This is a genomic window from Microcoleus sp. CAWBG58, assembly GCF_020883045.1.
Taxonomy (GTDB): Bacteria; Cyanobacteriota; Cyanobacteriia; order Cyanobacteriales; family Microcoleaceae; genus Microcoleus.
On sequence record NZ_JAHRFA010000044.1, the window covers coordinates 1 to 57,671 of the forward strand.

Sequence of the window (57,671 nt, forward strand, 5' to 3'; positions counted from 1 at the left end):
TCGTCAGGTAAATATTTTGCTTCCTTGCTATTTGATGATGGTAAACCAGAAGCTGAATCTTCAAGTGAGGGCAAAGCGGTAGGGATTGATTTAGGATTGACTCACTTTGCCATCACCTCCGACGGCTCCAAGTTTGACAACCCACGGAGCTTAAAGGCGCGCTCGAAAAACTTGAAGCGCAAACAACAAAAGCTATCACGTAAAGTCAAAGGCTCAAATACTAGAAAGAAGGCGAAACGCATTGTGGCGAGAGTCCACGAGCGGATTGCTAATACCCGAAAAGACTTCCTGCACAAGCTCTCCCGTAAACTGGTGAACAAAAACCAAGTCATCGTGACGGAAAACTTAGCGGTGAAAAACATGGTGAAAAATCACAACCTAGCTAAAGCAATCAGTGATGCTAGTTGGGCAGAATTCACCAGAATGTTGAAATATAAAGCAGGGTTTGATGGAAAGGTCTATATTGAAGTAGACCGTTTTTTCCCATCTTCTAAGACCTGCTGGGTCTGTCTCAATCGAGTTGGGAGCTTGCCTTTAGATATTCGCTCATGGCAGTGTGAAAGCTGCGGAACAAAGCATGACCGAGATGTGAATGCGGCGCTCAATATCCGAAATGAAGGACTCCGCATTTTAGCGTTGGGAACCAGCGCTACTGCCAGTGGAGGGAAGGTAAGTCCCAAGGGTGGAAGGCGTAAGTCATCCGTCTCTAAGGTTCTCCCCGTCGAAGCTGGAAGCCCTACCCTCAACGACCCCAGAGCGCAGCTCGAAGGAAGTAGGGTGGGGTAGTTCACCATCCTACAAGTAAGGAGGTATAGATTAGTGTCTGTCGAAATTATTCAAAAGCCTTCTACAGTCCGCAAGCTTGCGCCGCGCTACCGCGTGCTGCTGCACAATGACGATTTCAATCCAATGGAATACGTGGTGCAGACTTTGATGGCGACTGTACCCAGTCTGACTCAGCCACAGGCTGTGAATGTGATGATGGAAGCCCACACCAATGGGCTGGGACTGGTGATTGTTTGCGCTCTCGAACACGCTGAGTTTTATGCTGAAACGCTCAACAATCACGGATTGAGCAGCAGCATCGAACCTGATGATTAGAAAACTAGAGGCACCTGAAAGTCTTGACCCACCGAGTTTTTAACTCATCTTGAATAGCCTCGTACCAAAAAGCCAAGGGACTAACCTTGGCTTTTTGGCATATTTAATGCGGTCGATCGCGAGACTGGAAGAGTAAAGGTTGGGAGCAACCGGGCCGGAAATTATTCGGACGGTGGTTCAAAGCTAGGTGGCCTCGATCCCCAATTTCAGATCTCCCATCTCAAATCTCGATCGTCGGAAATTAATTAGGAAATTAATAACGTCCGCCGCCGCCGCCGCCACCGCCGCGACCAAATTTGCCTGGGCCGCCGCCGCCCCGGTTGCCGCCGCCCCGGCCGCCTTCATCTTCACGGGGCTTAGCTTTGTTAACTTTGAGATCGCGACCCATCCACTCTGCTCCGTCGAGAGCAGCAATCGCTGCATCTTCTTCGGCATCTGTTGACATTTCTACAAAACCAAAGCCGCGCGGGCGACTGGTTTCTCTGTCGGTAGGTAGATGTACTCGCTTAACGGTTCCGTATTCGGCGAAGACGGTGGTGATGTCTTCTTGGGTAACTTGGTAGGATAAGTTACCGACGTATATCGACATGAGGAATAACTCCAAAAATTAGACAGTGCAAAGATTTCAGTTTCGGAGAGTCCCCTGCCGATACAGAAGGGCAAGTTTTTAAACAATTCTGTAGCAATGAACAAAGCCTGCAACCGAATCTGATACACTTGGGATTTTAGCACAGAATGCCGTCTTTTGAGTAGCTTTCGGCACTTAATTAAGTCGTTTTAACACTCCTCGACTATCAGGTACGAGGATTCTTGGGCCCAATCGTGCCTCTACCAACAATGTCAGTTTTGGTCTTACAGTTTCATGTAAGCGTCCAACTACACCTTTTACAGCAAGCACTCTTACGGACTACTCCCCAAGCGTAAATTCGCGTGTGTCCCACGCTAGTTGATTTTTATTTGCTCTTACCGTGTGGATTTGGTTTTTACCATTGACGGTTAAAGATTTTGAGATCCCGGAGTAGGACGTTCAACCTGTTTCCTCACGTTCTCACGGTCAGCAACCTGCGAATACTATAGCAGAAAGCCGTCGAGCGAAGGACGGGGTTTTAAACCCAAATTTCTGATAATTCCATGTCAAACTTTTATGGTATTCAGAAACCGGATTTTGAGCTGTGATGTTTTGCCAAACTCGAACCCGAGAAAGTTGTGGGACTGGCCGGCTACCGCAGGAAAGATACGTCTAGATTCCCAAAATTGGTACTCAAAGCGAGATTCAGGTTTTCCAAGGCTTTGACTAACCACACCACGCCTTCTCGGGTAGAAAATTCGTAGTGACCGAACAAAATTGCCAACCGCTTTTCTAGATAGGGCTTGACTTTGCCACAAATTAGCACGATCTTCAGCAGCAAACCAGTGGTTTGGGTGGGCCCGAGGTTGGAGATCAGGTCGATGAAGACAAAGTGATTGGGCCGCGCAGGACTCTCTACTACTAAAAAGTTCAATAACTGGCTGCAAGTTCTGATCGTTAAAAATTCGTTGAACTTCTGAGCATCGTTGTGAGGAAAGGTATTTTGTAGTTGCTTGTACAGTTTTTCGTTAAATTGACGTTTGCCATAGCCATCGTCGGTAACGGAAGAAATTAGGTATTCGTATAAGTCGTCTTTAAAGGATTTGTAGGACACACTTGTGCTGGTGTTCGCCATGAAGCGGTGGGCTAGCTGTCGGTAGGTATCGGCTCCTTCTACTTTTCCGACAAATTGCTTGAGGGCAAAGAACAGTTCTGGGTCGCTCAACAGCGTCGGGTTTTTGATAGTCTGTATATTTCTGCCGAAGGAGATTGAGGTATGCCGGCGCGCTACCTCGGCTTTTCTCACTTGATGAGCAACGTATTGTGAGAGGTCGATTTCAAATTGCTGCTGGTTTTGAGCTTGGATTTTTTGAATAATTTTTTGCTGTTCGTAGGTGCTGTCGTCGCTCAGGAGGCAGTGTTTGTAGAGGTAAGGATATCGGGGAATTAAGGTTCCGAGGGCTAGGGTGGTGGGAGTTTTGCCGTTGCTGTCTTCATTGCTGTGGGTGATGACTTTGGCTAAGCGTTTGAGGGTGAGGTATTGTTCGCTTTCGGTAAATTGATTGACTAATTGGGGGATGGAGTGAGTAGGGCGCGATCGACTATATCGAGATAATATCTTGGGGGCTTCTTCAAACAGAGCGATCAATTCCGGGATAGCTGCTTGCTTGCCGGGGTATGTTTGCCAGCGGTTGATCAGGATGTGGCAGCAACGGTTGAGGATGTATTTGAATTCTTGTTCGGCGTAGGGTGAGGCTGCTATTTTTTCGAGTGCTTCAGCGATGGCGCGATCGCGATATCCGTTACCGTAGATAAACAAAGTGCGAAAACGGTCGATTAGTTCGATCGGCTGCTCTACTTTTACCAACTCCAGCCAGTGGTTGTAAAGTAGCTGTTCTTCTTCCTGGCTCTGTCTGTTATAGTCGTTCACTGTGGATTAACCCTCCAAGGATTGGGCAGGAGCTTCAAGCGCCATTGGCAAATATAAATTGGCAGATGAAGCACCTAAATTGAGTCAACCGAGCTTCTCGCCTTCGGAGACTTGCGGGTAGAAGCGGTCAGTAGATGAAGCCGATCGATCTTTTTTACTTAGTTAAACGATTTCTCAACACCAGCATGACATGAATTGTTGGCAATTAGCAAGGCCTAAAATCACCACAAACTTTGTAAATTATTCGTAAAGATTGTCGGTGTGTTCCAGATAATTTATTACCCGAAAGAATTGGTTGAAATCCGGAAACCCGATCGGGAGAAATTAAAATCAGACTATTCATTACTCTAATCCTCGATCTTGATGGTAGAGTTCGCTTTTCACGACCAACTGTCAACTGTCAAGGGGTCAACTGTCAACTGTTGAAGAGTGTCAAGGTAAATCCTATGCGACAGCCCCCTTTTATACGATTGACGATTTGCGATTGGCGATTTGCGATGGGAATGACTGAGAACTCCCAGAGTTGAGATTGCGGGCAAAGCAGTTGCATTCTTTTTTGAACTGTTGTCAGTTAAATGTGAGGTGGAGCGAGGTAGGATTAGCTGTGAAAATAATGATTTGAAATGTGAGTGCTGCTAATATGGTCTGTCGCGTAAGTATCGCCCAACTTGCTGAAATTTTAACTGTACCTTTGCCTGCTGTGTCTGAGGACGTTCTGACAGTTGTAGGGACAGGTATTGCTACAGATACGCGCACCATTGAGGGCGGCGAAGTATTTTTAGCGCTGCGGGGAGAAAATTTTGACGGGCATCAGTTTGTGACAAAAGCCCGGGATTTGGGAGCGATTGCTGCGGTAGTCGATCGCACTTACCAAGATGAAGTTCCCGATTTTCCGCTGTTGCGCGTTGACGATACTTTAAAAGCTTATCAGGCGATCGCCCGTTGGTGGCGCGACCAATTCAGTATACCGATAATTGGTGTTACTGGTTCAGTAGGTAAAACTACTGCCAAAGAATTAATTGCAGCGGTTTTGTCAACGCAGGGAAATGTTCTTAAAACTCAATATAACTACAACAATGAAATTGGAGTTCCGAAAACTCTGTTGGAGCTTTCGCCCTCACACAATTATGCTGTAATTGAAATGGGAATGCGCGGGCTAGGAGAAATTGCGCTGCTATCACAAATTGCGCGTCCTACTGTAGCGGTAATTACCAATGTAGGAACGGCACATATCGGACGATTGGGTTCGGAAGATGCGATCGCCCAAGCTAAGTGCGAACTGCTAGCCGAAATGCCTGCTGAAAGTATTGCTATTCTCAATCATGATTCTGACAGATTAATGGCAACTGCGCCGCAAGTTTGGCAGGGAAAAACTTTAAGTTACGGATTAGAAGGCGGCGATTTGTGCGGGGAATTGCTGAATAATGATACAATGCTTGTAGAAGGTGTGGAATTGCCGCTGCCCTTGGCTGGAAGGCACAATGCTGTAAATTATTTGGCGGCTTTGGCGGTAGCAAAAGTTTTAGGGATTAAGTGGGAAGTTTTACAGCAAGGTTTGTCCGTGCAGTTACCGGATGGACGGGCGCGCCGCTACGATTTGCCTTCTGATGTTGTGATTCTCGATGAGACTTACAATGCTGGTTTGGAGTCGATGTTGGCGGCGCTGAGATTGTTAGCGGATACTCCGGGAAAGCGCCGGATTGCGGTGTTGGGCACGATGAAGGAATTGGGCGAAAGGGCGATCGAATTTCACCGACAAGTGGGAAAGGCGGCGCGGGATTTAAACCTCGATGCTTTGTTTGTGTTTGCGGATTTTGAGGAAGCGGCGGCGATGGCGGCGGGTGCGGCGGGCGTGCCTTTTGTGGAGATAGGAGACATTACGGCGCCCGATGGGCGAGAAGTTTTAGCAAAGCGGTTGTTGGGATTTGTTGAAAAGGGCGATCGTATTTTATTTAAAGCTTCTCATTCCGTGGAATTAAATCGAGTTGTCCAGAAGTTTCGCGCCGATTTTGCAGGCGAATAACTTGCAATTTTGTTCGTAGTGAGGACTTCAGTCCTCTCTCATCGGATGCGGACTGAAGTCCTCACTACGAACCTATTTTTTAGATGATATGATGTACTTTAAAAGTGCCTGCGAACTCTTCACCAAAGTAGCCCCATGATTGCTAAAACTCTCAGTCCGCCCGAACAAATAGTCGAGTTATCAAATATCAGTTGGCAAACTTACGAGACGTTGCTTTCCGAAATTGGCGATCGGCCAATTAGACTGACATACAATCGTGGCAATTTAAAAATTATGGTGCCTTCAGCAGAACATGAAGTTTACAAAAGAGTAATGGGTCGATTTGTTGAAACATTAGCAGAAGAATTAGATGTGAGAATTGAACCTCTGGGTTCTACGACATTCAAACGTCCCGAACTTATTGGTGCCGAACCAGATGATTGTTTTTACATCCAGAATGCTAGTGCAATTAAAGGCAAAAAACGACTCGATATGAGTCAAGATCCACCACCAGATTTAGTGCTGGAAATTGATATTACCAGCAGATCCGACAGTACCTTGCAGGTTTATGCCGATCTGGGAGTGCCGGAAGTGTGGATTTACAATGGTTCGCGGCTCAGAATTAACAGATTGGAAGAGCGAGGGTATGTGGAATGCGATCGCAGTTTGGCATTTCCGAGTGTAGCTGTTTTAGAAATTGTCAGTTTTCTGGAACAATCGGAAACAATGGATTATTTGGAATTAGTTAAAGCATTTCGGAATTGGGTAAAAAGCCAAATTAGTTAAAATCAATAGTCCTGGTTATTTTAATCCTGGATGCAGAGGCGATCGCGATCGCGTGTTCTTTCGTCTGTCCGTAAAAATTCATGGTATCGTGGGGGCGATCGCTCAGAGATGATGATATCTGACACAGATACTGCCCGTTTGATTGAGCGCCAACGTCGATCGCAATTGTTCCAGTAGTGCGATCGGGATTTATTTGAGTCATGTCAACCTCGCTATTTCATGAAATAAAGTTGCTAAATTGTATCCGGGTCAATATTTAATTCTCGCAGTTTTCCGGCCAGGCGATCGGTACGTTGCATCTCTATCAAAATTGAGAAGGAGGAGAACATTAGGGATACGGTTTAAGATATGCAAGGGCGAAATTAAGGTAAATTTCAGGCGATCGTCCGAGTCATCCATCCGCGTCAGTCAGCGTTCATCTGCGGTTGCTAAAAACAGCGTCAAACGCAGCCATCCCCAGCGTGAATCGCCCGTTCACTCTCCTGACTGAATTTGAGTCCTCACCCACTCCCGGAATAACCGCAGTAAAGCATTTTCCTTGGTAGTCCTCCTCAATTCCAAAAAGCGCAGCATCTCAACTTGCGACAAAAAAGGAAAAGTCGGAGAAACATCTCTTTCTACATATTCCTGTGCTTCCAGTTGATAAATTATTAAACGATTTCCGTCGTAGCGCCAAACTTCCGGCACCCCTAAACTTGCGTATAAAGAAAGGCGATCGATCGAACTGCTAGTAATGTCAATTTCCACAACTAAATCTGGGGGCGGATCTTGATTGAGATCGATTTGTTCTTTGTCCCAAACCACATTCTCATTTTGGATATAGTAGCACTGATCCGGTTCCAAACCGCGAGCCAAATCCTCGCGCCGACAAGTTAGAGAACCCAAACTGCAAATTTCGATATTTAATTCTTCTGTGACACTTTCCACAAAACGACCTAAAATTTTCTTACTACCTTCATGGGGTGCTAAAGGAGTCATAATTTCTAATGTTCCTCGATCGTAAGTCAGGCGAATTCCTCCCTGTTCCCCTAACTCATTCAGCAGGGATTCATAAGTTTTCCAGCTAATATTTTTTAGCAGAATACCGCTAGTTTGATTCGGGATCAGGGTGGCTGTCATGGCTACCTACCTGGGTTGTAGATTATTCATTGTATCTTAGCAAATATGATGCTTGACTTATTTCATAAATCTGCGATCGCCCTTACGATAGGGCAGATTCATATCAAATCCGCTCTCGATAAGTAAGGTTCGTAGTGCGGACTTCAGTCCGCAGCAGAAAGCGGACTGAAGTCCGCACTACAAACAGATTTTTTGAAGAGTCCTGGATGCACCAATATTAAAAAAACCGGGTTTTTTACCTAATCTCGTCGCTGTGGCGAAGGATGTTCGTGAAAAAACCCGGTTTCTGGATACTTGTTCGTAAAGTACGATCGCACTATTCGATCGCACTTACATTCAATACACTACTTAGCAGCTTGACGCTCTTTCGCATCCTTGATCACTTCCTCAGCGATATTGCTCGGACAAGGAGCATAGTGCGAGAAAGACATGGAAAACTGGCCGCGCCCAGAAGTCATGGTACGCAAATCGCCAATGTAGCCAAACATTTCGCTCAACGGCACATCTGCCTTGATCCGCGCGCCTGTTTGTCCGGTTTCCTGAGATTTCATCATCCCCCGGCGGCGGTTGAGGTCGCCGATGACATCGCCCATGTGATCGTCTGGGGTGAAGACATCGACATTCATGATCGGTTCCAGCAACTGAGGCCCAGCCTTGGGTACAGATTGGCGGTAGGCGGCTTTAGCTGCAATTTCAAAAGCCATTGCTGAAGAGTCAACTGGGTGGAAACCTCCATCCAGCAGGGTGAATTTCAAGTCCAAGCAGGGGAATCCAGCCAAGACGCCCACATCGATGCAGCTTTGGAAGCCTTTTTGCACGGCTGGCCAATACTCTCTGGGGACGCTACCGCCGGTTACTTTTGACTCGAACACGAAGCCACTTCCGACTTCACCAGGCTCGACGATATAGCCAATTTTCGCAAATTGACCCGAACCACCAGATTGTTTCTTGTGGGTGTAGTTGTCTTCGAGGCGCTTGGTGATTGACTCGCGGTAGGCTACTTGAGGTTCGCCAACTTCTACCTCGACGCCGTGGGTGCGTCGCAGAATGTCCACTTTGATGTCGAGGTGCAGTTCGCCCATGCCCTTGAGGATGGTTTCGCCACTTTCTTCGTCTGTCACCATGTGGAAAGATGGGTCTTCTTGTACCATCTTGGTCAGCGCGGCGCCCATTTTTTCTTCGCCTCCTTTCAGTTTCGGTTTGACCGAAATGGAGATGACTGGTTCTGGGAACACCATCGGCTCTAGGGTTGCGGGATTTTTGGGGTCGCAGATGGTATGTCCGGTGCGGACGTTTTTCATACCTACGATCGCAATAATATCGCCTGCTTGAGCTGAGTCAATTTCTTCGCGGGAGTTGGCGTGCATTTCTACCAAACGGCTGATGCGCTCGGTTTTACCTGTGGCGGTGTTGAGTACGGTGTCGCCTTTCGATATCCTACCGGAGTACAAGCGCGTGAAGGTTAAAGCTCCGAAGCGATCGTCCATAATCTTAAATGCTAGGGCGCGCAGGGGTCTTTCTGGATCGACGATCGCGAAATTACCTGTTTCCTCGCCTTCGAGATCCACCTCAGGCTGAGGCGTAACTTCCATCGGGTTCGGAAGGTAGTCAACGACTGCATCAAGTACCAACTGGACGCCCTTATTCTTAAACGACGAGCCACAGTAGGTGGGGAAAAATGCCATGTCGCGGGTGCCTTTGCGGATGCACCGTTTCAAATCTTCGATACTCGGCTCGTTGCCTTCGAGGTACTGTTCCATCAGGTTATCATCCTGCTCGACAGCCAGTTCAATCAACTGTTCGCGGTATTTCTCAACATCATCGACCATATCGGCCGGAACATCCTGAATTGTGTAGCCCATCGGATCGCCCGAATCATCCCAGATCCATGCTTTGCGGGTGAGTAAATCGACCATGCCACAAAATTTGTCTTCAATACCGATCGGCAAAACCATTACCATTGGTTTAGCTGCGAGGATTTTATCGACTTGCTGGACAACTCGGTAAAAATCTGCGCCCGTGCGATCGAGCTTATTGATATAGACGATACGAGCAACTTTAGAATCGTTAGCGTAGCGCCAGTTAGTTTCCGATTGCGGTTCAACTCCACCGGAACCGCAGAACACACCGATACCGCCATCGAGAACCTTCAGAGAGCGGTAAACCTCGATCGTAAAATCGACGTGTCCGGGAGTATCGATGATGTTGAGCTGATGCTCGTTCCAGAAGCAGGTAGTAGCAGCGGATTGAATCGTAATCCCGCGCTCTTGCTCCTGTTCCATGAAGTCAGTCGTCGCCGCGCCTTCGTGTACTTCACCGATTTTGTGGATTTTACCCGTCAGTTTCAGGATTCTTTCAGTTGTGGTGGTCTTGCCAGCATCTACGTGGGCGAAGATGCCGATATTTCGATAACGAGTGAGATCTTTCATAATTACTGTTGAGAATTAAATGCGACGAACCGTCGGCGACCACCTGCAAGCGTAACAAGCGAGGAATCAATGTTGCCTTAGCGGCCAGTACAGGCTAGATTTCCTTTCCCCTGTTTCTGGCTTAACTATCTTAATTTTGACACTTCCCCGTCATTCCTGCGAAGGATTTTTAGTTCGATCGGTACGGGAATCCTTACAATCCATAAAAATAACCCTGATCAAGGTAAAGATTATCTCACAAAATAGGTTGGGTTGGGAGCATCTGGGTTTTGCATTTGTAGTGCGAGCGTCCACGAAGAGCGTGCTTTATAAAGCACGCGAGCTATACGAGCTCGCACTGAAAGAAAAAATGCTTTTTGCAAAAATGAGATACTCCCGTTAGGTTGAGGCACTCATTGAACAAATAGAGCTAGTACCTAGGTAGCGAATAAATAGACAAAATGGTACACTTGTAGACAAATCTACGATGTACCATTAGAAGATGTGACAGAATTAAACAAAGAAATCGAGTGTTGAGGTCGAACAATGCTTTTGTCCATCAAAACAAAGTTAAAGCTGAATAGGGGTCAAGCAACGGTGATGAGTAAGCACGCAGGAATAGCTAGGTTTACTTATAATTGGGGATTGGCTGCTTGGAGTAATCTTTATAAAGATGGATTAAAGCCAAACAAATACCTGCTTAAGAAATTCTTCAACAATCATGTCAAACCTGAGTTTACATGGATTAAAGAGACGGGAATCTGCCAAAAGATAACTCAATATGCTTTTGACAATCTTGGAGATGCGTTCTCCTTATTTTTCGCAAAGAAAAGTGGATATCCCAGATTTAAAAAGAAAGGGTATCACGACTCTTTTACTATTGACGCTGGTGGCAAGCCGATTCCTGTGGGCGGTACATCCATCAAGCTGCCGACAATCGGCTGGGTAAAAACTCACGAAGGACTACCTCACACAACTTGTAAATCAATCACCATTTCACGCGCTGCCGACAGTTGGTTTATCGCTTTTGCTTACGAGCTCTCGTCACGAACCAACGGTCAAAAGTCATGACATTATAGGAGTTGATTTGGGAGTAAAAGAGTTTGCTACACTGTCAAATGGTGTAGTATTTCCGAACCCAAAGCACTATAAAGCGCATCTGGCAAAACTCAAGAGATTATCAAGAGGTCTTGCGAGAAAGGTCAAAGGTTCTGGAAATAGATACACAGCTAAAGTCCAGTTAGCGAAACATCATGCAAAGATAGCAAACCTCAGGAAAAACACTCTGCACCAAATCACTACTTACTTATGCAAAAACCACGCAACAATAGTAGTAGAAGATTTGAATGTCGGTGGGATGCTAAAAAATCACAAACTAGCACAGGTAATAGCTGATTGTGGATTCCATGAATTCAAACGTCAGCTAGAATACAAAGCCAAAAAGTTTGGTTGTGAGATAATCGTTGCTAATCGCTGGTTTCCATCAAGCAAAACCTGTTCAAGTTGTGGACACATCCAAGATATGCCACTAAAAGAAAGAACTTACAACTGTGGAAGTTGCGGTCATTCGATGGACAGGGATTTAAATGCAGCGATTAATTTATCACGGTTGGCTAAACCGTGAAAGCTTACCGAGGGATAGCCGCTCCCATGCTCCCGATGAAGTAAGAAGCAAATGTCTAGACTTGTCTAGTATTTGTATAGCAGCTTAGACATGAAGCCCAGAAACCAGTTTTTTTTCAAGAAAATACTTTGTTCTCAGAAGGAATAATGCTTGTAGAGCAAGCTTTATAGCAAATCGGCACCTGATATTTAATTAAGCTGCGTCCGAAACTATCTAAGTCAAAATCGACCCGCTCATCATCCGTTGATATCTCCGCTCCAACTCATCCCGCACCACAGGCCAGAGATTCAAACTTTCATCATTTTCAATTACCATTTGCGCGGCCTCTCTCGCCAACTCCAAAACTTCCTGATCCTCAACCAAACTCGCCAAAGCAAAATCCGGCAAACCAGACTGTCGAGTTCCCAAAACCTGACCTGGCCCGCGCAATCTCATATCCATTTCCGCAATAAAAAAGCCATCTTGAGATTGTTCTAAAACCTTCATTCTCTGCATAGCTTCCGCAGCCTTAGAACCGGGCATTAACAAACAATAAGAACGGCTGCTGCCCCGGCCGACTCGACCCCGCAACTGGTGCAACTGCGAGAGTCCAAAACGCTCGCAATTTTCAATCAGCATTACCGTAGCATTCGGTACGTCTACTCCCACTTCCACCACAGTAGTAGATACTAAAATATCAGTTTCCTTATCCCGAAACTTAGTAATTGCGTCATCTTTGTCAGCACTGCTCATCCTACCGTGGAGCAAGCCTACCTTAAACTCAGGAAATATACTTTTTTCGAGTTTCTCTTTTTCCTCAATTGCCGATCGCACATCCAGCTTTTCCGACTCCTCCACCAGAGGCAGAACCACATAAACTTGACGCCCGCTCGCCACCTCCCGGCGAATCATATCGTAAGCCTGGAGGCGTTCTTTTGCCGACAGGACGGTCGTTTGAATGGCCTGCCGGCCGGGGGGAAGTTCATCAATTTGACTCACGTCTAAATCGCCGTGCAGAGTCAGCGCCAGCGTCCGGGGAATCGGAGTTGCTGTCATCGTCAAAACGTGGGGAGATTCGCCTTTTTGCTGCAATTTAGCGCGCTGCTGCACGCCGAATCTGTGCTGTTCGTCAATTACAGCCAAACCCAATTTATGGAAATTCACCGTATCTTGAATCAGCGCGTGAGTTCCCACTAAAACTGGCAATTCTCCGGTTTCTAACTGGCTGTGAATTTCCCGGCGTTTGGCTACTTTTGTCGAACCAGTTAACAGTTCGACAGACAAGTGCATCAAATTAAACCAACCTACCAATTTGCGGTAATGTTGTTCTGCTAAAACTTCTGTGGGCGCCATTAATGCTGCTTGATAGCCGGATTGAATTGCTGCTAGCATTGCGACTACGGCGACGACTGTTTTGCCAGCACCGACATCTCCTTGCACTAACCTGTTCATCGGTTGCGGCGAAGCTAAATCGTTGAGGATGTCGTTAATTACTCTTTTCTGAGCATTCGTCATCGCAAAAGGCAAGATTTCATAGAAATGTTCGATCAATTTTCCGCTAGGAAGGATGACTGCGCTGGCTTGAGCTTTTCTTTGAGTTTGGCGGCGCTTTAAGAGTCCTAATTGCAAGTAGAAAAATTCGTCGAAAACTAAGCGGCGGCGGGCGGCGGACAAGCAATCGCGATCGAGCGGAAAGTGAATATTTGCCACCGCATCGGCTAAACCCATTAAGCCGTAACGTTCGCGCAAATCCTCCGGTAGCGATTCTGGCAACAGTTTCGCCGCCGGAATTGCTGCTAGGATCGATCGCCTCACCGAACCTGCATCGACCCCTTCCGTCAGCGGATAAACAGGAATCAGGCGGCCGACTTTCATAGATTCGATCGCACCGCCGGAGTCATCTAATACTTCCAACTCAGGATTTTCTAAAGTAATGCCGTATTTACCCTGCTTCACCAACCCCGAAGCAGCCAGCACCGCACCAGTACAATACTCGCGCTTTTTGAATTCTTGCCACCCGCGATTGCTATAGCGAGGCCCGGCAAAAAAGCGACTGATTTTAATTTCTCCGGTACTGTCTTTTAAAATTACTTCTAATATCGTTAATTTCTTATTTTTCGGGCTAGAAAAGCAATTGCAGCGCTTGACTTCAGCGATTAAAGTGACTGTTTCCCCCGCTACTAACTCGCGAATTCGTACTTGCTTTGCATAGTCGATGTGGTTGCGGGGATAATAATAAAGCAAGTCGTATACGGTGTCTAAACCGAGTTTTAGCAAGCGGTTGCCGTTGGCTGGGCCGATGCCTGTCACGCGCGTTAACGGTTGATCTAAAGTCAAGCTAGGCGGTGGAGGTGTTGTATTCAGAGGTGCGGTTCGGGGAACGTTCACCGCTGGCGTGCTTGAATCGGCAGCGTTTTCTAGTCGAACTTGTGTCGTTTGTTCTTCCCAAACTTGCTCCATTTGTCTGAGGAAACTGACTGTAATGGCGATCGAATGCTGGCGCCCTTCGAGATCTTTCTGAGGGTAGATGTCAAATTCCACAGCAAGTTCTCTGGCGCGATCGCGCGAAGAACCAGTGACAGCGCCAGCCAACTGTCTCAAACTCAGGCCGAGAAACTCGCTGAAGCGGTATTGACTGCCTTGGATGTCGTTAAATCCGCGATCGGCTTCTACGGAAAGAGCTTTTTGCAATCGCTGCCATTCTGGTTGGTGATTAGTCATCAGTCATTAGTTATTAGTCATTAGTCAGTAGTCAGTTGTCAGTTGTCAGTTGTTAGCAGTCATTAGTCATTAATCATTAGTCAGTCAAGGCTGTTTCATTCTCTTGTAGGGGCGGTGCCCCCGTGCCCGCCCCCATCTCAGAAATAACCGATTTTTCGTCGGTGGGGCGGGGTAGGCACTCTTGGCACTACTCATACAAAATCTTCGTTTTTTGGAGAATGAAACAGCCCTGATTAGTCAGTGGTCATCACTCATTAGTTATTAATCATAGCTCAAAAAATCCAGACAACTGACAACTGTCAACTGTCAACGGAGAGGGCGGGCACGGGGGCACCGCCCCTACAAACTGTTAACTGTTAACTGTTAACTAACAACTGTCAACTGTCAACTGTCAACTGTCAACTATTAACTGACTAATCTTCAAACCAACTCGATCGCCAAGCCGACTCAGCCTCCACCACCGCCATTTCCCGCTGCTTTTTCTGGTAATCGCGGCCGAGGGAGTTCAACTTTGCAGAGAGGTTGCGAATTTGCTGGCGCCAAGCCGAAGTTCCCGGATCGGCAAACTCTATTTCCGACAACCGCAGCTTAATTGCTGTAATGTGCAAAGCATTACTACCGGGTCTTTTTCCCAAGTTTGGCGGTGCTGGTGAACTATCTGTTTCAACGATCAAGCTTAATAGGTTAGGCGGGCCCGCCACGCTGTCGGCGGACAATTCAGCAGCAGAAGCAGCTTCTAGAACCTGTTCTGGCAATTGACTGGGCAAGATTTCCGACTGTTGCAGCAAGCGGTTGGTGTCGCGAGACAGCAGCTTGAGAGTCTGGGCGATCGACTTTTCAATACTATTTTGCCAGCGCGCCAAACTTTGCGGGGAATTGGGAATTGGTAATTGATTGTTTGTTGCTGGAAATTGATAGTTAATAGCGGAAAATTCGTTGCTTCTCTCTATTTCTTCCTCGACGAATTCGTTGTCCTCGATTTCTTCCTCGCCAAACTCGTCTTCATCTATTTCTTCATCTATTTCTTCATCTATTTCTTCCTCTTCCTCTTCCTCTTCCTCTTCCTCTGCTTCTGATTCAGTCGTGAGCGATCGCAATTTTTCTTGAGACGCCGCAGCCAAACGCCTTACAGACTGCTGCATTTTTTGCCGCCCGTCGAAGGACAACTTGAGAAACGACTCCGGAACCGCTTGAGTGCAAAGGTGATAGCAAGCCAAAATCAACTGCTGTCGCACCGCTTGTCCCAAGGCAGTTAAATAACCATCGTAGGTACTGCGAAACTCTAGATTCAAGGCTGCTAAAGCCTCTTCGAGTCCTGCCAAATCTTGCTCTATGCGCTCTCTGGATCCCACCATATATCCCCTATAAAATTCAAATAGGACGATCGGCAAAACAACCCGGTTTCTGCCACAAATTGTCTGATTGTCGAGTTAACTCTGGTTAGAAATCGGCTATTGGTTTCAACAATCGCCTCAAACCTTTTTATCTTTTTTATCTTTCGGTTTCTACCTAAGTCTCGATTCCCCTCGCATCTCCCGGATAGTCGTAAAATATCGACTCTTGGGTACGTAGTTGCGCTTCAGCGCTCCGGCGCTAATTTACGGTACAAACGACTCAATGTGAAAACTCGATTCCCCTCACATCCCCCGGATAGTCATAAAATATCGACTCTTGGGTACGTAGTTGCGCTTCAGCGCTCCGGCGCTAATTTACGGTACAAACGACTCAATGTGAAAACTCGATTCCCCTCACATCCCCCGGATAGTCATAAAATATCGACTCTTGGGTACGTAGTTGCGCTTCAGCGCTCCGGCGCTAATTTACGGTACAAACGACTCAATGTGAAAAAATGAAACAACTAAGTTAATCTTCTGAATTTTCAAGTTACCCATTTTCAAACCCCGATGAGCAACGCCCTCTTTCGGAATATTATAAAGAGCGCTAAAGCGCAACTACGTACCAAGAGCGCCCAAGCGCAACTACGTACCAAGAGCGCCCAAGCGCAACTACGTACCAAGAGCGCCCAAGCGCAACTACGTACCTATTTCTGTAGTCGTGTAAAAACTAAAAATTAAAAATGCAAAAAAATAGCTTTTCACATTTTTAATTTTTATTTTTCAATCTAAATTTTCGATTATTGAGCAGCACCCATTTGGGCAGCCACTTCATCGGCAAAGTTAGCTTCTACTTTCTCGATGCCTTCGCCCAACACAAAACGCACGAAGCGGCGGACTTGGACATTTTCGCCAATTTGGGCGATCGTTTGTTTGACCAACTCTTCCACCGAGATATTTTGATCTCTAATAAAAGGCTGATCCATCAAACATAACTCTTTCATCCGCTTGTCAATCCGCCCTTGAACAATCTTTTCTTTGATATTGTCCGGCTTGTTGCCCAAGTCATCTTTTCCCATTTCAATTGCCTTTTCTCGATCGACAATTTCAGCGGGGATATCTTCAACTTTCACGTATTCCACATTCGGGCAAGCTGCAATTTGCATTGCAATATTGCGTACTAAACTTTGGAATTCTTCGCGCCGTGCCACAAAATCTGTTTCGCAGTTAACTTCCACCAGCACTCCCACGCGGCCGCCCGTGTGAATGTAGCTGCCTACAAGTCCTTCTGAGGCAACCCGTCCTGCTTTTTTGTCAGCCCCAGCCAGACCTTTTTTCCGCAGCCACTCAATTGATGTTTCGATATTGCCATCGTTTGCGGTGAGGGCTTTTTTGCAGTCCATCATCCCCGCGCCGGTTTTGTCGCGCAGTTCTTTAACAAGTTTTGCAGATATGTCCGCCATCTTCTTTAAGTTCCCAATCAAAATTAGTTATTAGTCGTTAGTCATTAGTCATTAGTCATTAGTCATTAGTCGTTAGTCATTAGTCATTAGTCATAATGTTAATGATTAGACAAGAGTTAAGAAATAGCAAGTCAGCCTTCGGGCGGATTTGGTAGGTGTACAACCCTAATTAATTTTGGTGTTCACACTGCGGAATGCTTTTGTCAGAAATCTACTAATGACCGAGACTAATGCCATTTACAATTAAAAATTAAAAATGTCCAACTAAAAATTATGATTTTTAATTTTTAATTTTCAATCTTTAATTTTTAATTGCTTGATGTCAGATGCCGATCGCAATATTAGCTTTCGGTTTCTTCGCCGTCAGCGTCGGCGTCGTCGGGATCTACATAATTGGGGTCATCCAATTCTTCGATTTCGCCATCATATTCGCCGCCTTCGTAACCACCTTCGTAGTCGTAGTCTTCGTCAGCGTCGCCGCCTTGTTGACCGTGACGACCTTCGTAGATGGCATCAGCCAACTTGCCGACAATCAATTTGATCGATCGAATAGCATCGTCGTTTGCTGGAATCGCAATGTCAACCAAATCCGGGTCGCAGTTGGTATCCAACAGAGAGACGATGGGAATTCCCAGCTTTTGGCATTCCAACACAGCATTATACTCGCGGCGTTGGTCTACCAACACAACTCCGTCGGGAATCTTACGCATAGTTTTGATTCCGCCCAGATACTTCTGGAGTTTGGCCATTTCTCGGCGCAACACAGAAGCTTCTTTTTTCGGCAACAAATCTAGGGCGCCGATTTCCTCGCGGCGTTCCAAATCCTTGAGGCGCTCGACGCGGGACTTAATCGTTGTCCAGTTGGTGAGCATTCCTCCCAGCCAGCGCTGGTTGACGTAGTAAGCACCGCAGCGTTGAGCTTCTTGGGCTACAATCCCGGCTGCTTGGCGCTTTGTACCGACGAACAAAAACTTTTTACCTTTTTCCGAGGCCACTCTCATGTACTCGTAGGCGTCTTCCATAAGCTGAGCGGTTTGCACGAGGTCGATGATGTGAACCCCGTTGCGCTCTGTGAAAATGTAGGGAGACATTTTCGGGTTCCACCGGCGGGTTTGGTGTCCGAAGTGAACCCCTGACTCTAACATTTGAGCCAAACTAACTACTGGCATTGTATTTTTAACTCCTGTATTCGGGTTAATCCTCCACCCGGTCGTATTTCTGAGGGTTTGCGCCCTCGAAACACCCGAAAACCCGGATGTGCGAATTTAAACAACTTTTCTAGTCTATCACGAGAAGCACCACTTTTTCTGACTGTTTTAGATCCGTAGGGTTGGGTTATCCGCAGGCTCGATCGCACCGATTCGGTTGGGGGTGAGGACGTGGAGGATAGAGGTCGATCGATCGCGGTGCTTAAAAAACTCTAAAAAATCCAAAATCCAGGTGGGAGGTTGCAAAAGCCTTTGTTAGCTTGTGAGAGAATGGCGTAGAAGCTGCGTGTTTTGTGCCTTCTTTCGTTCGATCGAGCTTTTATTCATTTTGTTCGATCGGCAATTCTGCCGGCTTGAGCAGAAAAAATTAGTTTAAAGCTGCAACACTTCTAGGGATAAATTAAAAAAAGACTATTCATTACTCCAATCCTCACTCCAATCCTCGGACTTCCAGCTAGAGATCTCCCTCATCCCTTCTCGCTTGCAAGCGAGTAAGCTGTCAACTGTCAACTGTCAAGAGGGCGAGCACGGCGCGGCACCGCCCCTACAACTGTCAACTGTCAACTGTCAACTATCAACTGAATACCGTGCCCTCTCGATCCGCAAAAAACCTAAAGCTAAAAATGCCATGCCCATCCCCATTCTCGTCCTGCTTGAAGTTCTAATTGTCATCGCACTTTCTCGGCTTGTCGGCTTAGCATTTCGAGCGATCAAACAACCTCAAGTTATTGGAGAAATTGTAGCAGGAATTATGCTCGGGCCTTCTCTCCTCGGTTTGGTTGCACCAGATTTAGGAGCAGCACTTTTTCCAGCGGAGGCCGTTCCTTTCCTCAACGTGTTATCTGAGGTAGGGCTAATATTTTTCATGTTCTTGATTGGTTTAGAACTCAATCCTAAGTATCTCAAAAACAATTTAGATGTAGCAATTTTAACGTCACACGTCAGCATTTTAGTGCCGTTTTCCCTGGGAAGCTTCCTAGCACTGCTGTTGTACCCGATAGTTTCAAATAATAGCGTTTCGTTTACAGCCTTTGCCATGTTTTTGGGCGCTGCGATGTCAATTACTGCCTTTCCGGTGCTGGCAAGAATTATTACAGAGCACAACTTGCAGAATACCAAATTGGGGACGCTAGCCCTGACTTGCGCTGCGGTAGACGATGTGACGGCGTGGTGTTTGTTGGCGGTGGCGATCGCAGTTACGCGCACTAACTCGATGGTTGGGGCTTTGCCGACAATTTTGGAATCTATAGTCTACATCGGTTTCATGCTGACTGTAGTCCGCTGGTTCTTGCAACGGCTTTCCAAGCACTACAACCGCACCGGCAAGTTATCTCAATTAGTGCTATCTGGCATTTATATGGGAGTTGTAGCATCAGCTTTAATTACTGAATGGATCGGCATTCACTTAATTTTTGGTGCGTTTTTACTGGGAGCGTCAATGCCAAAAAATGCCGGGCTCACCAGAGAATTAGCTGAGAAAACTGAAGATTTTGTCCTGATATTTCTGCTGCCTATATTTTTTGCTTACAGCGGTTTGCGGACTCAAATCGGCCTGCTCAATAGTCCCGAATTGTGGCTGCTGTGCGCGGCAGTTTTGGGAGTAGCAATTGTTGGTAAATATTTCGGGACTTACGTTGCTGCCCGAGTCTGCGGCATTAGTAACCGGGAAGCTTCGGCGCTGGGCTGGATGATGAATACTCGCGGTTTAACTGAACTGATTGTGCTGAATATCGGTCTTTCTCTGGGGGTGATTTCGCCACTGCTATTTACGATGTTAGTCATCATGGCTTTGGTGACAACTTTTATGACTTCGCCGCTGTTGGAGTGGACTTATCCGAAAAGGCTGATTCGGTTAGATATCTCAGAAGTTAGCCCGGATGACTCAGAATTAGAAGATTCACAAAGTGCTGAGGAATCGGGAAAAACTGCTGAAAAATTGCTGCCAACTTATCGAATTTTAGTGCCTGTTGCTAATCCTACTACTCAGAAAGGTTTGCTCAAATTAGCGATCGCCCTGGCGCAGCCTGCTGCGGGTACAGGGGGTAGCGATTTGCAGTCGGCGGCGGTTCATCCTCTGAGTTTGATCGAATTAAATGAAAATTATGGTTTTGAAAGTACGCCCGTAGAAGCCGATCGCATTATTCAGGAACGCCGCTCGAAATTATCAGAATTGATAGACAGTTTGGAATTGCCGGATGCGAAAAAATTCGTGCATCCGATCGTTCGGGTTACTAAAGATGTGGCGCGGGAAACGGCGCAAATTGCGGAACTCGATCGCGCGGATTTGATTTTGGTAGGATGGCACAGGCCGACTTTTAGCAGCAACCGTTTGGGAGGGCGTGTCGGGCAAATTCTCAGCAACGCTACTGTGGATGTGGCTATTTTTGTTGACAGAGGTAGGGAACGGTTGAATAATTTGTTAGTGCCTTATGCGGCAAATATTCACGATGATTTAGGGTTGGAATTGGCGCTGAGACTGTTGGTTAATAGCGAGGAACGTCGTTTGACTGTGCTGCGGGTGGCGGTTGACGGGGCAGAGGGAAATGAGCTGAGTTATGAGTTTGGGCGAGTTATGGATCGGTTGCCGGTAGAAGTGCGATCGCGCATTGAAACTCCGATTGTGGAGGCTGCTGAACCTATTCAAGCGGTGGTGGCGGCTTCTGCTAATGCTGATTTGACGATCGCGGGTACGAGTCGGGAGTGGGGAATTGAACGCCAAACTCTGGGACGGTATACTGATGAATTGGCGGTGCAGTGTCATTCTTCGCTGCTGATTGCGCGCTGTTACGTGAAAGTGCGATCGCACTTGGCTTCGGTACTTATTGACAGTTGATAGTTGACAGTTGACAGTTGACAGTTGGCAGTTGACAGTTGACAGTTGGGAGTTGACAGTTGACAGTTGACAGTTGTTAGTTGTTAGTTGTTAGTTGTTAGTTGTTAGTTGTTAGTTGTTAGTTGTTAGTTGTTAGTTGTTAGTTGTTAGTTGTTATTTGTGAGGTGCTACTAATTCCCAATTCCCAATTCCCAATTCCCAATTCCCAATTCCCAATTCCCAATTCCCAATTCCCAATTCCCAAGATTATGAATCATTTAAGCCTTAAATCGCTGGCATTTTACGGAATTGCGATCGGCTCCGTTTCGCTACTGTTTAAAGTGGTCACTGCTTACGGCGAAACAAGTTTAAAAGCGGCTCCGGCAATTGCCGGAAGTTATCGCTTCGATCCTAAAAGTTTGCCAGAATGTCTGAAATCTGATACTTTGACCTTGACAATCGAGCAATCGGGTGTTTATTTGAGCGGTAATTTGCGATCGGGTAACAGCGAGGGCGATCGCGCAAACACAGCCGAGGAGAAACCTTTTTTAGCAGGCAAGTGGGAAAATCAAGGATTGAGCTTAGAGGGTGCAGTTCCTAATTTAGTCGGTTGCAGCGACTCCGGAGCGATCGGTCAAAAGAGCTATGTTAAACTGCGAGGAATTGTCGAAAAAGACAGCATCAACGGAAAAATAAGTCTGACGGAGCGGGCGGCGGCTACTAATTTTACGGCTCAAAAAGAAGCGGTGGCGAAACCTCAGCAGAAGCAACCACATTAAAGGTGTTGATTTCAATCGCACCGTCAGAAAACTGGTAGAAGCCCCGGAAAGATCGGGCTCCAACCCAAAAGTTGAGATCGAAGTTGAAGATCCAGATTTATCTGTGGAGTAAATCTGAAATCTAAAATCAATCGATGCTTTGGAAAAATAACACGGTTAGAATCAGGCAATTACTAACAGTGTGAGAGATGAAAATTGCTCCAAATTGGGTGGTGACTTTAAAACTTCTTTTCGGAGGACGGCGGGTGAGGGTGAATGAGCGTTTGAATTCAGTAGGAACAGCAGTTTTCTTCTTCCCGTATAGGGTGTTTTCTAACAGTTCTAATGCTTGCCATTTGGCGAGAAAAGTGACTAGCAGTATCGAGAGGGCGATACCAGTTATTATGAAGTAAAAATCTCGCTCGCCTCCTAATAATAGATAATCGATCAGCCGTTCCCGTAACTCTTTTGAAAGCACGCTTTCAAGGCCGAAGAAGACTAGCCAACCCATGCAAGTGCAAGAGAGATTGAGGATGGCTGCATATTCAACGCTGGTTTTGGGGCCGAGTTTCAGTAGTTTTTGCAAGAACCATGATTCGATCGCGATCGCCAAAAACAAAACTAAAATTTGTACCAAAACAGTCCGAAACGGGAAAACAGTTGCAATCATTAGTTTTGCTCCTATGTCTGCTTCCCGATCGTACCTGACACGCTAGAAAACGGCTGTATGCCCCAGCCCCTCTTTGAAGAGCGATCGCCAGATGGTGACACTTAAGCCACTAGCCGCCAATGGTGCTAAATTAAAGTCAGAATATAGAACTGAGCGATAGAGATAGAGTATCCCAGAGGAGTCTCCGGTTCAAAAATTACCTGGGCCAAGACCCCCCCTGTCCGTATATTGTGTTGAAATGGATGTTGCCGTGATCTTAATGCCGTCAGAAACTTCGCTTACCGAGTCAAACCCGTTGATTTTAGACAGTTTGCCAGATTTGTCGCCGAATGAGGGTGGGTGTCCCCGCCGGACTAGATTGCAAATTGACTTGATGTTGCTGGCGATCGAGGCCTTGTATCTCGGAGGTGCGGAAGAAATGCTGGCAGTGTCAAAGGAGCTGGAATTGGAGTCAATTGTCAAAAATCGCGTTGCCTTTTGGCAGATGCGAAATACTAATCCGCTGAGACGCTATGCCCAACGCCGCTCCCTGACAGTTGTGGAGGCAAAGGCGCTGGTGGCTATCGCCTGTAATATGGCGCGCAAGTTAACTGCGACAATTCGGCAGTTGCTGCTAGATTCGCAGCAGTTGCGATCGAAAAATCTTCCCCTCAGTCAGAATTTGCAGCTTGCCGAGTATTTAGAACGTTTTCGAGCTCATTTTCGATCGCGCATGAACCCCAAGCGATCGGTGGTGGCAGCTTATAATTCCGACGACAAGCTCAACGAACTAGCTTTGAACTTGTTGAGCAAACTGCTATTTTGTACAGGCACAGCCGGAATGCAGCGCTTTTGGGTTAGCCTGTTTGATGGAGAAATTGAATAAACGTCAGGAACTCAGGGCTCAAGCCACGCTCGCTTGTAAGAAATTGCAAGCTGTTCTGACCAGACCCCTTGAAAAAGGAGACGTTATTTGGGTCACGACACTCCTTGAATGCGACGCCAGTTTCCCGCTCTGTCATCTGCGATTAAACAGTTTTAAAGTCACGCTTTACAGTGTCGCAGGTCTAACAAGCCTTTATAACCAGGTCGAGGCGAACATTACCCCGTAAGGGAGGCTCCAAAAGAGCAAACATTATGCGTACAGGGTTGCAAGGTTTGAGGCGGTAACTGTCCTGCTGAAAGTACATTACAAAAGTACACCAAGTCGAGCAACTCCAAGGCGGTAATGGATAAAGAAAGATTCAAGGCGGTTGAAACCGCTCTTGGAGTTTCCCTCTCAGGACTAAAGTCTCTGAGTTTCCCACTTACCCAGCTATTTTATGACTATTAGGCGTCAGTACAGTCTGCCAAATTGCACCCTGGTTCTAGAAGGGTTGAGCGATGGCTCGGCATCCAGCCAGCTAGAAATGCGGCCGGTGCTTTCGATATTGATGAGCGTTGAATGCTATGTGACAGGCCTCGGCGAGCCCCTCAGCGGAGGACGGGAGTTTTTTGAAAGCTTGGTGAGGAATGTTAGCAGCTACGCTCAAGAATTTATGAGCGGAGTGCATTATCCCGATCGCTACGGCCCGAATTTGGGTATGGTACAGTTGCACAAAATTGACGGGAATTCCCACCGTTTGACGGTTATACCCGCCGGATCTGACAGCGCCACCCAAATCGATCGAAAAACAGAACTGTCGGCACAGGTAGATTTGACGACGGTACAGCTATTTGATTTGGTAGAGGCGATCGATCAATTTTTTGCCGACACCCAGACGCTGCCGGAATTGTCGCTGCAATTAACTCCAATTTCCAAGCGTTATATCAAGTCTGCCGAACCTTTGGCGAAGCGGAGTTTGCCTGCGGCGGTGGGGGTGTCGAGTTTGGCAATGGCTGCGATGGCGTTTTTCTTGGTGCCAGTGCCGGAAGTCCAGCGCCCGAGAGATCCAGTACCGCAGCCGAATCCAGCAGGCCAAAATCTCGGCACGCCGAATTCCGGTGGTTCGGGTTCGCCGAATCCCAATCCCACGCCTGCGGGTGAGGGTTTGCTTGGGGATAAAACTCCCAAAGCTGTTGAATCGACTTCACCAACTCCGAGCACTTCGCCGCAGTCGGAGACTTCACCCTTGGCGACACCGCAGTCGAACATTTCGCCGGAAAGCACTCCCAGCCCGGTTGCTGAAGGTTTGGCAAGCCCTGGGGCGACAGCCGTGGCGATTACCGATCCGGCAGAAATCGATCTGTTGAAGGGCAAACTTTCCCAGCAAATTGACGGAGTTTTGAAGAATCAGCCTGCTGTTGCTGCGGAGTTGGTTTATCGGGTAAGTGTGGCTAAAGATGGGGCGATTGTCGGTTACAAATCGGAAAATTCCGCAGCAGTCGATCGATCTCAAGCGCCGTTGTCCGAGTTGCTTTACAAACCGGTTGGTACTAGGCCGCCTGCGGAACCGCTGGCTGATTTCCGAGTAGTTATTGCACCGGGCGGTACTGCGGCTGTCACCCCTTGGTAAAGGTTCGTAGTGAGGACTTTAGTCGGCATAAAGAAGGACTGAAGTCCTCACTACAAACCTGCTGTGAAGGTTCGTAGTGAGGACTTTAGTCCGCAGAAAGAAGGACTGAAGTCCTCACTACAAACCTGAAGGACTGAAGTCCTCACTACAAACTTGGTTGACTTTTTAGGGTGTGCACTGCACACAGATTGAGTTTGATGGAATGATTAAAAACAATGCTTACATCTGACTCAAAAAATCTTAAGTTATTACGCTATAAGGGACTGGCTATGGTGCTCATAGCAGCCACTTTATGGGGACTTTCTGGTACGGTGGCACAAAGGCTTTTTCAAGATGAGGGATTTACTCCCGGTTGGTTGGTTACAATGCGCCTTCTTATCTCAGGAATATTGTTATTAATAATTGGAGGTTTCCGAAAGAACTTCAACCAAGTTTTTGCTGTGTGGAATGCTCCCCAAGATCGGATTCGATTAGTGATTTTTGGAATTTTTGGTATGTTGGGAGTGCAGTATACCTATTTCGCAGCTATTCAAACTGGTAATGCTGCTACAGCAACATTATTGCAATATTTGGCTCCATTATTTATTATGATTTACTTAGCAGTAAAGTACAAGGGAATTCCTAGTATTCAAGAGTTTATAGCCTTAGGATTTGCTTTGTTAGGTACATTTCTTCTCGTAACAAATGGATCTATTCACCACTTGTCAGTCTCCATTACATCAATAGCATGGGGATTAAGTTCTGCAATTGCACTTGCATTTTACACATTATATCCATCAAATTTGCTACAACGTTGGGGTGCTGAAGCAATCATTGGGTGGGGCATGATTATAGGAGGGATTGCATTATGCCCGATCGCTTCTCCTTGGCAAATTCAAGGTCAACATTGGTCTGTTATTACTGGTTTGTTTGTTAGTTTTGTGATTATATTTGGCACATTAATCGCTTTTTATCTATATCTAGACAGTCTTCGATATATTACACCTACAGAAGCGAGTTTGTTGGCAAGTGCAGAGCCTGTGTCGGCTGTAGCTGCATCAATTATTTGGCTTCGCTTACCACTGAGTCTTGTTGAAGGACTCGGTGGACTATGTATTATTAGTACAGTGTTGATGTTGTTGCTATTTCCCAAACAACCAAGCAAAACATTATTAAATCCAACTAGAGATGATAACTCTTCCTTGAGATAACAAGTCATTTCTTGAGGGATATATTAGCCTTTGTCATAGAAATAAGGCTTTGCTGTGCGGGACGGCACTCAGGTATAATTCCATAGTTATCGGATATGATATCATTCAAAGTCCTGTCGGTGCGATCGGCTCAATGTCTGGATCGAATCCACCAACTTGATTAGTGCGAATTATCCACAAAAAAGCCCCCTGTTTTAAGAGGATTTTGGCGATCGCATCTTGGGTGCGCCTCGGCAGCATTGTTCGGTAACTCATAGCAGCTTTGAACGAGTTCATGATGCCAGCAAAAAAGGTTTTGTTCAGTTCAGAATCAATACCCGCCAATCTCGTATTTTTGCGCCAATCTGGACGGACAACACCGAGGGGAATTAATACTTTTTCTAAACTCTCTCCTAAAGCTACTAACTGGTTAAATCTTTCGGTTTGTGCGGCAGTGGGATGTGTTTTCAGCCAGTCTTGAATCTGAGGATTTGACTCAATTTCCGCAGTAATTTTTTTAATTGTCGCGTAAATTGCCTGACTGGAATCTTGCACGCAAGAAGTTGCTGGCGTGACTAAACTGGCGCCGGTGCCGTCTCCGCTGCGGTAGCGCGCCATCATGATATCTAGTTGCTGGTTGAATTCGGTTAAGGGTGACAAGGTGATGCCGTCAAAGTCGTAGTCGCAACACACGCAGTCTAATTTACAGATGATATCGCACACCGGGCGATCGCCCAACCAGCCGCGCTGCAAGTCTCCCATGTAACTTTGCCATTTGCTGGAACCTGCTACAATTCCGTCTGGATTGTGGGCATAAACTTGTTTGTATTCTATGTCAAAACGCAGTTCGCCGGTAAAGCGATCGCGCACAACTTTTGCTACTCCAAAAGCAAAATGTCCGGTGACAATTCTCAGCGGTACCGGTTCGCCTTTTTTGCCGCCGATACCGCCGAAACAATGAATCACTATACCGATATCTCCTTCTTCCCAAGGGGAGATTGAATCGTTTTCTGTAGCATCGTTTGGCACCAACAATACTCGTTTGGCTTGTCCTTTTTGCGCCCTAGTATTTAACCAGTTTTGGTCTTTTAAATAAGCGAGAGATTTTTGTAACCCGAAATGTGTTTCATCTGGGATTAATTGGGCAATTTTCCGGGGTTCGATTCCTTGGACTACAAAAATATTATCTTCGTCTCTTGCGCCGTAAATGTACCAGCCGTCTGGATTGAATGGCGATTGTTCGATTTGGTGATTGGTAGACCTCGCTATGCCATTTTTGTCTGGCTGTACTTGGGGAATCCGAATGATTTCGGCAGCGCCGTCAAATTGTTGGGATGTTTTGCTGAAATGCCGGACAATAAATTTGTCGCTGTCGGGTTCTGGGCGCTGTAAAATTGAGACTAAGGCACAGAAACGTCCGATAATTTGTACTGGTTCGCGATCGATAATTAGTTCTTGCTGGTCGCTGTTGCTGTGGTTGATGGCAATCACCGGTCTCCGCAACATCACAGTCACGCTGTCTTCGCGCCTGCTACCGGCTAGAGTTTCTAAAGGGCCGACATTGCGCCAGCCGTTCAATCTATCTGGATGGATGTTGCCTGATTTTTGACTTTTTTGAGTTTGTTTGGTGAAACTGATATCTTGACTGACGGCGTGGACAAAAAATTGTACTTGGCGGTCTGTACTCCACTTCAAAAATGCTATTTTGCCAATGAAATTTTGATGTTTTTTGGGTGCATTAATCACTTCAAAAAAAACCGATCCATAAATCTGGCGCTGTTCGTTTGATGGCAAAATCAAGCGCCCGTGCCAAAGTGCGATCGGGTTGTAGAGATGGGCAACTGCTGCTGAATCTTCGCAGACTATCTCTGGCTCAATCGCTTCTAAAGTATCGCTTTCTGGTTCCCAAGAAACCGCCGGATAATTTGGATCGTTCTCGACAAATTGCGGTTCTAAAAAAACGTTTTTACCTGCGGCAATATTGGCAGTTGAATGTCGCGTTTTTGGGCGTAATTTAAAACTCAAAAAATGGCGATTTTCCTCCAGCTTGTCCTGCAACCAATTGACCAAAACCCGAACAAAAATAAAAGCTGTGAGACCAAAAATCACAGCCAAGGCTGTCAGCCCCAGAGTCAAAAGAAATTGCTCTAAAGATTGACCGGAAAGTAAAATAATTTTGGGCCAAATCAAAGAATATGCCGCCATAAATATATCTAAAAACGAGTTTTAGGTTCGATCCAGTCTGTGCTGGCTTGAGTGCCGAAAACTAGGGGTTTGTCTTGGGTGACAGATACGGTTTGGCCAGTCATATCGACGGCACAAAGAGGCCAAGATCGATCGCCCAAATGACCGGCGCGGAACAGAACTTGTCCCGGGCAAACTTGACTCCAACCCAACAATACAGCATGGGTGTAAAGACTGCGAGCCGGAGCAACGGTATAAGTATAATTATCATTTTTATCCCAAATGACCGCGTAGTCGGACATATCGGAAGAGTTGAACAAGGCTTCAAATTCGCGGGCGAGAACGCGGGAACCCTCTTGATTCCAAGAAACAGGCACTAAAATTGCGATCGTCCCGGACATATCTGTGTCATCGCTAGCATACATTCCGCTTTCGGCCAGGGGCGAAGCAGCCGCCACTGTTTGCAGTTCCCCAGTTTTGAGATTTTCCACAAACATCACGCTGCTAACCCGACAGCGGGCCAATTCCGGCTGTACTTGCAATTCAATTCGACTGTAAGCCGCGTATTGGCCGTTAGTTGAAACTAGGGAAGGACTCCGATAGTAGCGGATACCTGTGCCAGCATTTGAACTCACCTTAGCGTGAGTCTCATTAATCCATTCCCAAGGCACGGGATAGGGGCTATTTAAAGGGTCAGACATCATTTTTTTGCCAAAACTTCTACATTATTATCTAACAAATTCAGCCTGAGGTACAGGAGATTATAAATTTGGTTTGTGTCGGAAATACTGTGCCGCCAAACCCCAGATTTGTAGAAACCGGGTTAATTTTTCAGATTTGAGATTTGTTCTCCAATCTAAAATCTAAAATCTAAAATCTAAAATCTAAAATCTAAAATTGGATATATAGGATAGTATCGAAATTAATCTGGTATAGCAATCCTTGCAGGAGTCGTAAAAATTTTACCCCACCCCAACCCTCCCCTTGCCAAGGGGAGGGAGTAAGAAATTCACAAATGATTTAGGATTGCTATATGTGTACCGAGAGGGAGGAACCATGACGCGATATTCTACGGAAAAACCTTCAATTCCCCCGACTCGCGTCTCCAAGTCGCGGGGAAAAGGTTTATTTTTACTGTCGCTAATCTTTAGACTGCTGTTGCTGGGAGTAGGCAGCGGTTTTGCGTGGGTTTTGGGGATGACGATCGCCCAAATTTATCCATCACGCGCCACCCAAATGCCGATCGCCGAGAGATTGCTGCGCGTAACTCAAAATTTGACCTCCAGCCCGAAACGCGCCCCAGCAACGCCAATTCCAGCGCTTCCGGCACCAACCGCTACACCAACTCCCCAGTCGAAAGTCAATCCCGCCCAGAGAGAGAAATTGCAGGCAGATTTAAGAAAATTGCAAGGCGAGCTCAACGCGCTAATTGGGCGCACAGCAGCTTTAGAAAGTCAGTTGGGTAGCAGCCGCCCGACGGAAAGTTTGGAAAAGCGGTTGCAGTTGATGTCGCAGGAATTGGCTGCAACCCCAACGGAGACAACTCCTCCTTTAGCTTTACCCGCGCCGAGCCCTCTGGATGGTAACGCGCAGCCACAGAATCCGAGAAATCCGGTATTTGCAGGGGATGGGCTGATGGTAACTTTGCCCAGCGATGTTTTATTTAATACTGGCAGCATTTCTCTGCGGGCGGGCACCAGTGCGATTTTGGACAATTTGGTGGCGGAGTTGCGGAGTTACGAGGGTGCAACGGTGCGGGTTGCAGGGCACACTGACGACGCCGGGGAAGAGGCCGAAAATCGCAATGTGTCGTTTGCGCGGGCTCAGGCTGTGGTGCAGTATTTGTCTGGTGTGCTCGGGCAGAAGTATCATTGGGTGGCGATCGGCTACGGGGAAAGTCGCCCTTCGGTAGATAATAGTTCTGAGATCAACCGGCAGCGCAACCGTCGCATTGAAGTGGCAATTAGTCCTTAGTCCTTAGTCATGGGGCATTGGGCATTGGGCATTGGGCATTGGGCATGGGGCAAACAGGGCAAACAGGGCATGGGCCAAACAGGGCATTAGGCCATTGGGCTTGTAGATACTAGACTTAGGATTGATAAAGCAACCGCAGATTTAAGGCAGATTAACACAGACGAACGCAGATAATTTCAAGAGAGTTTGTGGCTGTGGCAATTTTGTCTAGTTTTTTCAATTCACTGTGCCGAATTTTAGGAAAAATCATGCAACATTATTTGTAGGGTGTGTCGCCGCCAACCATCTCTAAAATTAACAAAAAATCGAGCGACGCACCGGATTATTGTAGGGTGTGTCGCCGGCAACCATCTGTAAATTTAACCAATAATCTCAGGGCGACGCACCCGATCAAATATTTCTGAAAACAAGCCTTTGACAAGTTTGGTGTTTGTGCAAATAATTTTAATTAGTCGTATCAGGTGCGTCGCCCTAAGATTGTCGGTATTCAGTTAGGAATTTATCGCAGGCGACACACCCTACAAGCTGTCAACTGTCAACTGTCAACTGTCAACTGTCAACTGTCAACTGTTGAAGCCGAAGGTGTCAAAGGCGGTAAATCAGAATTATTTTTAGCTTGATTTATTGTCTCTCGATATTCGCTCCTCAGCTTCGGTTTTAAATACAAGTTTTCAATCAAAGCAGCTACTCCCGCAAACCAAGGCGGCACAATTACCGCCCCGATAATTCCCAATACTTGCACGCCTCCCAAGACAGACAGCAATTGATACAATGGATGCACCCCAACCGAAGAACCAACCAGCAAAGGATCGAGTACGTAAGTTTCTAAGTTTTGGATAAATACAAACAGCAGCAATACCCACAACAACACCCATCCACCCTTAGCTAACGCGACGATTAAGGCGGGTACTGCGCCCAAAACGGGGCCGATGAAGGGAATCAAATTTGTCACACCTGCGATCGCACCCAAGCCCAAAGCAAACTCCGGCATCCCCAAAAAGCTCAAACCTGCGGTGATAAATATCCCTAAAATCCCCGAAACTAACACCCGCCCGCGAATGTAACTCCCCATTCTTTGCCCGATGGGCGTGGCTTGGGCGGCGAGTTTTGTATCCCAAGGTTTCGGGAAAAACTGCACCAAACTTTTAATTAATGTGTCGCTGTCGGCTACCATGTAGCCGGAAATAAATAATGCTAAAACTAGGCTGAAGAAGCCTCCGAGAATGCCTCTTGTTAAACTGTACGATCGCAAAACCAGTTGTTGGCTCGATCGAATCAGCCAATTTGTCAGCGATTGAGTGTCTAGCAACTGATTCACCAAAGCAGGGGCATCATCGGTGAGGCGACTGGCTAAGCTAGTCGCTACCATTTCCAGACTTTCGGCGTAAACTGGTAACTGTCGCACCAGTAACTCAATTTGTTCGATGACTGTCGGCCCGATTAACACTACCGTCCCGCTGAATCCGCCAATCAGAGTTAAATAAACCAGAATCACCGCCAGCCAGCGGGGAACGCGCATGGTTTCGGCCCAATTGACGATCGGGACGATCGAAGCAGCGAGCACCACTGATATCATCAGAATTACCAGCAGGCTTCGCAATTGCCACAGCAGCACTAGCACCAAGGACGATGCTACAATGAGCAGCAAGTTAGGTATAGAAATTGTAATCCGCTGTTCAGACATGATTAAATAATAAAGGTCTGTAGTTGCGCTTATCTCCTCGCACAGGGCGGGTTTATTTATCTTCTGAGTTACCCCATATATTTTGGGTAAAACCCAGCCCTACTCATTTTATAATAAAAAGTAACATCGGTACAAAAAAATAATATGCAACCACAATATTCAACTCAAGATTTATCAGCCATTTCCTCTATCAAATCACCAACGCTGTTTTACGAATGGCAAAAATATCGCTGTGCTTATGATGTTTATCAACCAACTACTGCGACAGAAGATAGCATACCGTTGTTATTGATTCATCCCATAGGAGTTGGATTGTCAAGAGTCTTTTGGCAGAGATTTTGCGAAAGTTGGCACAAATCAGGCAACACAAATCCGATTTACAATCCCGACCTTTTGGGCTGCGGCGATTGCGAAATGCCCGCTGTGGCTTGCTATCCTGAGGATTGGGCAGCACAGTTGCAGTTTTTCTTGGAGACTGTAGTAAAAAAACCTGCGATCGTCCTCGTGCAAGGTGCTTTACTGTGTGTAGCCTTGGAATTAGCCAAATTGCAGCAGGAAAGCAATTCTAATTTAATCCATTCCCTAGTCCTCGCCGGGCCTCCAGCTTGGGCGGTGATGAACAAACATTCGACAGATAGAGAGCAAAGAATCGTCTGGAATTTGTTAGACTCTCCCTTGGGAAACGCTTTTTATCGATACGCCAGACGCGCTAAATTTTTGCGCTCTTTTTCTGGAAAACAACTGTTTGGCGATGCAGCAAATGTTGACAGCGAATGGTTGGATGCTTTGCAAGCTGGGGCGGCAAATCCTGACAGCCGTCATGCAGTTTTCTCATTTTTAGCGGGTTTTTGGCGCCAGGATTACACTAGCACGATTCAACAGTTTAGGAATCCGGCACTCGTTATCATGGGAGAAAAAGCCTCAAGCATCAGTCAATCGGGTAAGGAAGAAAAACCCGACGAAAGATTAGCGCAATATTTAACCCATTTTCCCAACGGAGAGGGTTTATTAATGCCGGGGCGAAACGTTTTACCCTACGAATCCACCGCAGAATTTGTGGCGGCGGTTGCCGAATTTGCGAACAAGTTAAATAAAAATTAAATCCATTTGTGGAGTTGTAGTCTAAGAATGACTGAGACAGTTAATAGACCTCATCATGTGTCCCGATGTCGAGTAGAACAATGACTTCACTATTTGTTTCCGCATCCTCTTCAATAGAGAAGACAATCCGACAATCATAGCCGCAAGAGCAGGACTGAAGACCATCAAGTTTGCCACCTAGTTTATGAGTACCTAGGTTTGGAAAAAATACATCTGCTTCCATTTGTTGAAGAGAGTCTTCAATACGTTGCTGGAGGTCAGGATTTCGTTTCACAAACTTGCGGAATGCTCGTTTGAATTTGGGAGTCAGAACCAGTTGTCTCATGCTTCGGGTTCGTCCAAAGACTGGCGTAATGTTGAAATAACATCCTCGGCTGACTGCTGTCGAAATTTTCCTGTACGGAAATCAGCTAAGGTTTGTTGAGCATCCGCAGCTATTTCGGCGCGAATACTCTCGCGGTGACGGTTTTGCAGGATTTTTATCAGCATTTCCTGCTGTTCGTAGGAAAGTTGCAAAGCAGTTTCTAGCACTTGGTCGAGGGTATTCATAGAATTAGGCTATTACCCAATACGGTTGAACAACTTGCGAAGTTAAGTAAATTATATCGCTAATCAGAACTACAAACCCAGGTTCGCAGTACGGACTTCAGTCCGTCCAAGAGGAATGAATTCCTCACTACGAACCAGTTTTTTAACCGCGATGCCAAATCGTGGTACCATCCTTTTGGTCAATCAAAGTAATCCCATTATCCTTAAGTTCATTGCGAAGCCGATCGCCCTCAGCGAAATTCCTAGCAATCCTGGCATCCTTCCGCTGCTGAATCATCGCTTCAATTTCCGCATCACTCAAACCGCCAACCGCCGCATCGCTGTCAGTTGCCGGCTGCACCTCCAAGCCCAAAACCCCCGCCAAACTAACCAAAGTCAGCCACTTTTGCTGTAACAATTCCGGCAAAGTTTCAGTTTTGCCTTGATGCACCAAAATATTGCTTTCCTTACCCAATTCCTTAGCAAGTTCAAACAAAACAGCCAAAGCAGCCGGAGTATTGAAATCATTGTCCATCGCTGCTTGGAATTCCCCTACAGCTTTGGTATCTTGTTCAGTTTTCTCAACATCCCAACTCAGTTTATCGGCATATCGGAGTCCAAAAAGCAAGCCTTCGTTGATAGTATTCCAGCCATTTCGAGCAGATGCGATCGCCTCTTCGGTAAAATCAATTTGACTGCGGTACTGCGCCATAAACACAAACAGCCTCACCGCCATCGGTTCCACCGCTTTTGAATTATTCTGACTCCCCCCCTTTGTAGGGGCGGTGCCCCCGTGCCCGCCCTCCCCGTGGCCGCCCTCTGAGGGGGAATCAGATTCCAAATCACCCGACCAATTCCCCTCCAACAAATCGCGAATAGTAATAAAATTGTGCAAAGACTTCGACATCTTTCTGCCATTGACAGTCACAAAAGCATTGTGCATCCAATAATTTGCCAAAGACTTGCCCGTCGCAGCTTCAGATTGAGCAATTTCGTTTTCGTGATGCGGAAAAGTTAAATCGGAACCGCCGCAGTGAATATCAATAGTTTCGCCCAAGCAATCGCGCACCATCGCCGAACATTCTATGTGCCATCCGGGGCGACCTTTTCCCCAAGATGACTCCCAAAAAGGTTCACCGGGTTTAGCGCTTTTCCACAAAGCGAAATCTGATGAATCTTGCTTTTTTTGAGCTTCTATTTCAGCGGTTTCCAATCTGCCGCTAGCCCCGGCTTCCATTTCTTCCAACTTGCGGCCGGACAGTTTTCCATAGTTGTCAAACTTGCGAACGCTGTAGTAAACATCGCCGCTGTTGGCATAGGCAAAACCTTTATTTTCTAACTCGTGAATCAGCCGTTTGATGCCGTCTATTGAGTGGGTAGCGCGGGGATATTCATCAGCCCTGAGAATATTCAGCTTGTCCATATCAGCAAAATATTCGTCAATGAAGCGATCGGCTACCGCTTCCATTGTAGAATTTGTCTCGCGGGCGCGATCGAGAATCTTGTCATCAATATCGGTAAAATTCTGTACGTAGCGTACATCATAGCCGCGCCACATCAGATATCGGCGCACCATATCCCAGACAATGTAAGCGCGGGCGTGCCCGACGTGGCAGTAATCGTACACCGTAACGCCGCAGCAATACATCCGCACCTTTGAGGGTTCGAGGGGCTCGAAAGGTGATTCGCGGCGGGTCAAGCTGTTGTAAAGCGTTAGGGACATGGGATTTGAGATTTGGGATTGATGTATTGCTCTAATTTATTATATTAGTTTGTAGTGTGGACTTTAGTCCGCAAATTTTAAAGAATTCAGTTTGTAGTGCGGACTTTAGTCCGCAGGTTTGTAAAGGCTTTCGTCCGATAGGGCGAACCAATCTTAATTATAGTCGATCGAGCGGACACGATCTCACTCGGCGGTTGAAACCGCAGCTACAAACACGAAGTCAGCCTCCGCCGACTGAGAGATGATTATCCAGGATTTAGAAGGATTACCAAACATCTGTTAAATCTAAGACAAATCCGGGCAATACATCTTCCCCTGACAAAGCAACTGTATCAATCGGCGGTTGAAACCGCAGCTATACAAACGAAGTCTGCCTCCGCAGACTGAGAGATAATTATCCAGGATTTAGAAAGATTACCAAACATCTGTTAAATCTAAGACAAATCCCGGCAATACATCTTCCCCGGACAAAGTGGTAGGATGAGCTAATATTTCGACAGCTCGATCGCACCTGTATATCTCTACTTTCTTATTTTTGCGATCGATCAACCAGCCCAAACGCGCACCATTTGCGATGTATTCTCGCATTTTTTCTCGCAGCGGTTCCATGTTGTCAGATTTAGAGCGCAATTCTACAACAAAATCGGGACAAATGGGAGCGAAACCTTCTTGTTCTTTGGCTGTGAGGGCTTGCCACCGTTCTACTTTAACCCAGGAAGCATCAGGAGAGCGATCGGCACCATTGGGTAATTGAAAACCAGTAGAAGAGTTGAATGCTACTCCCAGCTTAGTTTGGCGGTTCCACAGCCAGATTTGTCCTTCTATATCTAGGTTTCTTTTGCCTGTATCGCTTCCTGTCGGGGGCATAACAATTAATTCTCCTGTAGCATTTCTCTCTAGCCTTAACTCACGGTTGACGGCAGCAATTTGCTGGAACTGTTCGTGAGTTACTTTGAAGGTTTGGGGAATGGTGATGGTGTTGTTGAGCATATTGTGCGGCCTCGCGATGGCTATTACCTATTCTATGTCAGTCCTGGACGCGCTTCGATCGAAGAAACCGGGTTGTTATCAGAATAATTCGGTATGAGTCACAGATTTGGGCAAAAACCCGGTTTCTCAATCTTCGATTTTTGAGAATCGTGTGAGATATGAGTTAGAATTGGGTTGAAAAGCTCCACATTGCGATCGCCCGCGATCGCAATCAACTGTGGCTTCCATCTACAATCTACAATCTGCAATCCGATGACTTCACTCCCAGCCAACCGCGCCAAAACACTCAAAGAAGCTTACCGCGCTTGCGATGTCAAGCCTCTGACGGGCGATGATATGGCCCGATATTATGTGGATTTGTCGGCAGTACGCAACACAGTCGCGATCGAAGATGTTAGCACGGATTTGGATTTTCAAGAACCGGGAGAATTTAACACAATTTTGTTTACCGGGCATCGGGGATGTGGCAAAAGTACAGAGTTAAAACGCCTTCAGTCGCGGTGGAAAAATGACTATCGGGTGATTTACATAGAATTCGATCAGGAACTGGATGTTAATGATGCTGAATATACCGATTTATATTTGCTGTTTATCAATAAAGTAGCTGATGATTTGACTAAATTGGGATTGAAGTTTGACTCGACACTTTTAGAGCGTTTTGAATCCTGGTTTAAAGAAGTCACCAAAGAAACAGAAGAAACTGTTCAATCTTCCGTTAGCATCGAAACTGAAGCAAGTGCAGGATCTGAGATTCCGTTTATTTATAAGTTAACAGCAAAATTGCTCGGTCAAATCAAAGGTTCTAGTCAACAAAAACAGGTGATTCGGGAAACTCTTCAGCGCAATCTATCCCGCTTGCAAACAGATATTAATTTGTTGTTTCAAGATGCTTTTGAGAAGGTGAGACAAAAATATCCAGACCGATATCAAAAAGGATTTTTGGTAATTGTTGATAACTTAGATCGGGTTAATCCAAATGTTGGCAATCATTTGTTTTTTGATTACGCTCCTCAACTCCAAGAATTAGACTGTACAATTATCTATACAGTGCCGATTTCGGTAATTCATTCCTATAAAAATGTTAGCAATTTGTTTGGCAATCCCAACATTGTACCCATGGTGAATATTTATGAGTTTAATCGCAGTGAGTGCGATTTAGATTACAATCAGCAAAGATTAGAGGGAGTTGCTAGTTTGATCGAGCAACGGGTTGATGTTGATGCCGTATTTGACGATCGACAACAGTTGCTAGATTTGGCAAAAGCTAGTGGTGGTCATGTGCGACAATTGATGCAGATAACTCGATCAGCTTGTCGTACAGCCGTTACTCGCAAACACAGTAAAGTTTTGGCTGAAGATGTAACTTACGCTTTAAATCAACAGCAATTTGACTTTGAAAGGTCTATTCCTACGCTAGATTATTACACCATATTAGCGCAAGTTTGCCTCAAAAAAGATATTAATAAAGATGAAATGGGACAAAATTTATTATTCAATCTTGCCGTTCTGGAATACAACGGGAGTAGTCGGTGGAATTATGTCAACCCACTCGTAAAACAAAGTTATGCTTTCCAACAAGCCCTGGCATCAATCCAAGGAAATCCCTGAATTACATCAGCAAAGGATAATTGAATTCAATCAAGAGTCTTTTGACCAATTGCTGACGTTTGTCGATATTGTTCCCGATGATGCCTTTGATTTGGGATTTATTGACTGTAATTTTGCGAAGGATAGAGATGCGATTATTCAGGCTTTAATTAGTCATCCCGATTGTCAAGATATGCAGTTTGAGATTTGGGATTTTCCCGATCCTGAGATGCGCTTTTTGTTGGATGAAATTCTGAAGGTTTTGCCAACAGTTAAGGTTCAACCAGACAAAAAGTTGATTTTCATTGTGCGGGGAGTGGAAAATGCGATCGGGATGACGGGGGAATATCCGCCGATGTTGGTGGATTTTAATTGGGTGCGAGATGCTTATCCGGTGATGGTGCCGCATCTAATGCTGTTTTGTTTGCCAGATTATGCGATTACGCGAGTTGCTACTTATGCGCCGGATTTCTGGGCCTGGAATTCGGCAACTTTTGTGTTCAAAACTCCGGCAAATACTAGAGATGATGCGATTTCTCAAACTCTGGATGCTAGCAAAGGGATTAGCAATTGCGAGGTTCCAGAAAAGCAGGAACGAATTGATTTATTGCAACGGTTATTGATTGAATATACTCCGTCGAGTGGGCGCGAGGAAACTGAAAGGGATTTGAAAACTCGGATTAGGGTTTTGAATGATTTGGGGATTGCTTACCGCAGTCGGAGTGAATATAAAGCAGCAAAGTATCATTTAGAACAAGCTTTAGATTTGGCGAAGGATGATGAAGATTTAGGGGATATCAAGGCAAATACTTTGCATGAATTAGCAATTGTTGAGCAGAATCTAGGGGAAATTGAAAAAGCAATTACTCTCGAAAAGCAAGCTATGGAAATCTTTGAACGCATCGGCGATATTAAGATGAAAGCAGCTACTTTGCACGAACTAGCAATAATCTATGCCAATCGAGGAGAAGTAGAACAGGCGATCGCATTTTATCAACAATCTCTCGAAATTTACGAAAAAATTGGCAATATTCAAGGGAAAGCTGCTACTTTGCACCAACTAGCAGGAATCTATGCCAATCAAGGAGAAGTAGAACAGGCGATCGCATTTTATCAACAATCTCTCGAAGTTACGGAAAAAATTGGCAATCTTCAAGGGAAAGCTGCTAGTTTCGCAATGTTAGGAAGGTTGTTAGCATTGCATAGAGATTTTGACCAAGCTTTGAATTATTTACAGCAATCTTTGGAGATTTTACAGCATTTGCGATCGCCCAACGCGGAGACAGTGAGGGAAATTATTGCTGATCTTCAGGAGTATCGCTGGAGATCGTAAGTTGGCGCGCGAGATTTAGAAACCGGGTTTCTCGCGAATATCTCGTCAGGATTCGTAAAATCTCATAGAAACCCGGTTTCTGGCCGCGCAACTATAGTAAGTTGGCGCGCGGGATTTAGAAACCGGGTTTCTCGCGAATATCTCGTCAGGATTCGTAAAATCTCATAGAAACCCGGTTTCTGGCCGCGCAACTATAGTAAGTTGGCGCGGGATTTAGAAACCGGGTTTCTCGCGAATATAGCCTTTCTCAAAAAGATGACATATGACTGACAGGTTATATCACCAGTTCCACTAAGAGGGCTAAAGCCCAACAACGTACCTCATCTTTCTCAAAACCGCTATATCTCGTGAGGATGCGTAAAATCTCGCAGAAACTGGGTTTCTGGCCACCCTCCAAACCCACCCTCCAAAGCCGTCTCAGCATATGTCATTAAATCATGACATTAGTCTCAATACCGATCCCCTGACGATCCCATATATCAAGATTCCCTGACATATTGATCCCCAAAATCACGAAAATGCGTATAAGTACCCATGATTCAGGCAAAAGACCCCTTGACCAGACTGGGAATTGTCTGCAACATTAAGTCATGACAAAGCGATCCCAAAGAAATGCTTCGATTGAGCAACTTTGGGAGTCAGATAGCGCGTGTGCTGCCGGCACAGCGTTGCTAGCAGCACCGATCGCACTCGCAAAATCGATCTTGTTTGTAAATCAAGAATCGATAGATAAAGCTTTATTTAGATCGGACGGTGCGCGCAGAAGCCCCCAAGTCAAAAACCCCGATCGCAATTGGGGACAAGACAAGCTAAAAACTAGCAAGGCTTCAAAGGTTGGAGAGATTAAGAAGCTCGATCGTACTTGTATTTAAAAGAGTTTCTAACTCAAAAAATCAACACATTAGTGTTGAATCGAAAAATCTAACCCGCCATCCAAATTAGTGGAGAACAAACTCATGGCAAAAGAACGCCCACCATTAGAAGAGATGACTTTGCGACAACTCCGCAGAGTTGCTAGCGAATGTGGAGTCTCTCGCTACAGCCGGATGCGGAAATCGCAACTTCTGGCATCAATTCAAGAAATTCAGCGCAACAAGTTTTCATACAGTCCATCTCGCAAACTAGAGGCACAAGAAGCAGTGGAAGCAGCAAAGTTTGAACTAGGTCAAGAAGATAGAACAGGCGGTTCGTTGTCGTCCGTAGATGAAGGTTTAGCAGATTTGCCCAACGGTTACGGTGAAAGCCGGGTTGTTTTGATGCCCCGCGATCCAGAATGGGCTTACACCTACTGGGATATCCCCAACGATCGCAAAGAAGAATTGCGCCGCCAAGGTGGACAGCAACTCGCCCTGCGGATCTACGACGTTACAGATGTTAACCTCGACATCCAAAGCCCTCACAGCATTCAAGAATATCCCTGCGACGAACTGGCCCGCGAGTGGTACGTGCCAATCCCCGTTAGCGATCGCGATTATGCGATCGACATCGGCTATCGCTGTGCAGACGGCCGTTGGTTGGTGTTAGCGCGATCGGCAGAAGTCCGCGTCCCGCCCATCTATCCCAGTGACTGGATTGAAGACCAATTCATCACCCTCGACTGGGAAGAAGACTTGCGCGGCCAAACCTTCGCCGAACTGGTTCCCCCAGCCAAGAAAATGGCACAAGCAACCAATGGCGTCGGTTACAGCACCGGTAGCGCCATCTACGAACAAATTTTCGGCATGGCAGAATCGGCAGAATCGCTGCGCGTAGCAGGTTCCATGTTCGGTTCCATGCAGCACGTTGCAGGTTCGATCCAGCAATCCGCAATCCACGAACAAGCTTTGAGTTCCTACGTGTTCCCCTCCGGTGTTGGAATGTGGGCTGGGGCCGGAATCTCTGCCCTCACCGCGTCAGGTGTGGGTATGTCCGGCCTGACTGCCTCAGGTGTGGGTATGTCCGGCCTGACTGCCTCAGGTGTGGGTATGTCCGGCCTCACCATGTCCGGTGTCGGAATGTCTGGCCTCACGATGTCCGGTTTCGGTATGTCCTCCGGTGTCGGTATGTCGGGAGTTGGCTTTGCCGCCCCGATGCGCCCCCGCCAATTCTGGTTAGTTGCTGATGCTGAATTGATCGTCTACGGCGCCACCGAACCAGACGCCACCGTTTATGTAGGCGGACAACCAATCAAACTGAATGCTGACGGCACTTTCCGGTTCCAGATGTCTTTCCAAGACGGCTTGATCGACTATCCGATTTTTGCAGTAGCAGCAGATGGCGAACAAAATCGCGCCGTCCACATGAAATTCGAGCGCGAAACCCCTGAACGTCGCACCAACACTAAGGAAGATTCTGTTGTGGAATGGTTGGGCTAATCGTAAATGTCGATCGCGATCCCGGTAGGTGTTTGGGTTTGTGCCAATTTTTTAACCATCACAAGGCCTACCCGGAGCAAATGGCGATTTGTTAGGGTTAGTTTCAGACAACAACCCATAACACCCCCTATACACCGTTCTCCTATTTTGAGGAGCGGTGTTTTTTATATTTAGAAGGAAGATTTGACAGTTGACAGTTGGCAGTTGACAGAGGGAAGAAGGAAGAAGAATGATTTATTTGTAGGGTGCGTGAGGGCGAGAAATATTTCAATCCACACTTCGAGACTATTACTCACGCACCGCCCCACGATTCAATCAAGTCAAGGCCAAATGCCAGCGGAAACGATATTTGACAAGACTCTCGATATCTGCCTGTAGATAGATGTTTGCTTAACTTGCGATCGAACTTGTAATCTCAAAATTTGTACTTTTCACTCAATAATTATTAAGTAAGCTAAAGTTCACTTATATTTTCATTGCACAAACTCGGTAAATCCCGCAAAACGAAAGAAAGCGAGTTATGAGATCGGTAAGGCGATCGCACAGCCATATCTCAAAAGCCAATGCCAAAAATAAATTCCCCGCCCCAGCGAAGGCAAAAACGCCGCCGTCTTTTGGCCTTATTCGCTGTCACATTAGCAGCCGTCTTGCTGTTATTTATTCTGCCCGCACTGACTCAGCAGCCAGTTGTGCTGACGATGTTAATGCAAGGGCAAGACATTCTCAACTGGAAACCGTTTGTCAAAGAATTTGAGCAGAAAAACCGCGATATTCGCATCAACCTCGTCGAAGGGCCATTTGACACAAACCTGGTAGAAAATCTTTACACATCTGCCTTTCTTTTAGGCGAATCGCCCTACGACATCATCAACATGGATATCGTTTGGGTTCCCAAATTTGCCGCCGCAGGTTGGGTAAGGGATTTAACCGACAGAATTCCCCCCGAACAACTTGCAAAATTCATCCCCGGTAATGTCGAAGGCGGGCGGTATCGCGGCAGACTTTACCGAATTCCCCACGCTTCGGATGCCGGAATGCTTTATTACCGCAAAGACATTTTAAAACAAGCCGGAATTCCAGCACCAAAAAATTTTGAAGAGATGGTAAAAATCTCTCAAAACTTACAGAAACAAGGAAAAGCAACTTGGGGTTATCTGTGGCAAGGTAAGCAATATGAGGGAGTATCTGCGATGTTTGTCGAAGTGCTCTCGGGTTTCGGCGGCTTCTGGGCTAATCCTGAAACTTTGGAAGTTGGGTTAGATAAACCCGAGGCGATTAAAGCAGTGGAATTTCTCAAAAATACGATCGCCTCTGGCATCTCTCCACCGGGTGTTACTACCTACGGCGAAGAAGAAACCAGGCTGTTGTTTCAAAACGGCAAAGCGCTGTTTTTGCGAAACTGGCCCTATGTTTGGAAGCTAGCAAACGCCGAGGGATCTAAAGTGAGAGGCAAAATTGCGATCGAGCCAATGCTCAGCAGTATCGGTAAAACAGGCGGTTCCTGCTTGGGCGGCTGGGGCTGGGGAATATCCAAAACCTCAAAACATCCAGAACAAGCCTGGAAAGCAATTAAATACCTCACCAGCGAGGAAACCCAGCGCAAATTCATTTTAGAAACAGGTTTAGTTCCCAGTTACAAATCCCTATTTACCGACAAAGAAATAGTCGCCAAATATCCCCACTACCCGCAACTCCTAAAAGTAGTTGAAAAACCAGCTTTGCGCCCGCCCATAGCACAATACGCTCAAGCTTCTGATATTTTGCAGCGCTATTTGAGTTCAGCTTTTACCGGGAAAATGACTGCGACACAAGCAATGAAAGCGGCGGCTAGTGAAACTCGCAATTTATTAGGAAGGTTGACAGTTGACAGGTAGGGGCGGTGCCCCCGTGCCCGCCCTCTTAGCCGTAGGGTGCGTCGCCTGCGATAAATCCATCAAAAATCGATAATCTCATAGCGACGCACCTGTGCCATAGCTGGCATTACACAAACCCAACAATTATGTAACAGCCGTAGGGTGCGTCGCCTGCGATAAATCCATCAAAAATCGATAATCTCATAGTTACGCACCTGTGCCATAGCTGGCATTATACAAACCCAACAATTATAGCCTTTCTCAAAAAGATGAGGTATGACTGACAGCTTATATAACCCTTAAAGAGGGCTAAAGCCCAACAACGTACCTTATGTTTCTGAGAACCAACATAAATTAGGATTAAAAATATGCAAGCAGACAAAATGCGACAGCGCGAACAAAGAACCGGATGGATATTAGTAGCACCAGCATTGATAATTCTGCTGCTAGTATTTGCTTACCCAATCTTGCGCGCGTTTTGGCTGAGTTTATTCACCCAAAATCTTGGAACTGAATTAAAACTGGTTTTTTCCGGCTTTGCTAACTACGGTCGAATGTTAGGCGACGGGCGTTTCTGGCAAACTTTAAGCAACACCACAGTCTTTACTGTCGCCTCTGTTGTACTGGAATTAATTCTCGGCATGGGCATTGCTTTAGTCTTAAATCAATCTTTCACGGGGCGCGGCATTGTGCGGACAATTTCCCTGCTACCTTGGGCGCTGCCGACTGCATTGATGGGTGTAGCTTGGGCGTGGATTTTTAACGACCAATACGGCGTAATTAACGACATTTTACTGCGCTTGGGATTGATTCAAAAGAGCATTAGCTGGTTGGGAGATCCGACTTTGGCAATGATGGCAGTGATTGCAGCCGATATTTGGAAAACTACGCCCTTTGTCAGCTTGCTTTTGTTAGCAGGACTGCAATCGATTTCCGGTGATTTGTATGAAGCCCACGCCATTGACGGCGCGAGTAGTTGGCAGAGTTTCCGTCAAATTACTCTGCCGCTGCTGATGCCCCAAATTGTAATTGCTTTGCTGTTTCGATTTGCCCAAGCATTCGGCATTTTTGACTTGATTCAGGTGATGACGGGAGGGGGGCCGGCTGGAGCGACGGAGACGGTTTCTATCTACATTTACAGCACGGTGATGAGGTATTTAGACTTTGGGTACGGGGCCGCTTTGGTGGTGTGTACTTTTTTGCTGTTAGTGGCCGCAGTTGCGATCGCCAGTTACCTGTTATCGAGAGCCCGCGTCAATGCAGCCGGAGGAAATTAAATTATGTCGATCGCCCGCGAACAACCTACCACAAAAAAAACCTTTGAGATCCGGCAATTAATCTTGCCCCTATCAGCGATATTAATTGTCGCATATTTCCTCGCACCCATCGTGTGGCAGGTGCTGACTTCCTTCAAAGTAAACGCCGATATCTCAGCAATTCCCAACGTCTACATTCCCACACGGATTACCTTCGATCATTACCTGTCCTTATTCCAGCGCCGCCCCTTTGCACTTTACATTTTAAATAGCGCTTTTGTTTCCATTACTTCAACACTGCTGTGTTTAGCAGTAGGTGCTCCCGCAGCTTACGCATTAGCTAGATTGCGGCTGTGGGGCGAGAGAATTATTCTGGCAACTGTGACAATTGTGACGCTATTTCCGGCGGTGTTGCTGTTTTTAGGATTGTTGGAAATAGTCAAAGCTTTGGATTTAGGAAATAATTATTTAGCCTTAATTATTCCATACACAGCCATCAATCTACCGCTAACAATTTTGGTAATGCGGAGTTTCTTTCAACAACTGCCAAAAGATTTAGAAGATGCGGCTAAAGTTGACGGCTACAACACTTTTCAAATGCTGTGGCAAATCGTGCTGCCGATGACATTTCCCGCCTTGGTTACAACCGGAATTCTGACATTTATTTCAGCTTGGAACGAGTTTATTTTTGCACTGACATTTATGACTCGCGAATCTCTCAAAACAATTCCCGTCGCCACCGCTCAACTCAGCGGTGCATCAGTCTTTGAGATTCCCTACGGCCCGATCGCAGCAGCAACCGTTTTAGGAACCTTACCCTTAGTTTTGCTAGTTTTGGTGTTCCAAAGGCGGATAGTTCAGGGTTTAACAGCCGGAGCAGTAAAAGGATAGTCATTAGTCATTAGTCATTAGTCATTAGTCATTAGTCATTAGTCATTAGTCATTAGTCATTAGTCATTAGTCATTAGTCATTAGTCATTAGTCATTAGTCATTAGTCATTAGTCATTTATTTTGTAGGGCGGTGCCCACCCTCTTCGTTGTCAGTTGTAAGAAATAACAAATAACAAATAACAACAGTCAACAGTTAACAGTCAACATTCAACAGTTTAAAAATCATGGCAAAACTGCAACTAAAAAACCTGAATAAAACCTACAGCCCCAAAGTTGTACCCGTAAAAGACATTAGCTTAGAGGTCAATGAGGGCGAATTTCTGACCTTGCTGGGGCCATCCGGGTGCGGCAAATCTACCACGCTGCGGTTGATTGCAGGGTTGGAACAGCCCACTAGAGGCGAGATTAGAATTGGCGATCGCGATGTGACATATCTCAGACCGGGCGATCGGGATATTGCAATGGTATTTCAAAGTTACGCGCTGTATCCGCACATGACAGTGTACGACAATATGGCATCTAGCCTCAAACTCCGCAAAATCTCCTCCAGCGAAATCAACCGCTTAGTGACAGAAGTTGCAGCATCCCTCGGATTGACCGAATTAGTCGATCGCAAACCTGGAAAACTATCAGGCGGACAGCGGCAGCGAGTAGCCCTCGGACGCGCCTTAGTGCGCCAACCAGAAGTATTTTTGCTCGACGAACCTTTAAGCAATCTCGATGCCTTATTGCGGGAAAAAGTGAGGGCCGAACTCAAACAATTGTTTTCATCCCAAAAAGCCCCTGTAGTGTACGTTACCCACGACCAAACCGAAGCAATGACACTTTCTACAAAAGTCGCAGTTCTTAACAGCGGCAGCGTGCAGCAATTAGACCCGCCACACTTGATTTATAACCGTCCGGCAAATCAGTTTGTAGCTGGTTTTGTAGGCAGCCCGCAAATGAATTTGCTAGTGCTTAAATGCCAGGGAAATTTTGCGATGTTGGGCGATTCTGGAGTTCCGCTACCAAATCTGCCGACAGTCCCACCAGAGATTGTCTTGGGAATTCGCCCGGAACACCTGGGCTTTGCAGGTGTAGAAGCCAGGAAGAAGCCAGATCCAGAGGCAATTAAAGGTGAGGTTTATTTAGTAGAAAACTTGGGAATGCAAAATTTAGTTAGCGTCCGAGTTAAAGGTTTGGAATCAGTAACGGTGCGCGCTTTGCTCCCAAATGACCGTCAGTGGAGTTCCGAAATTGTCGAGCTGGTTTTTCCGTCTCAGTTGCTGCACTGGTTTGATGTCAAAACTGGCGATCGCCTGAAATGAAAATTTTGCCTTTATAACACGATCGATTGAAAACAGTCTAACCCTGTGCTGAAAAATAATGTTTCTGCTTTTAACTAAGTTATGACTTTAGTAAGAGGTAGAAGTATTTTGCTGCTGTTAAGGTGATATTTGTGTTTGAAAAAGCTAGTTGACTGATATCGTTTCCGTTCGATTGCCATCACAAAAAATGTTTGTAGTGCGGACTTAAGTCCGCCAAATGCTGCGGACTTAAGTCCGCACTACAAACCAGTCTGATTGCGGTTAATCGAGCGGACGCGATATGACGCATGAGTTGGGTTTTGATAGGTTTTATCGATCGCCTACAACTCTAATTCTGTAGCCAATTTCAAGTTAAAGCCAAACTAGGCTTTAGCAATTAGGCGATCGCAAATAAACTACGCCTGACGCTCTTATCTTCTTAGAAACCGGGCTTTTTACGTTTGTCAGGGTGCTAACAAAAGATTTTGATTAAAAACCCGGTTTCTGACCCCCTGTGGGTCTAAGACTGAATAAACTAAGGCTGACGCTCAAAAACCCAGTTTCTCCTGAGAAATTGGGTTTTTGAGTTGGCAGCATTTTATGTTAAATTGTATCGCGAATGCTAGCATCGGTATTGTATTGTGCGATCGTTCGGGCGGTGCCGAGAGTGCTCACAGTCTCATAGTCGGTAGTTAAAGATTTATCGCACTCGCGCACCCTACTACTTGTTTATTTGTGACGATAATCACATGAAGAACAAACATCTTAACAGTCTTTGGTTGGCAGGCCTGCTGTTGTTCGTGCCGATTTGTCCGGGGACAATTGCCCGCGCTCAAATTTCCGAAACTTCCGATACTAACGCGAGTCCAAAAACCTTCCTCAAAGATGAACTGTATTTTGGCTTAACTAAACCCGGAGGCGAGACAATTTCTGAGTCAGAATGGCAGGAGTTTGTCAAGGAAGTTATTACCCCTCGTTTTCGGGAAGGGCTAACTATATTAGACGGTTCCGGGCAGTTTCTCAACCAGGGCGGAATATTGATTCGAGAAAACTCTAAAATAGTTATTTTGATTTATGAAAGCAGCCAGGAAAAAAATCGAGCTATTCAGGAAATTATCGAAAATTACAAGCGCAGGTTTCAGCAGGAGTCAGTGCTGCGAACGACCAGCCCAGTTAAGGTTTCTTTCTGATTAGCTCATCCAATCAGCTTATTTATGATATTATCACAGATGGGTCTAAAACCCCGTCCTTATAGGACGGCTTGGTAAGTAAAACTATAAACCTTAAACCCTCTTTCCTAAAGAAATGTAAAAAGTACAAACACGCAAGCCTTTCACTATATACTAATAACAGATCAAGAAAAGGAGGATTTAAAATTGTTGAGTAACTATGTATACAAGTTGCGTCCAAATCAAACACAAGACTTAAAAATGTCTAATTGGGTGGATATGTTGCGAAGCCATTTCAACTGGTGTCTTAATGACAGGATAACTCAGTATAGCCAACATTTCATTCAAGGCAACTATTGCGACATTAGGAGCAAAAGTGAATCCTGTCCGTTGACCAGTTGTGTCAGTAAAAACGGTGCCACTGGGGAACCTTGGAAAATAGGCAAAACAGATAAAAAGGGGAAAGTTAAAAACCCTCGGCGCAACCCAGGCGAGATTCAAATCACAGCGTTGCCCCAATTGAAAGCAGCTAGACCCTGGTTTGCCGGGATAGATTCGACAGTTCTACAACAGAACGTCAAACGGTTAGACACTGCCTATAATAATTTTTTTGACGGACGCGGCTTTCCTAAATTCAAGAATCGCAACAATTTCACTTCCTTCACATTTGTGATGGGGGTAAAAATACAAGGTAGTAAAATTTACTTGCCAAAGTTAGGTTGGATGCGTTTCCACAACTCGCGCCCAATTCCTGGTGGCTTTACCATTAAAGCTTGTGCGGTAAGAAAGCGACAGAATGGGTGGTATGTATCCGTCCGCATTGAGGACAAGTCTGTCCCCGATTACACGACAAAACCTCTCAAAGATGTCGTCAAGGTAATTGGTTGCGATATGGGAATTACAAAATTAGTCCATCTATCAGATGGAACTCAAATTAAAAATCCCAAGTTTTCAGCCACTAAAAAAGCTAAACGCACACTGAGAATTAGACAGAGACAAGTCAGTCGAAAAGCAAAAGGGAGTAATAACCGCAAAAAAGCAGCTAAAAAACTAGGGCTTTTCCACCAAAGAATTAGCAATAAGCGCCAAGCTTACCAATGGAAGGTTGCCAATAAAATAGTGTCACGTAACGTTGACGCGATTGCTCTAGAGGAATTGAATATTTCCGGCATGATGCGCCGATGTCGAGTGAAGGTGGACGAAAAAACAGGTAGATTTCTGAAAAATGGGCAATCAAGGAAGAGAGGTTTAAACCGTTCTATTTCTGATGCAGGCTGGGGCGAGTTAATACTGAAGATTGAGTATCTGGCTGCAAAGCAAGGAAAAATCTTAATCAAGGTTAATCCCAAATACTCTAGTCAAGAATGTCGGAATTGCGGTCACATCGACAAGTCTAATAGAGATGGCGAAAAGTTCATTTGCACTGAATGTGGCTACCACGAACACGCTGATATAGGTGCAGCAAAAACTATTCGCGATCGAGCTTTACATTTGGTACGCGGGGACTCCGCGAAACCTGGCGTTCGCGCCTAAACGCCCAGAAGATATCCTCGCGCTCGATTGAGCAAACGTGAGGAGTCTGGGAACCCTGGAAACAGGGAAATTGAGGTAGAAATTCCTCAAGAATCCTCGCACCTTCAGGTCGAGGAGTGTCAAGATATTATTCGTAGTAATCAAGGTCACACCCTCAGAGATAAGTAGGGTGCGGGTGCATTCAACAGTTGACAGTTGACAGTTGAGGAGCGACCTCTACCTAGAAGGAAGAGGATTGGAATAATGAATAGTCTGATTTTAATTTGTCCCTCAAAGACTTGGGGCTTTCAACCAATTCTTTCTGCTAAAAATTAGAATTTGTGAGTATCGATCGCACATTGCAAAAAATCGCCAGAAAAACCAGCCGGGGAGAAAACACAAATATGACGAACGATGGCAACCCAAAAGCCCAAGCGCCGGATAACGATGAGATTAAAAAAAATTTGGACGGTATTGGGAAAGCTTTGATTGTGAGCGTGGCTTGGTCTTACGCAGAGGCATTGGAGCGAACAAAACGAAATCGAAAAGAACAGAAAGCTACGCCAGAATCTCAACCAGAATCTCAACCAGAATCTCAACCAGAATCTTAGACATCCGCCGCTGCGAAAACAGCGCGATCGCTTTCATCTCAAAAAAGCGAGCGATCGCGCGCACCGGCGAACCATCACAATCATCGCGATCGAAAACATTGGAACTCAGATCTTGCACCTTTCTCAATTAGCTTTTTATGAACAGGCTTTCCGGCCTGTTCCACAAGAAAATTCATTTTTTGTGGAACGGGCTTCTAGCCCGTTCTTGAGAATGGTGCAAGATATGAGTTGGAATCGACTTTTTCGGCAGATTCCCGAAATTGTAGCGGTTTGTATGCCATATTACGTCAATATATTTTATTTTCCAAAAATGGATTCAAATTAAACAAAGCACGGTTTTATGGCTACAGTGTACAAAAGAAACAACCAATTTTGAGATCGGTCTCATGTCTAATTTAAAAATGATTGGCAAAGCGATCGCAGGTGGCATTTGCTTCGGCATCCTCGCCAGCAGCTTCAACGGCGCGCAAGGCCCAGCATCCGCAGCATCACCAACAAATGCCGAAGCAGCAGCCCCCGCCGCTAGCAATATCGACAAGCAACTTCTAGGTCAATGGCAAGGTACAATCCCCTCCGGTCAGTCTTTCACCTTCGTCTTTGCCCCAGAAGGCAAATTGTTCATGATGGGTAAATGCCCCGACGGAGCTCCCTGCGCCAAAGAAACGAGGTATAAAGTTAATCTCGCTGCAAAACCGATGCACCTGGATGTCAGCCTCAACAAGACCGAAACCGTTGAGACTATTTTTGAGTTGACTCCCGAAGGTCAAATGCGCCTTCAGGTGGAAGGCACAAATCCCGGGCTGCCAAGACCGAATTCCTTAAACGACCAAGCAACCGTGTTTCAAAAGGTCTCCGAGACGACGGCACTGCCTGCTGGCACTCAAGTCATCCGTTATTGAAGAAAATTCTTCCCAGGCATTCGGCAGTTAAGTAGTTCTGGGTTTTGAGTTTTGGGTGTTATGGCAGTTTTCAATTCTCTGAAATATAGTAGGGAAACTCAACCGATCGCATTGGTGTCAACTTAAGGTCAAAAGTAGTCACAGACTGCTGGCAAGAGCATTAAAGCCCGATCCCCCCTAGCCCCCCTTAAGAAGGGGGGGACAGGAATCTTCTCAAAGTCCCCCTTCTTAAGGGGGATTTAGGGGGATCTAGACTAGGCATAGAAATGAGATTTATCAAGGGTTTTAGTCTTAAGTTGACACTAATCGGCAGTGCGCCGTGTCCCTAACCGAGCATCTGTAACTTGGCAAGCAGGAAAATCGCCATCAGTTAAAGAATTTCAAATTTCAGAAAATCTCAGACTTTCCTCAGGCCTTGAGGCTGAGATATGTCAAAATCCACTTAATCTCTTTTTAACTTTTGCCATAGACTTCCATGAGTGAAACCGTCCTAGAAGTTCGCAACCTGCGGGTTGAATTTCAATCTGCGGATGCAGGCAATGCGTCCGCAACAGTCAAAGCTGTTGACGGCATTTCCTTTGAGGTGAAGCGAGGGCAAACTCTGGGAATTGTCGGAGAGTCGGGTTCGGGAAAATCGGTAACATCCCTGGCTGTTATGGGTTTGCTGTCAAGTTCGCTAACGAAAATCCAGGGCGAAATTTGGTTTTCTCCGGCAGCAGACGGCGCTAGCCAGCAGCGTGTCAATCTGCTGGAAATGCCGGATAGGGAAAAACAAACCTACCGGGGCAGCCAGATTGCGACGATTTTTCAAGAGCCGATGAGTTCGCTAAATCCCGTTTTTACGATCGGATTTCAACTCACAGAAGCCATTTGTCTCCACCAAAAGATATCCCAGACAGCAGCGCGGCGCAAAGCTGCTTCGCTATTGCAAGAGGTGAAGCTGCTACCGGCGGATGAGGAACTGCGGCAGCGCTGTTTGGCTTTGCGGCAAGAAGCAGGTGCCCAGGACGATCGCGATTTCATGCAGCTCGTCAACGGTCAAAAACAAGCTATGCTCGATCGCTATCCCCACGAACTCTCCGGCGGCCAAATCCAGCGCGTGATGATTGCGATGGCCATTTCTTGCAATCCCACTTTATTAATTGCTGACGAACCGACAACGGCCTTAGACGTAACCGTGCAAGCCACAATCTTAGCTTTGCTGCGCGAGTTGCGGGACTCTAGAGGCATGGCAATGATTTTTATTACCCACGATTTAGGCGTCATTGCTGAAATTGCCGATACGGTGGCAGTGATGTACCGAGGTAAAATTGTTGAATGCGGCGCGATCGAGCAAATTTTCAGCAATCCCCAACATCCTTACACAAAAGGTCTCTTAGCTTGCCGCCCAACTCTCGAACGCCAAATGCGCCGCTTACCGACAGTTTCCGATTTTATGGAAGTCACTACAAATGCTAGCGGCGAATTGGTAATTGTCGAGAAAAATGTCGATTTAGATGGCGACAGCAGCGGCGGACTTTCCACTTTTCCCACCGGAAAACCCCCTCGTCTGCCACATATTGGCGAGCCTTTGCTAGCTGTTAATAACTTGCGAGTCGGTTTTCCGGTGCAAGGAATGTTTGGCGAAACTAAACGCTTGTTTATGGCAGTCAACGATATTTCTTTTGAGGTTTATCCGGGCGAGACTTTGGGTTTAGTCGGCGAATCTGGCTGCGGTAAATCAACTTTAGCGAGAGCATTGCTGCAATTAATTCCGATATCCAGCGGTAAAGTGTTTTTTGAAGGCCAAGAAATTACCCCTCCTGCCAAAAGTAGTTCCCGAGGGCAGTGGATGGCTAATCATCGGCTCAAAAAAGAGTACGATCGCCAATTGCGAAGGCTGAGGCGCGATTTGCAAATTATCTTTCAAGACCCTTATAGTTCTCTCGATCCGCGCTTGAGTGTTGGGGAGGCTGTGATGGAACCGATGGTGATTCACAGCTTTGGCAAAAACCAGAAAGAACAGCGCGATCGCGCGGCTTATTTGTTGGATAGAGTGGGTTTAAATCCCGATTTTATGCGGCGCTACCCCCACGAATTTTCCGGGGGACAGCGGCAGCGAATTTGTATTGCTAGAGCTTTGGCTTTGAATCCTAAGTTTATTATTTGCGATGAATCGGTTTCTGCATTGGATGTATCCGTGCAGGCGCAAGTTTTAAATTTGCTCAAGGAGTTGCAAACAGAGTTTGGACTGACTTATATTTTTATTTCTCACGATTTGAGCGTGGTCAAGTTTATGAGCGATCGCGCGATCGTCATGAACAAAGGTAAAATCGAGGAAATTGGCACAGCCGAGCGTATTTACCGCCAACCGCAGCAAGCTTACACGCGGCAACTGATAGCTGCTATTCCTGCGGGGAATTTAGATCGAATTCGGCAACAGCAGTTAGGTCGCCAATCTGCTTTGTCTGCTGCGAATGCGCCCCTCTCGCCTGGGGATGAATCGCAACAAATTTGATATTATCTAGCTAGCTAAATTAACCCCGAGCCTTTGGCAGCATCGGACTAAATTCCTCATCCAACCAATTTGATTGTGGTGGTTTGATGGGATACAATTCTAACCAAATCCCAGAATTCAGGCTACATATAAATTGTGCCAAGGAGCTGTAGGGCAACGGAATTGGCCTCTCCAGCGCGGGGTTGTGGGAATTTTAATAATTAATATCAGATTGATGATTGTAGCAAGAGTTTTGTGAAATTGTATTAAATAGTTGAATTTTTCCTAATCAAAATTCAACACTTCCGATCGATTCGGGCCCTTCGACTTGCTGCGGCTCCCCTCGGCTCCGCTACTTCGGCTACGCGGTTATCGAGCTCTCGTCGAGATACACCACAAGTCGGAGCAAGACGCCGTTGTCGAGATCTTGTGGAGATACAGCACAAGTCGCGAGCAGCCAAGATTCCAAATTCCCAATTACCCAGGAACAGAGGAATTTAACTAACAACTGCTACCAACATTTTTTATTGTATTTTCATAAATCAACAGTCGATCTTCATTTTAACTTCAGAATTAATAAGTAGTATCAAATTTGGTTGAATTTGACGGAGAGTCCGGGTTTTTTAACCAGCAGTCAGGGAGTTCGCCGCAGTATTTTAGTACATCAAATCCGGTCATAACTTACGCAAAAAGTGGTTTGACACGATACTCTTACGCGGTAATCTGCTTCAGGCTCACTCTAGATAATTAAATTTTGCGTCCTGGACTAGCTAGATTAGGCCAAATGTCCAATGACCAACAGCAATATCTAGTCCATTATCAAAGATAAACCCTTTATGCCCTTAGAAAAAATGATAAAAGCCGCACCGCAGCTAAAAAAATATTACTCGCTAATTCCGTAAATACACTTAATTTTATGGTTTTGTTGCAGGGATTAAGGAAAAATTTCAAATACTTGATTTCCCAATAGTTAGGAAAACTTACAGTATTTTAACATCTTTAGAGTTGTTTTTAAGTCTTAACTCATCAAAAATTAAACTTATTCAAAAAAATGAAAGATCTAGTTCATATAGAAGAATCACAAAACACTAAATTGTTTAAATTCCTGCAACTATTATTGATAAAATTAACGGCAGCAGTCACCAGCAGACAGAAGGCAGAATGCAGTATGCAGTATGAACAAACAATCAGCCTCGCGACGATCGCCTCAGGTAGTGTATTCTCAGTTGCGAGCGTGGTGCTGCTTGTATTAAACGGGTTGCTGGTAGCCGGGAGCGGTGATAATTTGTGCAATAGCCAACTCGCCCTGGGATGTTTGGCCGTAGCCAATATTGTCATGTTGGTGGTGTCCGCGCGATCGCACGTCTCTGCTGTCGCAGCCTACAACGATCGCCAATCCAGCAAGTTCAACCAGGGCGATCGATTTTTTAGCCTGTCGCCAGATATGCTCTGCGTCGTTGGTTTTGACGGTTATATCAAGCACATCAACCCAGCAGCCGAAAAAATCCTCGGCTATTCTTCAGCCGAAATGGTGGGCAAACTCTTTATTGAATTCGTGCATCCAGACGATCGCGAAACTACTCTCAAAGAAGCTGAAAGGATTGCTGCGGGGAATAATAGCATTGGGTTTGAAAACCGCTGGCGGTGTCGCGAAGGGTATTACAAGTGGATAGCCTGGACTGCTAGCACTTTCAGTGAAGAAGAATTGATGTATGGTTTTGGTCGCGACGTTACCGATCGCAAGCTCGTGCAAGAGTCACTCCAGCACAGCAATTCAATCTTGCGTTCCGTGATTGAAAGCACGCCGGATGTCATTTTTGTCAAGGATATTCAAGGCCGCTACGCGATCGTAAATTCTGCCGTAGCTCAATTTCTTGAAAAATCGATCGAGGCAATTATAGGCAAAGACGATACAGAATTATTTCCTGCTGAAACAGCTCAAAAAATTATAGAGTTAGACAACAGGATCGTGACAACGGGACAATATTTAAATTATGAAGAAATTATCCCAAAGGAAGGAGAAAAGCGGACGCTGCTAACCACAAAATGCCCTTGGAAAGACGCAGAAGGAAATATTATCGGCGTAATTGGCGTATCTCGCGACATCACCGATCGCAAAGCAATAGAAGCAGCACTACAAGAGAGCAATATCCTCTTTGAAAACGTCATAGAAAGTACAGGCGATCGCATTTTTGTCAAAGATATTCAGGGCCGCTACCTATTGGTAAATTCTCAGACTGCTGGCATTATCGGCAAGCCAAAATCAGAAATTATTGGCAAAATTGATGCAGAATTATTTCCGCTGGAGATTGCAAATGTCCTGGCGGAAAATGACCGCCGGATCTGGCAATCTGGGATTGAGGAAACCATCGAAGAAGTAGTAAAAGATAGTGAGGGCAACATCTTGACATTTCTTGCTACCAAAAGCCCTTTGCGCGATCGCTCTGGAAACATCACGGGCGTGGTGGGAGTTGCTCGCGATATTAGCGATCGCAAACAGGCAGAAGCCGCCCTGCGGCGAAGCGAAGAGCGGTTGCAGCTAGCTCTTTGGGGCTCCGACAGCGGAATGTGGGATTGGAATATAGTTACTGATGAAATGTATTGCAACCACGAGTACAGTGCTTTGTTGGGCTACGAACCAGAGGAACTACAAGCAAATGCAATCGGTTTGTCACAGCTAGTTTATCCCGACGATTTACTGGTATTGAACCAGAAATTAAATGCCTATTTGGAAAATTCAGAAAATGGCTATGCTGTTGAGCATAGAATGTTAGCTAAATCCGGCGAATTTAAATGGATTTTGGCGCGGGGGAAAGTCGTAGAAAGAGATGAAAATAATGCTCCGGTGAGAATGATTGGCACTATTTCTGATATTGGCGATCGCAAACAAGCCGAAAAATCCCTGCAAGAAAGCGAGCAAAAATATCGGTGTTTAACCGAAGCCACCTCCCAAATTATTTGGGATACTACCGGCGCAGGCGAAGTTGTCACCGAACAAACAGGATGGAGTGCATTTACGGGAGCGACTTACGACGAAATTAAAGGATGGGGGTGGCTCAATAACATCCATCCCGACGACAGAGAATATACTGCCAGGATGTGGTCTGAGGCACTTGCCGATCGCACCTTATTCGCAATAGAACACCGCTTGCTGCGGCACGACGGCGAGTACAGGTATATGAGCGTGCGCGGTATACCCGTATTGAATGCAGATGGCAGCATTCGCGAGTGGGTAGGAGTACACGCTGACATTACCCCAGCCCGGCGCGCCGAGGCAGAAATGTGGCAGCAAAAAGAATTTCTGAGCAGCATCTACGACAGTGTGGACTACAGTATTTTCGTACTAGATGTCGGCGCAGACGGAGAATTTCGCTACGCCGGCTGGAATCGAGCAGCAGAGTTACTCGTTAACATCAGCAAGGAGGAAGGATGCGGCAAAACTCCAGAAGAACTTTTCCCAGCATCTACGGCAGCGTTTTTCCGGCAGAAATTAAGAGAATGCCTGCTCAAAAATAGATCTCTTTCTTACGAAGAAGCTGTTAGTTTTGAAACTCACGAAGTGTACTTTATGACAACTCTGACTCCGTTGCGAGACGAATTTGGGAAAATTTGTCGCATTGTGGGAAGTGCTACCGATATTACAGAACGCAAACAAGCCGAAGCACAATTGCGCGAACAAGAAGAATTTTTAAACAGCATCTATAACGGATCGAATCAAGTTATTTTCGTGGTAGATGTCGGCGCAGACGGAGAATTGCGCTATGCAGGTTGGAATGCAGCTACAGAAGCATCTACAGGCATTTTGAGCGCTGATGTCAAAGGCAAAACTCCCGAAGAAGTGTTTCCCCCAGCAGTAGCAGCAGATTTTCGGCAAAGATACCTCGATTGTTTAGCCGCAGACAGCTCGATTTATTACGAAAATAGCGCCGAATTGGCAGGTGTAGAAAATTGGTTTATCGTAACTCTGACGCCCCTGCACGATGCCTCTGGCAGCATCTACCGAATTATTGGTAATTCCACCGACATTACGGATCGAAAACTTGCAGAAGCAGCGCTGCAAGCTAGTCAGCATTTTGTTGAGCGCATTGCCGATACCAGTCCGAATATTCTCTATGTTTACGACGAAATAGAGC

49 protein-coding genes (1 of these 49 running past the window's edge) are annotated in these 57,671 nt (G+C 46.0%); 28 read left to right on the forward strand and 21 right to left on the reverse strand.

Going from position 1 to position 57,671, the window contains the following annotated elements; translation table 11 throughout:
- Together QZ918_RS19490 and clpS are read left to right on the forward strand one after the other, a co-directional pair.
- Positions 1 to 786, forward strand: a 786-nt coding sequence (locus QZ918_RS19490; RefSeq protein ID WP_293337793.1) for an RNA-guided endonuclease TnpB family protein, incomplete at its 5' end; no start/stop codon positions are given.
- A 33-nt stretch (positions 787 to 819) separates the two neighbouring features.
- On the forward strand, positions 820 to 1,101 hold the full coding sequence (clpS, locus tag QZ918_RS19495) for an ATP-dependent Clp protease adapter ClpS (protein WP_193976163.1): 282 nt from the start codon (positions 820 to 822) through the stop codon (positions 1,099 to 1,101).
- A gap of 253 nt (positions 1,102 to 1,354) precedes the next feature.
- Here the strand turns inward: clpS and rbp are convergent, their stop codons facing one another.
- The 3 genes from rbp to QZ918_RS19510 form a co-directional block, all read right to left on the reverse strand.
- A complete protein-coding gene (rbp, locus tag QZ918_RS19500) occupies positions 1,355 to 1,690 on the reverse strand; it encodes an RNA-binding regulator (protein ID WP_293185195.1) in 336 nt (111 codons plus the stop codon).
- Between the two features lie 631 nt (positions 1,691 to 2,321).
- Positions 2,322 to 3,599, reverse strand: a complete 1,278-nt coding sequence (locus QZ918_RS19505) for a Sll1247 family protein (protein ID WP_293337795.1) — start codon at positions 3,597 to 3,599, stop codon at positions 2,322 to 2,324.
- Positions 3,600 to 3,804: 205 nt separating this feature from the next.
- Entirely contained in the window at positions 3,805 to 3,942 is a 138-nt protein-coding gene (locus tag QZ918_RS19510; protein WP_293337797.1) for a hypothetical protein, read from the reverse strand.
- A 297-nt stretch (positions 3,943 to 4,239) separates the two neighbouring features.
- Here QZ918_RS19510 and QZ918_RS19515 point away from each other — a divergent pair, with 297 nt between their 5' ends.
- On the forward strand, positions 4,240 to 5,622 hold the full coding sequence (locus QZ918_RS19515; RefSeq protein WP_293337855.1) for a UDP-N-acetylmuramoyl-tripeptide--D-alanyl-D-alanine ligase: 1,383 nt from the start codon (positions 4,240 to 4,242) through the stop codon (positions 5,620 to 5,622).
- A gap of 135 nt (positions 5,623 to 5,757) precedes the next feature.
- Entirely contained in the window at positions 5,758 to 6,387 is a 630-nt protein-coding gene (locus tag QZ918_RS19520) for a Uma2 family endonuclease (RefSeq protein ID WP_293337799.1), read from the forward strand.
- Here QZ918_RS19520 and QZ918_RS19525 read toward each other — a convergent pair.
- From QZ918_RS19525 to fusA, 3 genes are all read right to left on the reverse strand, one after another.
- Positions 6,380 to 6,589 (reverse strand): hypothetical protein, encoded by a 210-nt coding sequence (locus tag QZ918_RS19525; protein WP_293337801.1) that lies wholly within the window; start codon positions 6,587 to 6,589, stop codon positions 6,380 to 6,382. The two genes, QZ918_RS19520 and QZ918_RS19525, sit on opposite strands and share 8 nt — an antisense overlap.
- A gap of 272 nt (positions 6,590 to 6,861) precedes the next feature.
- Positions 6,862 to 7,506, reverse strand: a complete 645-nt coding sequence (locus tag QZ918_RS19530; RefSeq protein ID WP_293337803.1) for a Uma2 family endonuclease — start codon at positions 7,504 to 7,506, stop codon at positions 6,862 to 6,864.
- A gap of 344 nt (positions 7,507 to 7,850) precedes the next feature.
- Complete coding sequence (gene fusA / locus QZ918_RS19535) at positions 7,851 to 9,935, reverse strand: elongation factor G (RefSeq protein WP_293337805.1); 2,085 nt, start codon at positions 9,933 to 9,935, stop codon at positions 7,851 to 7,853.
- A gap of 525 nt (positions 9,936 to 10,460) precedes the next feature.
- On the opposite strand from fusA, the gene QZ918_RS19540 reads away from it, so the two are divergent.
- Together QZ918_RS19540 and QZ918_RS19545 are read left to right on the forward strand one after the other, a co-directional pair.
- Positions 10,461 to 10,985: an RNA-guided endonuclease InsQ/TnpB family protein gene (locus tag QZ918_RS19540; RefSeq protein ID WP_293337807.1), complete on the forward strand. Its 525-nt coding sequence runs from the start codon at positions 10,461 to 10,463 to the stop codon at positions 10,983 to 10,985.
- On the forward strand, positions 10,942 to 11,538 hold the full coding sequence (locus QZ918_RS19545) for an RNA-guided endonuclease InsQ/TnpB family protein (RefSeq protein WP_293337809.1): 597 nt from the start codon (positions 10,942 to 10,944) through the stop codon (positions 11,536 to 11,538). The genes QZ918_RS19540 and QZ918_RS19545 overlap by 44 nt, the downstream gene beginning before the upstream one ends.
- Positions 11,539 to 11,751: 213 nt before the next feature.
- Here the strand turns inward: QZ918_RS19545 and recG are convergent, their stop codons facing one another.
- The 5 genes from recG to QZ918_RS19570 all read right to left on the reverse strand — a co-directional run bounded on the left by recG (position 11,752) and on the right by QZ918_RS19570 (position 18,489).
- Positions 11,752 to 14,238: an ATP-dependent DNA helicase RecG gene (gene recG, locus QZ918_RS19550; RefSeq protein ID WP_293337811.1), complete on the reverse strand. Its 2,487-nt coding sequence runs from the start codon at positions 14,236 to 14,238 to the stop codon at positions 11,752 to 11,754.
- 413 nt (positions 14,239 to 14,651) lie between these two features.
- Entirely contained in the window at positions 14,652 to 15,593 is a 942-nt protein-coding gene (locus QZ918_RS19555) for a hypothetical protein (protein WP_293337813.1), read from the reverse strand.
- A 779-nt stretch (positions 15,594 to 16,372) separates the two neighbouring features.
- Positions 16,373 to 17,035, reverse strand: a complete 663-nt coding sequence (gene tsf, locus QZ918_RS19560; RefSeq protein WP_293149100.1) for a translation elongation factor Ts — start codon at positions 17,033 to 17,035, stop codon at positions 16,373 to 16,375.
- A gap of 341 nt (positions 17,036 to 17,376) precedes the next feature.
- Positions 17,377 to 18,204 carry a 30S ribosomal protein S2 gene (gene rpsB, locus QZ918_RS19565; protein WP_293337815.1) on the reverse strand — a complete coding sequence of 276 codons (828 nt, stop codon included), beginning with the start codon at positions 18,202 to 18,204 and terminating at the stop codon, positions 17,377 to 17,379.
- A 147-nt stretch (positions 18,205 to 18,351) separates the two neighbouring features.
- On the reverse strand, positions 18,352 to 18,489 hold the full coding sequence (locus tag QZ918_RS19570; protein WP_293337817.1) for a hypothetical protein: 138 nt from the start codon (positions 18,487 to 18,489) through the stop codon (positions 18,352 to 18,354).
- A 235-nt stretch (positions 18,490 to 18,724) separates the two neighbouring features.
- Between QZ918_RS19570 and QZ918_RS19575 the strand changes: the two genes are divergently transcribed.
- Together QZ918_RS19575 and QZ918_RS19580 are read left to right on the forward strand one after the other, a co-directional pair.
- Positions 18,725 to 21,076 (forward strand): cation:proton antiporter, encoded by a 2,352-nt coding sequence (locus tag QZ918_RS19575; RefSeq protein ID WP_293337819.1) that lies wholly within the window; start codon positions 18,725 to 18,727, stop codon positions 21,074 to 21,076.
- 248 nt (positions 21,077 to 21,324) lie between these two features.
- Complete coding sequence (locus tag QZ918_RS19580; protein WP_293337821.1) at positions 21,325 to 21,834, forward strand: hypothetical protein; 510 nt, start codon at positions 21,325 to 21,327, stop codon at positions 21,832 to 21,834.
- 127 nt (positions 21,835 to 21,961) lie between these two features.
- On the opposite strand, the gene fraC is transcribed toward QZ918_RS19580, so the two are convergent.
- Complete coding sequence (fraC, locus tag QZ918_RS19585; protein ID WP_293337823.1) at positions 21,962 to 22,483, reverse strand: filament integrity protein FraC; 522 nt, start codon at positions 22,481 to 22,483, stop codon at positions 21,962 to 21,964.
- Between the two features lie 259 nt (positions 22,484 to 22,742).
- Between fraC and QZ918_RS19590 the strand changes: the two genes are divergently transcribed.
- The 3 genes from QZ918_RS19590 to QZ918_RS19600 all read left to right on the forward strand — a co-directional run bounded on the left by QZ918_RS19590 (position 22,743) and on the right by QZ918_RS19600 (position 26,147).
- A complete protein-coding gene (locus QZ918_RS19590; RefSeq protein ID WP_293149110.1) occupies positions 22,743 to 23,348 on the forward strand; it encodes a DUF3038 domain-containing protein in 606 nt (201 codons plus the stop codon).
- A 436-nt stretch (positions 23,349 to 23,784) separates the two neighbouring features.
- Entirely contained in the window at positions 23,785 to 24,957 is a 1,173-nt protein-coding gene (locus QZ918_RS19595; RefSeq protein ID WP_293337825.1) for a DUF4335 domain-containing protein, read from the forward strand.
- A 215-nt stretch (positions 24,958 to 25,172) separates the two neighbouring features.
- On the forward strand, positions 25,173 to 26,147 hold the full coding sequence (locus QZ918_RS19600; RefSeq protein WP_293337827.1) for a DMT family transporter: 975 nt from the start codon (positions 25,173 to 25,175) through the stop codon (positions 26,145 to 26,147).
- A gap of 105 nt (positions 26,148 to 26,252) precedes the next feature.
- On the opposite strand, the gene QZ918_RS19605 is transcribed toward QZ918_RS19600, so the two are convergent.
- Together QZ918_RS19605 and QZ918_RS19610 are read right to left on the reverse strand one after the other, a co-directional pair.
- On the reverse strand, positions 26,253 to 28,331 hold the full coding sequence (locus tag QZ918_RS19605; protein WP_293337829.1) for an abortive infection protein: 2,079 nt from the start codon (positions 28,329 to 28,331) through the stop codon (positions 26,253 to 26,255).
- Positions 28,332 to 28,339: 8 nt separating this feature from the next.
- Entirely contained in the window at positions 28,340 to 29,014 is a 675-nt protein-coding gene (locus QZ918_RS19610; protein WP_293149116.1) for a hypothetical protein, read from the reverse strand.
- 352 nt (positions 29,015 to 29,366) lie between these two features.
- Here QZ918_RS19610 and QZ918_RS19615 point away from each other — a divergent pair, with 352 nt between their 5' ends.
- Together QZ918_RS19615 and QZ918_RS19620 are read left to right on the forward strand one after the other, a co-directional pair.
- Positions 29,367 to 30,284 (forward strand): OmpA family protein, encoded by a 918-nt coding sequence (locus tag QZ918_RS19615; RefSeq protein ID WP_293337831.1) that lies wholly within the window; start codon positions 29,367 to 29,369, stop codon positions 30,282 to 30,284.
- 461 nt (positions 30,285 to 30,745) lie between these two features.
- Positions 30,746 to 30,904 carry a hypothetical protein gene (locus QZ918_RS19620; RefSeq protein WP_293337833.1) on the forward strand — a complete coding sequence of 53 codons (159 nt, stop codon included), beginning with the start codon at positions 30,746 to 30,748 and terminating at the stop codon, positions 30,902 to 30,904.
- Here QZ918_RS19620 and QZ918_RS19625 read toward each other — a convergent pair.
- The gene (locus QZ918_RS19625) at positions 30,841 to 31,968 is read right to left on the reverse strand and encodes an AI-2E family transporter (RefSeq protein WP_293149120.1); all 1,128 of its coding nucleotides are present in this window, start codon (positions 31,966 to 31,968) and stop codon (positions 30,841 to 30,843) included. The two genes, QZ918_RS19620 and QZ918_RS19625, sit on opposite strands and share 64 nt — an antisense overlap.
- 144 nt (positions 31,969 to 32,112) lie before the next feature.
- On the opposite strand from QZ918_RS19625, the gene QZ918_RS19630 reads away from it, so the two are divergent.
- Complete coding sequence (locus QZ918_RS19630) at positions 32,113 to 33,069, forward strand: alpha/beta fold hydrolase (RefSeq protein WP_293337835.1); 957 nt, start codon at positions 32,113 to 32,115, stop codon at positions 33,067 to 33,069.
- A gap of 40 nt (positions 33,070 to 33,109) precedes the next feature.
- On the opposite strand, the gene QZ918_RS19635 is transcribed toward QZ918_RS19630, so the two are convergent.
- From QZ918_RS19635 to QZ918_RS19650, 4 genes are all read right to left on the reverse strand, one after another.
- Positions 33,110 to 33,394 (reverse strand): type II toxin-antitoxin system RelE/ParE family toxin, encoded by a 285-nt coding sequence (locus QZ918_RS19635; RefSeq protein ID WP_293337837.1) that lies wholly within the window; start codon positions 33,392 to 33,394, stop codon positions 33,110 to 33,112.
- Entirely contained in the window at positions 33,391 to 33,618 is a 228-nt protein-coding gene (locus QZ918_RS19640; RefSeq protein ID WP_293337838.1) for a hypothetical protein, read from the reverse strand. Before QZ918_RS19640 ends, QZ918_RS19635 begins: the two co-directional genes overlap by 4 nt.
- 142 nt (positions 33,619 to 33,760) lie before the next feature.
- Positions 33,761 to 35,320 (reverse strand): cysteine--tRNA ligase, encoded by a 1,560-nt coding sequence (gene cysS, locus QZ918_RS19645; protein ID WP_293337839.1) that lies wholly within the window; start codon positions 35,318 to 35,320, stop codon positions 33,761 to 33,763.
- 414 nt (positions 35,321 to 35,734) lie between these two features.
- Positions 35,735 to 36,310 carry a Uma2 family endonuclease gene (locus QZ918_RS19650; protein WP_293337840.1) on the reverse strand — a complete coding sequence of 192 codons (576 nt, stop codon included), beginning with the start codon at positions 36,308 to 36,310 and terminating at the stop codon, positions 35,735 to 35,737.
- A 174-nt stretch (positions 36,311 to 36,484) separates the two neighbouring features.
- On the opposite strand from QZ918_RS19650, the gene QZ918_RS19655 reads away from it, so the two are divergent.
- From QZ918_RS19655 to QZ918_RS19670, 4 genes are all read left to right on the forward strand, one after another.
- Entirely contained in the window at positions 36,485 to 37,918 is a 1,434-nt protein-coding gene (locus tag QZ918_RS19655) for a P-loop NTPase fold protein (protein WP_293337841.1), read from the forward strand.
- Positions 37,875 to 39,230 carry a tetratricopeptide repeat protein gene (locus QZ918_RS19660; RefSeq protein ID WP_293337842.1) on the forward strand — a complete coding sequence of 452 codons (1,356 nt, stop codon included), beginning with the start codon at positions 37,875 to 37,877 and terminating at the stop codon, positions 39,228 to 39,230. The genes QZ918_RS19655 and QZ918_RS19660 overlap by 44 nt, the downstream gene beginning before the upstream one ends.
- 590 nt (positions 39,231 to 39,820) lie before the next feature.
- On the forward strand, positions 39,821 to 40,102 hold the full coding sequence (locus QZ918_RS19665) for a hypothetical protein (RefSeq protein WP_293337843.1): 282 nt from the start codon (positions 39,821 to 39,823) through the stop codon (positions 40,100 to 40,102).
- Positions 40,103 to 40,186: 84 nt separating this feature from the next.
- A complete protein-coding gene (locus QZ918_RS19670) occupies positions 40,187 to 41,584 on the forward strand; it encodes a DUF4912 domain-containing protein (RefSeq protein ID WP_293337844.1) in 1,398 nt (465 codons plus the stop codon).
- 170 nt (positions 41,585 to 41,754) lie between these two features.
- Here the strand turns inward: QZ918_RS19670 and QZ918_RS19675 are convergent, their stop codons facing one another.
- A complete protein-coding gene (locus QZ918_RS19675; protein WP_293337845.1) occupies positions 41,755 to 41,880 on the reverse strand; it encodes a hypothetical protein in 126 nt (41 codons plus the stop codon).
- 267 nt (positions 41,881 to 42,147) lie between these two features.
- Here QZ918_RS19675 and QZ918_RS19680 point away from each other — a divergent pair, with 267 nt between their 5' ends.
- From QZ918_RS19680 to QZ918_RS19710, 7 genes are all read left to right on the forward strand, one after another.
- The gene (locus tag QZ918_RS19680) at positions 42,148 to 43,458 is read left to right on the forward strand and encodes an ABC transporter substrate-binding protein (RefSeq protein WP_293337846.1); all 1,311 of its coding nucleotides are present in this window, start codon (positions 42,148 to 42,150) and stop codon (positions 43,456 to 43,458) included.
- A gap of 347 nt (positions 43,459 to 43,805) precedes the next feature.
- Positions 43,806 to 44,714 carry a carbohydrate ABC transporter permease gene (locus QZ918_RS19685; protein ID WP_293337847.1) on the forward strand — a complete coding sequence of 303 codons (909 nt, stop codon included), beginning with the start codon at positions 43,806 to 43,808 and terminating at the stop codon, positions 44,712 to 44,714.
- A gap of 3 nt (positions 44,715 to 44,717) precedes the next feature.
- On the forward strand, positions 44,718 to 45,584 hold the full coding sequence (locus QZ918_RS19690) for a carbohydrate ABC transporter permease (RefSeq protein ID WP_293149142.1): 867 nt from the start codon (positions 44,718 to 44,720) through the stop codon (positions 45,582 to 45,584).
- A 225-nt stretch (positions 45,585 to 45,809) separates the two neighbouring features.
- Complete coding sequence (locus QZ918_RS19695) at positions 45,810 to 46,892, forward strand: ABC transporter ATP-binding protein (protein ID WP_293337848.1); 1,083 nt, start codon at positions 45,810 to 45,812, stop codon at positions 46,890 to 46,892.
- 728 nt (positions 46,893 to 47,620) lie between these two features.
- Positions 47,621 to 48,061: a DUF3574 domain-containing protein gene (locus QZ918_RS19700; RefSeq protein ID WP_293337849.1), complete on the forward strand. Its 441-nt coding sequence runs from the start codon at positions 47,621 to 47,623 to the stop codon at positions 48,059 to 48,061.
- A 189-nt stretch (positions 48,062 to 48,250) separates the two neighbouring features.
- Positions 48,251 to 49,573 carry an RNA-guided endonuclease InsQ/TnpB family protein gene (locus QZ918_RS19705; protein ID WP_293149149.1) on the forward strand — a complete coding sequence of 441 codons (1,323 nt, stop codon included), beginning with the start codon at positions 48,251 to 48,253 and terminating at the stop codon, positions 49,571 to 49,573.
- A gap of 320 nt (positions 49,574 to 49,893) precedes the next feature.
- Positions 49,894 to 50,163, forward strand: coding sequence for a hypothetical protein (locus QZ918_RS19710; protein ID WP_293337850.1), 270 nt, complete (start codon positions 49,894 to 49,896; stop codon positions 50,161 to 50,163).
- Here QZ918_RS19710 and QZ918_RS19715 read toward each other — a convergent pair.
- Positions 50,111 to 50,281: a hypothetical protein gene (locus QZ918_RS19715; protein ID WP_293337851.1), complete on the reverse strand. Its 171-nt coding sequence runs from the start codon at positions 50,279 to 50,281 to the stop codon at positions 50,111 to 50,113. The genes QZ918_RS19710 and QZ918_RS19715 overlap by 53 nt on opposite strands.
- Before the next feature lie 268 nt (positions 50,282 to 50,549).
- Here QZ918_RS19715 and QZ918_RS19720 point away from each other — a divergent pair, with 268 nt between their 5' ends.
- The 3 genes from QZ918_RS19720 to QZ918_RS19730 form a co-directional block, all read left to right on the forward strand.
- Positions 50,550 to 51,062 (forward strand): hypothetical protein, encoded by a 513-nt coding sequence (locus QZ918_RS19720; RefSeq protein ID WP_293337852.1) that lies wholly within the window; start codon positions 50,550 to 50,552, stop codon positions 51,060 to 51,062.
- Positions 51,063 to 51,537: 475 nt separating this feature from the next.
- The gene (locus QZ918_RS19725) at positions 51,538 to 53,559 is read left to right on the forward strand and encodes an ABC transporter ATP-binding protein (RefSeq protein WP_293337853.1); all 2,022 of its coding nucleotides are present in this window, start codon (positions 51,538 to 51,540) and stop codon (positions 53,557 to 53,559) included.
- A 1,030-nt stretch (positions 53,560 to 54,589) separates the two neighbouring features.
- Positions 54,590 to 57,671 carry part of the coding region annotated (locus tag QZ918_RS19730; protein WP_293337854.1) for a PAS domain S-box protein on the forward strand (this coding region is incomplete at its 3' end). The annotated region continues 1,197 nt past the right edge of the window, so 3,082 of the 4,279 annotated nt are shown.

What these genes read in the sequence shown, in the direction of transcription:
- QZ918_RS19665 (WP_293337843.1), top strand. Translation starts at nt 39,821, where the DNA reads ATGACAAAGCGATCCCAAAGAAATGCTTCGATTGAGCAACTTTGGGAG.
- QZ918_RS19600 (WP_293337827.1), top strand. Translation starts at nt 25,173, where the DNA reads ATGCTTACATCTGACTCAAAAAATCTTAAGTTATTACGCTATAAGGGA.
- QZ918_RS19590 (WP_293149110.1), top strand. Translation starts at nt 22,743, where the DNA reads ATGCCGTCAGAAACTTCGCTTACCGAGTCAAACCCGTTGATTTTAGAC.
- QZ918_RS19555 (WP_293337813.1), bottom strand. Translation starts at nt 15,593, where the DNA reads ATGGTGGGATCCAGAGAGCGCATAGAGCAAGATTTGGCAGGACTCGAA.
- QZ918_RS19685 (WP_293337847.1), top strand. Translation starts at nt 43,806, where the DNA reads ATGCAAGCAGACAAAATGCGACAGCGCGAACAAAGAACCGGATGGATA.
- rbp (WP_293185195.1), bottom strand. Translation starts at nt 1,690, where the DNA reads ATGTCGATATACGTCGGTAACTTATCCTACCAAGTTACCCAAGAAGAC.
- QZ918_RS19670 (WP_293337844.1), top strand. Translation starts at nt 40,187, where the DNA reads ATGGCAAAAGAACGCCCACCATTAGAAGAGATGACTTTGCGACAACTC.
- QZ918_RS19650 (WP_293337840.1), bottom strand. Translation starts at nt 36,310, where the DNA reads ATGCTCAACAACACCATCACCATTCCCCAAACCTTCAAAGTAACTCAC.
- QZ918_RS19725 (WP_293337853.1), top strand. Translation starts at nt 51,538, where the DNA reads ATGAGTGAAACCGTCCTAGAAGTTCGCAACCTGCGGGTTGAATTTCAA.
- rpsB (WP_293337815.1), bottom strand. Translation starts at nt 18,204, where the DNA reads ATGCCAGTAGTTAGTTTGGCTCAAATGTTAGAGTCAGGGGTTCACTTC.
- QZ918_RS19605 (WP_293337829.1), bottom strand. Translation starts at nt 28,331, where the DNA reads ATGGCGGCATATTCTTTGATTTGGCCCAAAATTATTTTACTTTCCGGT.
- QZ918_RS19540 (WP_293337807.1), top strand. Translation starts at nt 10,461, where the DNA reads ATGCTTTTGTCCATCAAAACAAAGTTAAAGCTGAATAGGGGTCAAGCA.
- QZ918_RS19680 (WP_293337846.1), top strand. Translation starts at nt 42,148, where the DNA reads ATGCCAAAAATAAATTCCCCGCCCCAGCGAAGGCAAAAACGCCGCCGT.
- QZ918_RS19615 (WP_293337831.1), top strand. Translation starts at nt 29,367, where the DNA reads ATGACGCGATATTCTACGGAAAAACCTTCAATTCCCCCGACTCGCGTC.
- QZ918_RS19595 (WP_293337825.1), top strand. Translation starts at nt 23,785, where the DNA reads ATGACTATTAGGCGTCAGTACAGTCTGCCAAATTGCACCCTGGTTCTA.
- QZ918_RS19635 (WP_293337837.1), bottom strand. Translation starts at nt 33,394, where the DNA reads ATGAGACAACTGGTTCTGACTCCCAAATTCAAACGAGCATTCCGCAAG.
- QZ918_RS19510 (WP_293337797.1), bottom strand. Translation starts at nt 3,942, where the DNA reads ATGAATAGTCTGATTTTAATTTCTCCCGATCGGGTTTCCGGATTTCAA.
- QZ918_RS19695 (WP_293337848.1), top strand. Translation starts at nt 45,810, where the DNA reads ATGGCAAAACTGCAACTAAAAAACCTGAATAAAACCTACAGCCCCAAA.
- QZ918_RS19690 (WP_293149142.1), top strand. Translation starts at nt 44,718, where the DNA reads ATGTCGATCGCCCGCGAACAACCTACCACAAAAAAAACCTTTGAGATC.
- QZ918_RS19625 (WP_293149120.1), bottom strand. Translation starts at nt 31,968, where the DNA reads ATGTCTGAACAGCGGATTACAATTTCTATACCTAACTTGCTGCTCATT.
- QZ918_RS19700 (WP_293337849.1), top strand. Translation starts at nt 47,621, where the DNA reads ATGAAGAACAAACATCTTAACAGTCTTTGGTTGGCAGGCCTGCTGTTG.
- QZ918_RS19720 (WP_293337852.1), top strand. Translation starts at nt 50,550, where the DNA reads ATGTCTAATTTAAAAATGATTGGCAAAGCGATCGCAGGTGGCATTTGC.
- QZ918_RS19530 (WP_293337803.1), bottom strand. Translation starts at nt 7,506, where the DNA reads ATGACAGCCACCCTGATCCCGAATCAAACTAGCGGTATTCTGCTAAAA.
- QZ918_RS19630 (WP_293337835.1), top strand. Translation starts at nt 32,113, where the DNA reads ATGCAACCACAATATTCAACTCAAGATTTATCAGCCATTTCCTCTATC.
- QZ918_RS19515 (WP_293337855.1), top strand. Translation starts at nt 4,240, where the DNA reads ATGGTCTGTCGCGTAAGTATCGCCCAACTTGCTGAAATTTTAACTGTA.
- QZ918_RS19580 (WP_293337821.1), top strand. Translation starts at nt 21,325, where the DNA reads ATGAATCATTTAAGCCTTAAATCGCTGGCATTTTACGGAATTGCGATC.
- QZ918_RS19520 (WP_293337799.1), top strand. Translation starts at nt 5,758, where the DNA reads ATGATTGCTAAAACTCTCAGTCCGCCCGAACAAATAGTCGAGTTATCA.
- QZ918_RS19640 (WP_293337838.1), bottom strand. Translation starts at nt 33,618, where the DNA reads ATGAATACCCTCGACCAAGTGCTAGAAACTGCTTTGCAACTTTCCTAC.
- fusA (WP_293337805.1), bottom strand. Translation starts at nt 9,935, where the DNA reads ATGAAAGATCTCACTCGTTATCGAAATATCGGCATCTTCGCCCACGTA.
- recG (WP_293337811.1), bottom strand. Translation starts at nt 14,238, where the DNA reads ATGACTAATCACCAACCAGAATGGCAGCGATTGCAAAAAGCTCTTTCC.
- tsf (WP_293149100.1), bottom strand. Translation starts at nt 17,035, where the DNA reads ATGGCGGACATATCTGCAAAACTTGTTAAAGAACTGCGCGACAAAACC.
- cysS (WP_293337839.1), bottom strand. Translation starts at nt 35,320, where the DNA reads ATGTCCCTAACGCTTTACAACAGCTTGACCCGCCGCGAATCACCTTTC.
- QZ918_RS19525 (WP_293337801.1), bottom strand. Translation starts at nt 6,589, where the DNA reads ATGACTCAAATAAATCCCGATCGCACTACTGGAACAATTGCGATCGAC.
- QZ918_RS19610 (WP_293149116.1), bottom strand. Translation starts at nt 29,014, where the DNA reads ATGATGTCTGACCCTTTAAATAGCCCCTATCCCGTGCCTTGGGAATGG.
- fraC (WP_293337823.1), bottom strand. Translation starts at nt 22,483, where the DNA reads ATGATTGCAACTGTTTTCCCGTTTCGGACTGTTTTGGTACAAATTTTA.
- QZ918_RS19660 (WP_293337842.1), top strand. Translation starts at nt 37,875, where the DNA reads ATGCTTTCCAACAAGCCCTGGCATCAATCCAAGGAAATCCCTGAATTA.